52 protein-coding genes (1 of these 52 running past the window's edge) are annotated in these 57,671 nt (G+C 70.4%); 14 read left to right on the forward strand and 38 right to left on the reverse strand.

What is annotated here, in order from left to right:
- Window positions 1-54 precede the first annotated feature (54 nt).
- A complete protein-coding gene (locus BIV25_RS30770) occupies window positions 55-1,242 on the forward strand; it encodes a TDT family transporter (RefSeq protein WP_071375744.1) in 1,188 nt (395 codons plus the stop codon).
- On the opposite strand, the gene BIV25_RS30775 is transcribed toward BIV25_RS30770, so the two are convergent.
- The 4 genes from BIV25_RS30775 to BIV25_RS30790 all read right to left on the reverse strand — a co-directional run bounded on the left by BIV25_RS30775 (window position 1,154) and on the right by BIV25_RS30790 (window position 5,715).
- Complete coding sequence (locus BIV25_RS30775; RefSeq protein WP_071375745.1) at window positions 1,154-1,876, reverse strand: helical backbone metal receptor; 723 nt, start codon at window positions 1,874-1,876, stop codon at window positions 1,154-1,156. The genes BIV25_RS30770 and BIV25_RS30775 overlap by 89 nt on opposite strands.
- Window positions 1,873-2,445, reverse strand: a complete 573-nt coding sequence (locus BIV25_RS30780; protein WP_071375746.1) for a helix-turn-helix domain-containing protein — start codon at window positions 2,443-2,445, stop codon at window positions 1,873-1,875. Before BIV25_RS30780 ends, BIV25_RS30775 begins: the two co-directional genes overlap by 4 nt.
- Before the next feature lie 371 nt (window positions 2,446-2,816).
- A complete protein-coding gene (locus BIV25_RS30785) occupies window positions 2,817-4,634 on the reverse strand; it encodes an ABC transporter permease/substrate binding protein (protein ID WP_071375747.1) in 1,818 nt (605 codons plus the stop codon).
- The gene (locus BIV25_RS30790) at window positions 4,627-5,715 is read right to left on the reverse strand and encodes a glycine betaine/L-proline ABC transporter ATP-binding protein (protein ID WP_071375748.1); all 1,089 of its coding nucleotides are present in this window, start codon (window positions 5,713-5,715) and stop codon (window positions 4,627-4,629) included. The genes BIV25_RS30785 and BIV25_RS30790 overlap by 8 nt, the downstream gene beginning before the upstream one ends.
- A 149-nt stretch (window positions 5,716-5,864) precedes the next feature.
- On the opposite strand from BIV25_RS30790, the gene BIV25_RS30795 reads away from it, so the two are divergent.
- Together BIV25_RS30795 and BIV25_RS30800 are read left to right on the forward strand one after the other, a co-directional pair.
- Window positions 5,865-6,785, forward strand: coding sequence for a 5'-3' exonuclease (locus BIV25_RS30795; protein WP_071375911.1), 921 nt, complete (start codon window positions 5,865-5,867; stop codon window positions 6,783-6,785).
- 113 nt (window positions 6,786-6,898) lie between these two features.
- Complete coding sequence (locus tag BIV25_RS30800; RefSeq protein WP_071375749.1) at window positions 6,899-7,747, forward strand: siderophore-interacting protein; 849 nt, start codon at window positions 6,899-6,901, stop codon at window positions 7,745-7,747.
- A gap of 163 nt (window positions 7,748-7,910) precedes the next feature.
- Here the strand turns inward: BIV25_RS30800 and BIV25_RS30805 are convergent, their stop codons facing one another.
- From BIV25_RS30805 to BIV25_RS30825, 5 genes are all read right to left on the reverse strand, one after another.
- On the reverse strand, window positions 7,911-8,849 hold the full coding sequence (locus BIV25_RS30805) for a 5'-nucleotidase (RefSeq protein WP_071375912.1): 939 nt from the start codon (window positions 8,847-8,849) through the stop codon (window positions 7,911-7,913).
- Between the two features lie 37 nt (window positions 8,850-8,886).
- Window positions 8,887-9,663, reverse strand: a complete 777-nt coding sequence (locus BIV25_RS30810) for an ABC transporter permease (protein ID WP_071375750.1) — start codon at window positions 9,661-9,663, stop codon at window positions 8,887-8,889.
- Complete coding sequence (locus tag BIV25_RS30815; protein ID WP_071375751.1) at window positions 9,660-10,676, reverse strand: ATP-binding cassette domain-containing protein; 1,017 nt, start codon at window positions 10,674-10,676, stop codon at window positions 9,660-9,662. The genes BIV25_RS30810 and BIV25_RS30815 overlap by 4 nt, the downstream gene beginning before the upstream one ends.
- 179 nt (window positions 10,677-10,855) lie before the next feature.
- The gene (locus tag BIV25_RS30820) at window positions 10,856-11,476 is read right to left on the reverse strand and encodes a PadR family transcriptional regulator (protein ID WP_071375752.1); all 621 of its coding nucleotides are present in this window, start codon (window positions 11,474-11,476) and stop codon (window positions 10,856-10,858) included.
- A 68-nt stretch (window positions 11,477-11,544) separates the two neighbouring features.
- Window positions 11,545-11,787: a hypothetical protein gene (locus tag BIV25_RS30825; RefSeq protein ID WP_071375753.1), complete on the reverse strand. Its 243-nt coding sequence runs from the start codon at window positions 11,785-11,787 to the stop codon at window positions 11,545-11,547.
- Between the two features lie 138 nt (window positions 11,788-11,925).
- Here BIV25_RS30825 and BIV25_RS30830 point away from each other — a divergent pair, with 138 nt between their 5' ends.
- Entirely contained in the window at window positions 11,926-12,861 is a 936-nt protein-coding gene (locus BIV25_RS30830) for a pseudouridine synthase (RefSeq protein WP_071375754.1), read from the forward strand.
- A 5-nt stretch (window positions 12,862-12,866) separates the two neighbouring features.
- On the opposite strand, the gene BIV25_RS30835 is transcribed toward BIV25_RS30830, so the two are convergent.
- From BIV25_RS30835 to BIV25_RS30910, 16 genes are all read right to left on the reverse strand, one after another.
- A complete protein-coding gene (locus tag BIV25_RS30835; RefSeq protein WP_071375755.1) occupies window positions 12,867-14,360 on the reverse strand; it encodes a cytochrome P450 in 1,494 nt (497 codons plus the stop codon).
- Window positions 14,361-14,427: 67 nt separating this feature from the next.
- On the reverse strand, window positions 14,428-15,048 hold the full coding sequence (locus tag BIV25_RS30840; protein WP_071375756.1) for an ATP/GTP-binding protein: 621 nt from the start codon (window positions 15,046-15,048) through the stop codon (window positions 14,428-14,430).
- The gene (locus tag BIV25_RS30845) at window positions 15,029-15,451 is read right to left on the reverse strand and encodes a DUF742 domain-containing protein (protein ID WP_071375757.1); all 423 of its coding nucleotides are present in this window, start codon (window positions 15,449-15,451) and stop codon (window positions 15,029-15,031) included. The genes BIV25_RS30840 and BIV25_RS30845 overlap by 20 nt, the downstream gene beginning before the upstream one ends.
- Window positions 15,448-15,852, reverse strand: coding sequence for a roadblock/LC7 domain-containing protein (locus BIV25_RS30850; RefSeq protein WP_071375758.1), 405 nt, complete (start codon window positions 15,850-15,852; stop codon window positions 15,448-15,450). Before BIV25_RS30850 ends, BIV25_RS30845 begins: the two co-directional genes overlap by 4 nt.
- Window positions 15,849-17,516 (reverse strand): sensor histidine kinase KdpD, encoded by a 1,668-nt coding sequence (locus BIV25_RS30855; RefSeq protein WP_177235478.1) that lies wholly within the window; start codon window positions 17,514-17,516, stop codon window positions 15,849-15,851. Before BIV25_RS30855 ends, BIV25_RS30850 begins: the two co-directional genes overlap by 4 nt.
- Window positions 17,517-17,885: 369 nt before the next feature.
- Complete coding sequence (locus BIV25_RS30860; RefSeq protein WP_071375760.1) at window positions 17,886-20,738, reverse strand: RNA helicase; 2,853 nt, start codon at window positions 20,736-20,738, stop codon at window positions 17,886-17,888.
- A gap of 84 nt (window positions 20,739-20,822) precedes the next feature.
- Window positions 20,823-21,773 (reverse strand): twin-arginine translocase subunit TatC, encoded by a 951-nt coding sequence (tatC, locus tag BIV25_RS30865; protein WP_079176991.1) that lies wholly within the window; start codon window positions 21,771-21,773, stop codon window positions 20,823-20,825.
- A gap of 47 nt (window positions 21,774-21,820) precedes the next feature.
- Window positions 21,821-22,099 (reverse strand): Sec-independent protein translocase subunit TatA, encoded by a 279-nt coding sequence (tatA, locus tag BIV25_RS30870; RefSeq protein WP_071375762.1) that lies wholly within the window; start codon window positions 22,097-22,099, stop codon window positions 21,821-21,823.
- 258 nt (window positions 22,100-22,357) lie between these two features.
- A complete protein-coding gene (locus tag BIV25_RS30875) occupies window positions 22,358-22,552 on the reverse strand; it encodes a hypothetical protein (protein ID WP_071375763.1) in 195 nt (64 codons plus the stop codon).
- A 10-nt stretch (window positions 22,553-22,562) separates the two neighbouring features.
- Window positions 22,563-22,856 carry a hypothetical protein gene (locus tag BIV25_RS30880; RefSeq protein ID WP_071375764.1) on the reverse strand — a complete coding sequence of 98 codons (294 nt, stop codon included), beginning with the start codon at window positions 22,854-22,856 and terminating at the stop codon, window positions 22,563-22,565.
- 167 nt (window positions 22,857-23,023) lie between these two features.
- Window positions 23,024-24,004, reverse strand: coding sequence for a YafY family protein (locus BIV25_RS30885; RefSeq protein ID WP_071375765.1), 981 nt, complete (start codon window positions 24,002-24,004; stop codon window positions 23,024-23,026).
- Between the two features lie 16 nt (window positions 24,005-24,020).
- Window positions 24,021-24,974: a YafY family protein gene (locus BIV25_RS30890; RefSeq protein WP_071375766.1), complete on the reverse strand. Its 954-nt coding sequence runs from the start codon at window positions 24,972-24,974 to the stop codon at window positions 24,021-24,023.
- Window positions 24,975-25,093: 119 nt separating this feature from the next.
- Window positions 25,094-25,465, reverse strand: a complete 372-nt coding sequence (locus tag BIV25_RS30895) for an FKBP-type peptidyl-prolyl cis-trans isomerase (RefSeq protein ID WP_071375767.1) — start codon at window positions 25,463-25,465, stop codon at window positions 25,094-25,096.
- Between the two features lie 84 nt (window positions 25,466-25,549).
- The gene (locus BIV25_RS30900) at window positions 25,550-26,554 is read right to left on the reverse strand and encodes an FKBP-type peptidyl-prolyl cis-trans isomerase (protein ID WP_071375768.1); all 1,005 of its coding nucleotides are present in this window, start codon (window positions 26,552-26,554) and stop codon (window positions 25,550-25,552) included.
- 142 nt (window positions 26,555-26,696) lie between these two features.
- Window positions 26,697-28,058: a Pup--protein ligase gene (pafA, locus tag BIV25_RS30905; protein WP_071375769.1), complete on the reverse strand. Its 1,362-nt coding sequence runs from the start codon at window positions 28,056-28,058 to the stop codon at window positions 26,697-26,699.
- Window positions 28,059-28,067: 9 nt separating this feature from the next.
- Window positions 28,068-29,327 (reverse strand): MFS transporter, encoded by a 1,260-nt coding sequence (locus BIV25_RS30910; protein WP_071375770.1) that lies wholly within the window; start codon window positions 29,325-29,327, stop codon window positions 28,068-28,070.
- 120 nt (window positions 29,328-29,447) lie between these two features.
- Here BIV25_RS30910 and BIV25_RS30915 point away from each other — a divergent pair, with 120 nt between their 5' ends.
- Window positions 29,448-30,464 carry a LacI family DNA-binding transcriptional regulator gene (locus BIV25_RS30915; protein WP_071375771.1) on the forward strand — a complete coding sequence of 339 codons (1,017 nt, stop codon included), beginning with the start codon at window positions 29,448-29,450 and terminating at the stop codon, window positions 30,462-30,464.
- 74 nt (window positions 30,465-30,538) lie between these two features.
- Here the strand turns inward: BIV25_RS30915 and prcA are convergent, their stop codons facing one another.
- The 6 genes from prcA to arc form a co-directional block, all read right to left on the reverse strand.
- The gene (gene prcA / locus BIV25_RS30920; RefSeq protein ID WP_071375772.1) at window positions 30,539-31,294 is read right to left on the reverse strand and encodes a proteasome subunit alpha; all 756 of its coding nucleotides are present in this window, start codon (window positions 31,292-31,294) and stop codon (window positions 30,539-30,541) included.
- A gap of 64 nt (window positions 31,295-31,358) precedes the next feature.
- On the reverse strand, window positions 31,359-32,204 hold the full coding sequence (prcB, locus tag BIV25_RS30925) for a proteasome subunit beta (RefSeq protein WP_071375773.1): 846 nt from the start codon (window positions 32,202-32,204) through the stop codon (window positions 31,359-31,361).
- The gene (locus BIV25_RS47910) at window positions 32,156-32,749 is read right to left on the reverse strand and encodes an endonuclease VII domain-containing protein (RefSeq protein WP_079176992.1); all 594 of its coding nucleotides are present in this window, start codon (window positions 32,747-32,749) and stop codon (window positions 32,156-32,158) included. Before BIV25_RS47910 ends, prcB begins: the two co-directional genes overlap by 49 nt.
- Window positions 32,750-32,792: 43 nt before the next feature.
- Window positions 32,793-33,011, reverse strand: coding sequence for a ubiquitin-like protein Pup (locus BIV25_RS30930; RefSeq protein WP_030608326.1), 219 nt, complete (start codon window positions 33,009-33,011; stop codon window positions 32,793-32,795).
- 172 nt (window positions 33,012-33,183) lie between these two features.
- A complete protein-coding gene (dop, locus tag BIV25_RS30935) occupies window positions 33,184-34,695 on the reverse strand; it encodes a depupylase/deamidase Dop (RefSeq protein WP_371273083.1) in 1,512 nt (503 codons plus the stop codon).
- 232 nt (window positions 34,696-34,927) lie between these two features.
- Window positions 34,928-36,694: a proteasome ATPase gene (gene arc, locus BIV25_RS30940; RefSeq protein WP_071375775.1), complete on the reverse strand. Its 1,767-nt coding sequence runs from the start codon at window positions 36,692-36,694 to the stop codon at window positions 34,928-34,930.
- Between the two features lie 523 nt (window positions 36,695-37,217).
- Between arc and BIV25_RS30945 the strand changes: the two genes are divergently transcribed.
- Entirely contained in the window at window positions 37,218-37,520 is a 303-nt protein-coding gene (locus tag BIV25_RS30945; RefSeq protein WP_071375776.1) for a ferredoxin, read from the forward strand.
- A gap of 33 nt (window positions 37,521-37,553) precedes the next feature.
- Here BIV25_RS30945 and BIV25_RS30950 read toward each other — a convergent pair whose 3' ends face one another.
- The 3 genes from BIV25_RS30950 to BIV25_RS30960 form a co-directional block, all read right to left on the reverse strand.
- Window positions 37,554-38,126: a hypothetical protein gene (locus BIV25_RS30950; protein WP_071375777.1), complete on the reverse strand. Its 573-nt coding sequence runs from the start codon at window positions 38,124-38,126 to the stop codon at window positions 37,554-37,556.
- Between the two features lie 245 nt (window positions 38,127-38,371).
- Window positions 38,372-39,274: a tRNA (adenine-N1)-methyltransferase gene (locus BIV25_RS30955; RefSeq protein WP_067050546.1), complete on the reverse strand. Its 903-nt coding sequence runs from the start codon at window positions 39,272-39,274 to the stop codon at window positions 38,372-38,374.
- 44 nt (window positions 39,275-39,318) lie between these two features.
- Entirely contained in the window at window positions 39,319-40,734 is a 1,416-nt protein-coding gene (locus tag BIV25_RS30960) for a site-2 protease family protein (protein WP_071375778.1), read from the reverse strand.
- Between the two features lie 177 nt (window positions 40,735-40,911).
- Here BIV25_RS30960 and BIV25_RS30965 point away from each other — a divergent pair, with 177 nt between their 5' ends.
- Window positions 40,912-41,802, forward strand: coding sequence for a RecB family exonuclease (locus BIV25_RS30965; RefSeq protein WP_071375779.1), 891 nt, complete (start codon window positions 40,912-40,914; stop codon window positions 41,800-41,802).
- A gap of 14 nt (window positions 41,803-41,816) precedes the next feature.
- Window positions 41,817-42,488: a response regulator transcription factor gene (locus BIV25_RS30970; protein ID WP_071375780.1), complete on the forward strand. Its 672-nt coding sequence runs from the start codon at window positions 41,817-41,819 to the stop codon at window positions 42,486-42,488.
- A gap of 86 nt (window positions 42,489-42,574) precedes the next feature.
- Here the strand turns inward: BIV25_RS30970 and BIV25_RS30975 are convergent, their stop codons facing one another.
- The 4 genes from BIV25_RS30975 to metH all read right to left on the reverse strand — a co-directional run bounded on the left by BIV25_RS30975 (window position 42,575) and on the right by metH (window position 50,619).
- Window positions 42,575-44,155, reverse strand: a complete 1,581-nt coding sequence (locus BIV25_RS30975) for an ABC transporter substrate-binding protein (RefSeq protein ID WP_071375781.1) — start codon at window positions 44,153-44,155, stop codon at window positions 42,575-42,577.
- A gap of 96 nt (window positions 44,156-44,251) precedes the next feature.
- Window positions 44,252-45,856, reverse strand: a complete 1,605-nt coding sequence (locus BIV25_RS30980; protein WP_071375782.1) for an ABC transporter substrate-binding protein — start codon at window positions 45,854-45,856, stop codon at window positions 44,252-44,254.
- Window positions 45,857-46,292: 436 nt separating this feature from the next.
- Complete coding sequence (locus tag BIV25_RS30985) at window positions 46,293-46,994, reverse strand: HAD family phosphatase (RefSeq protein ID WP_071375783.1); 702 nt, start codon at window positions 46,992-46,994, stop codon at window positions 46,293-46,295.
- Window positions 46,995-47,103: 109 nt separating this feature from the next.
- Window positions 47,104-50,619, reverse strand: coding sequence for a methionine synthase (gene metH, locus BIV25_RS30990; protein WP_071375784.1), 3,516 nt, complete (start codon window positions 50,617-50,619; stop codon window positions 47,104-47,106).
- A gap of 340 nt (window positions 50,620-50,959) precedes the next feature.
- Here metH and BIV25_RS30995 point away from each other — a divergent pair, with 340 nt between their 5' ends.
- The 6 genes from BIV25_RS30995 to BIV25_RS31020 form a co-directional block, all read left to right on the forward strand.
- A complete protein-coding gene (locus BIV25_RS30995) occupies window positions 50,960-51,724 on the forward strand; it encodes an IclR family transcriptional regulator (protein ID WP_071375785.1) in 765 nt (254 codons plus the stop codon).
- A gap of 367 nt (window positions 51,725-52,091) precedes the next feature.
- Window positions 52,092-52,886 (forward strand): MIP/aquaporin family protein, encoded by a 795-nt coding sequence (locus BIV25_RS31000; RefSeq protein WP_071375786.1) that lies wholly within the window; start codon window positions 52,092-52,094, stop codon window positions 52,884-52,886.
- A 69-nt stretch (window positions 52,887-52,955) separates the two neighbouring features.
- Window positions 52,956-54,494 carry a glycerol kinase GlpK gene (gene glpK, locus BIV25_RS31005; protein ID WP_071375787.1) on the forward strand — a complete coding sequence of 513 codons (1,539 nt, stop codon included), beginning with the start codon at window positions 52,956-52,958 and terminating at the stop codon, window positions 54,492-54,494.
- Window positions 54,495-54,536: 42 nt separating this feature from the next.
- Complete coding sequence (locus BIV25_RS31010) at window positions 54,537-56,150, forward strand: glycerol-3-phosphate dehydrogenase/oxidase (protein ID WP_071375788.1); 1,614 nt, start codon at window positions 54,537-54,539, stop codon at window positions 56,148-56,150.
- A gap of 116 nt (window positions 56,151-56,266) precedes the next feature.
- A complete protein-coding gene (locus BIV25_RS31015) occupies window positions 56,267-56,938 on the forward strand; it encodes a FadR/GntR family transcriptional regulator (protein WP_071375789.1) in 672 nt (223 codons plus the stop codon).
- 131 nt (window positions 56,939-57,069) lie between these two features.
- On the forward strand, window positions 57,070-57,671 hold the 5' portion of the coding sequence (locus BIV25_RS31020) for a PAC2 family protein (protein WP_071375790.1). The gene runs 385 nt beyond the window's last position; 602 of the gene's 987 nt are visible here — the first part of the coding sequence; it begins with the start codon at window positions 57,070-57,072; its stop codon lies beyond the right edge, outside the window.

Consider the following 57,671-nt stretch of genomic DNA (forward strand, 5'->3'; position numbering starts at 1 on the left):
CCATAAGACACCTCGCTCATAAGACCAGCTTATGCCCTCATAGAGAGGAACTCCCTGGTCAGGGGCGGATCCCAGCGGGACGGTGGAGTCACTCCCGCGCCCGCCCCCGCCGTCCTACCCGACGCCCGTCTCCGGCACCTCGGTCCGAACTGGTACGCCGCCGTCATGGGCACCGCCATCGTCGGCTCGGCCGGCGTCGCGCTGCCCGGGCACGGGGCGGTGCGCAGCGGTGTGCTCGCGGGCGTCTGGGTGCTGTCCCTGCTCGCGCTGACGGCCCTGCTGGCGGCCCGCGCCGTGCACTGGACCCGCCACCGCGACCAGGCCCGGGCGCATCTGCTCGACCCGGGCATGGCGCCTTTCTACGGCTGCCTGTCCATGGGGCTGCTGGCCGTCGGCGGCGGCGCCCTGACCGCCGGACAGCCGCTGATCGGCACACGGACGGCGGTGGCACTGGACACCGTGCTGTTCACGGCCGGTACGGCGGTCGGGCTCGTGGCCGCCGTGGCCGTGCCGTACCTCATGGCCGTACGTCATCGCGTCGAGCCCGCGCGGGCGACCCCGGTGTGGCTGCTGCCGCTGGTCGCGCCGATGGTGTCGGCCGCGCTCGGTCCGCTGCTCGTGCCGCACCTGCCGCCGGGGCAGCCCCGGGAGACCCTGCTGCTGGCCTGCTTCGCGATGTTCGGGCTGAGCCTGTTCGCGACGCTGGTGATGCTGCCGCTCGTCTTCGCCCGGGTGATCGGCCCGGACCCGCTGCCGCTCGCGCTGACCCCGACCCTGTTCCTGGTCCTCGGCCCGCTCGGGCAGTCCACGACAGCGGTCGGCAAGATCGCGGACGCGGCTCCCGGCGTCGTACCGGCCCCGTACGACCGCGGTCTCGACGTCCTCTCCGTGCTCTACGGGGTGCCCGTGATGGGCTTCGCGCTGCTGTGGCTGGCGCTCTCGGTCGCGCATGTGGTGCGGGCCCGGCGCCGGGGCATGGGATTCGCGATGACCTGGTGGGCGTTCACGTTCCCGGTGGGCACCTGTGTCACCGGCGCCGCGGTGCTCGACCGGCACACGGGCCTCGCGTTCTACGACGCCCTGGCCGTGTGCCTGTACGCCGTCCTGGTCACCGCGTGGCTGGCGGCCGCCGCCGGGACCGTACGCGGCCTGCTCAGCGGCCGGTTGCTCGCAGCGCCTCGCCCAGCACCCGTGGCGCTTCGGCCAGCGACGGGCCGTACCACGTCAGGTGCCGTCCGCTGACCAGGGCGCAGGGCAGGCCGGGGAAGGCCTCCGGGCCGTCGTCGGCGGTGAAGCGGTAGGGCTCGTCGGGCAGCACCACCAGGTCGGGGACCGCCGCGCGCAACTCCGCCGGCGGGACACGGGGATAGCGGTCCGGGTGGCCGGCGTGGACGTGGTCCACGCCGAGCCGGGCCAGGACGTCGCCCGCGAACGTGTCCCGGCCGAGGACCATCCAGGGCCGGCGCCAGACCGGTACGACGGCGGTCCGGCGCTCGGCCGGCTCCGGCAGCGCGCTCCAGGCCGCCTCCGCCCGCGCCAGCCAGCGCGGGCGGCTCGGCGCACCGCACGCGGCGAGCACCCGGGCCAGCTCCGTGAAGGCCTGCGGCACCGCGCGCACCTCGGTGACCAGCACGTCCAGGCCGGCCGCGCGCAGGGCGTCGAGGTCGGGGGCGCGGTTCTCCTCCTCGTTGGCGATCACCAGGTCGGGGGCGAGGGCGAGGATCCGGTCGAGGCGGGGGTTCTTCGTACCGCCGATCCGGGTGACGGCCAGGCCGGGCGGCCGGACGCACCAGTCGGTGGCGCCGACGAGGACGCCGGGCAGGGTCGCGGCGACCGCTTCGGTGAGGGACGGGACGAGGGAGACGACCCTCGTCAACGGGGCCGGTCCTGCATGGCCTCGATGTGTTCCGCCACCGCCACCACGATCACCCGGGTGTCCGGCACCGTCGCCCGCCAGCGGTGCCGTACCCCACCGGTCAGGTAGAGGGTGTCGCCGCGGCCGAGGCGGTACGCGCGGCCCTCGGCCTCGATCTCCACCGCGCCGTCGGCGACGTACATCAGCTCGTCGTTGCGGTGCTGGAACTCGCGGCCCGCCTCGTGGTCGCCGGTGATCTCGGAGGCGTGCAGCTGGTGGTGGCCGCGGACCAGGGCGCGGGTACGGGGCTCGAAGTCGCCCTCGGCGGCCGGCTCGGCGCGCACGACGTCCACGCTGGCGGCGGGGTCGGCGGCGGCGAGGAGTTCGACGGCGGTGGTGCGCAGGGCGTCGGCCAGCTTCTCCAGGGAGGTGCGGCTCGGGCGGGCCCGGTCGTTCTCGACCTGGCTGAGGAAGGGTACGGACAGGCCGCTGCGCTCGGCCACGGCGGCGAGGGTCAGCTCCAGCGCGCGGCGGCGTCGCCGGACGGCCGCGCCCACCCGCACGGGCTGTTGCTCTTTGTGGTCGCCCATCGCTCCGGCTCCCTCCCTCGCTCGTCGTGCCGCGGACTCTCCTGATGACTTCTCTGCACCCTACGCATGTTCGGCAAACCGTTTCACGCGCCTGCCACATCCCTGTCCGGTCCGCGCACCCCGCCCTTACGGTTCACGCCAGTTCGTCGGGTTCTCCGGGCCGGTCGCGGGGGCGCCCCGGCCGGTGGTGAATATGCCGACGAGCTGGGTCGGGAGCGCCGGCCCGTACCCACGGCCATCACGTTCCGTGATTGGCCGGATCCTTCTCGTGCCCGCGGGCCCTCGCGCACACGCGAGGGGCGGGGCCTGCCGGACGCGCGACGGCGTACGGCGGGCCCCGCCCCTCGGGTGTGCGGTCCGGACCGGTCAGGTCACCCGGCCGCCCGGCTCCCGGACCCCTGCCCGGCGACCGGGGCCCACTTGTCGACCAGGCCAGGGTGGGCGCGCAGCCAGGAGCGCACGGCGTCCTGCTCCTTGCCCTTGCCGGCCTGCTGGATCTGCGACTCCAGGCTCGTGAGCTGCTGCTCGGTCATCGAGAAGTCCTTCAGCCACTTCCCGACCTCGGGGTTGTCCCGGGTGAAGCCCTTGCGGGTCAGGGTGTGCACGCCGTCGCCCTTGCCCCAGGCGCCCTGCGGGTCCTTCAGCTTCTTCAGGTCGTAGTCGCTGTAGGCCCAGTGCGGGGACCACAGGGTGACGACGACCGGCTGCTTCCTGGCATAGGCGCGCTTCAGCTCGGCGAGCATGGCCGGGGTGGAGCCGTCGATCACCTGGTAGGTGCCGTCGAGGCCGTATGCCTTGAGAACCTTGCTCTTGAGCAGGCTCATCTCGCCCGCGCTGGGCTCGATCCCGACGATCTTCCCGCCGAACTCGGAAGCGTGGACCTTGAGGTCCGCGAGGGAGTTCACGTCCTTCACGTACGAGGGGACGGTCAGCTCCAGGGAGGTGGGGCCGAACCAGGAGCCGAGGTCGTCGAGCTGCTTGCCGTACTTCTTCCAGTACTCGGCGTGCGTGGTGGGCAGCCAGGAGTCGGTCTCGAAGTCGAGCTGGCCGGTGGCGAGGCCGGTGTAGAGGGGACCGGCGGCGTACTGGGTGGTGGTGACCTTGAAGCCGCGTTCCTCCAGGATCTCCTTCCAGAGGAACGTGGAGGCGACGCCCTCGTCCCAGGGGATGTAGCCGATCGTGATCCGCTTGCCCTTGCCCACGTTCGTGCCGGAGGCCTGCGAGGAGGCACCGGAGGAGGTGCCGAAGACCCCGAGGCCGCCCGCGACGAGAGCGAGGACGACCACGCCGGCGACGGCGACGACCGGGCGCGGACGGTACGACCACGCGCGCGTGGGGGCCTTGGCGAGTGCCCTGCGGCCCTGCGGGGAGAGCTGGGTACCGAGGGCGCCGGTGATCCGGTCGAGGTAGATGGCGAGGACGACGATGCCGACGCCCGCCTCGAAGCCGTAACCGATGTCGAGCTGGCCGATGGCCTCGTTGACGGCACCGCCGAGGCCGCCGGTGCCGACCATGCCCGCGATGACGACCATGGACAGGCCCAGCATGATCACCTGGTTGACGCCGGCCATGATGGTCGGCAGGGCGAGCGGCAGCTGGACGCGGAACAGGATGTCGCGCGGGGTGGTGCCGAACGCCTCGGCGGCTTCGACCAGGTCGGCGTCGACCTGGCGGATGCCCAGCTCGGTCATGCGGACGCCGGGCGCGAGCGCGAAGATCAGGGTGGCGACGACACCGGCGGCGGTGCCGAGGCCGAAGAAGAGCATGGCCGGGATCAGCAGGACCATCGACGGCATCGTCTGGAGCAGGTCCAGGACCGGCCGCAGGGCCGAGCTGACCGCCTTGGAGCGGGCCGCCCAGATGCCCAGCGGGACGGAGATCACGAGCGCGAGCACGGTCGCCACGAGGACCAGGGCGAGCGTCGACATGGCCTGGTCCCACAGCTGGAGCGAGTCGACCAGCGCGAATCCGGCGAAGGCGACGACACCGGCGACGAGGCCGCGCAGCCACCAGGCGAGGACGGCGAGGATGCCGGCCATGAGCAGTGGCTGGGGTGCGCCGAGGACGGCGTCGATGCCGTTGTACATGCCCTCCATGACGGCCTTGACGGCGTCGAAGAGCCAGGAGAGGTGGTCGACCAGCCAGTTGACGCCGGAGTCGACCCAGTCGCCGAGGTGGATCCTAGGCACGGCCGATCACCTTCTTCGCGTCCTTGCCGCCCTCGTTCCCGCAGGGCGTCGGCTCGGCGTCCTCGTCGCCGAGGAAGCCGACCAGACGCTGCCGGGGCACGACGCCGACGAGGGCGCGGTCCGTGCCGAGGACGGCGACCGCGTGCGGCACGCGCGCGCTGATGGCGCACAGCTCGGTGAACGGCGTGTCGGGGGTGGCCGTCTCGCAGGCGCAGTCGGCCTCGTCGCCGCGCAGGTGGGTGTCCATGACCGCGGCCGCGGTCAGCACGCGGGAGCGGTCGACGTCCTGGATGAAGGAGGCGACGTAGTCGTTCGCGGGGCGCAGCAGGATGTCCTCGGCGGTGCCGGTCTGCACGATCCGGCCGTCGCGCATCACGGCGATGCGGTCGCCGAGGCGCATGGCCTCGTTGAGGTCGTGGGTGATGAAGACGATGGTCTTCTTCAGGGTCTTCTGCAGTTCGAGGAGCTGGTCCTGCATGTCACGGCGGATCAGCGGATCCAGGGCGCTGAAGGACTCGTCCATGAGCAGCAGGTCGGCGTCGGTGGCGAGGGCGCGGGCGAGGCCGACGCGCTGCTGCATGCCGCCGGACAGTTCGTCGGGCCAGGACTTCTCCCAGCCGGCCAGGCCGCACAGGGCGAGCGCCTCGTCGGCGCGGCGCTCGCGCTCGGCGCGGGGCACGCCCTGCACTTCCAGGCCGTAGGCGGCGTTGTCGCGGACGCTGCGGTGCGGGAAGAGCGCGAAGTGCTGGAAGACCATGCTGATCTTCCTGGAGCGGACCTCGCGCAGGGCGCGGTCGGTGAGCGCGGTCAGGTCCTGGCCGTCGTAGCGCACACTGCCCGCGGTCGGCTCCAGCAGCCCGTTGAGCATGCGCAGCAGGGTGGACTTGCCGGAGCCCGAAAGGCCCATGACGACGAAGATCTCGCCCTCGCCGACGCTGAAGGACGCGTCGATCACGGCGGCGGTGGTGCCGTCGCCGCGCAGTTCCTCACGGTCGGCACCCTGTCGCAGGCGCTCCACCGCCTCGTCCGGTCGTCTGCCGAACACCTTGAACAGATGCTCCGCCTCAAGCCTGGCTGACACGCGTACCTCTCGAATCGGGGACAGAACAGAAGCCGCGCCTCCCCGGTAAGGAGATGGTCAAACTTTTAAGTGGGCCACCTCACATGATCGCGGTCTTCGCTGGTGTGCGGTTCGGCGTGACTGTCAGTGGGGTGCGGCATGATGCGAACGTGACCGGACGACTCATGCTGCTCGACACCGCATCGCTCTATTTCCGTGCCTATTTCGGCGTCCCGGACTCCGTGAAGGCCCCAGACGGCACGCCGGTGAACGCCGTGCGCGGGCTGCTCGACTTCATCGACCGGCTGGTCAAGGACCACCGGCCGGATCAGCTCGTGGCCTGCATGGACGCCGACTGGCGCCCGCAGTGGCGGGTGGACCTGATCCCGACGTACAAGGCACACCGGGTCGCCGAGGAGCGCGAGGCGGGCCCGGACGCGGAGGAGGTGCCGGACACCCTGGCCCCGCAGGTGCCGGTCATCGAGGACGTCCTGGACGCGATCGGGATCGCCCGGGTCGGCGTCGCGCGGTACGAGGCGGACGACGTGATCGGCACGTTCACCGCGCGCGCCGCGGGCCCGGTGGACATCGTCACCGGCGACCGCGATCTGTACCAGCTGGTGGACGACGCCCGCGGCATCCGGGTGCTGTACCCGCTGAAGGGCGTGGGCACGCTCCAGCTGACCGACGAGGCGGTGCTGCGCGAGAAGTACGGCGTCGACGGGCGGGGGTACGCGGACCTGGCGCTGCTGCGCGGCGACCCGAGCGACGGTCTGCCCGGCGTGGCGGGCATCGGCGAGAAGACGGCCGCCAAGCTGCTCGCCGAGTTCGGCGACCTGGACGCGCTCATGGCGGCGCTGGACGACCCGCGGGCGAAGCTCACGCCGTCGCAGCGCAAGCGGCTCGACGAGGCCCGGCCGTACGTCGCGGTCGCGCCGAAGGTCGTGCGGGTGGCCGCCGACGTGCCGCTGCCCGACGTCGACCCGGCGCTGCCGCACGCCCCGCGCGACCCGCAGGCGCTGGAGCGGCTGGCCGAGCGGTGGGGGCTCGGCGGTTCCCTCCAGCGGCTGCTGACGACGCTGGCCCGATGACCTTGACCGGGATTTTCCGGCAAAGGGCGCTCGGTGCGCCCACGGACACGAGGCGTTCTCAAGGAGCGAGATGCTAACTTAGGTAAACCTAACCAATTCGCAGGAGGTCCGTGATGGCAGAGCGCCCGGGACGTAAACCGCGCAAGGCCCGCACCGCCCAGGTGGTGCGCACCGAACGGCTGACTCCGCACATGCAGCGTGTGGTGCTCGGCGGCGAGGGTCTCGCCGACTTCGCGGCGGACACCTGCACCGATCACTATGTGAAGCTGCTGTTCGGCCCCGCGGGCGTGACCTACCCGGAGCCGTTCGACCTGGAGCGGATCCGCGAGGAGTTCCCCCGGGAGCAGTGGCCGGTGACCCGGACCTACACCGTGCGGGCCTTCGACCCCGAACTGCGGGAGCTGACGCTGGACTTCGTCGTCCACGGTGACGAGGGACTGGCCGGCCCGTGGGCGACCCGTGTGCGGCCCGGCGAGACGGTCCGCTTCATGGGCCCCGGCGGCGCCTACGCCCCCGACCCGGAGGCCGACTGGCATCTGCTCGCCGGTGACGAGAGCGCGCTGCCCGCGATCTCCCGGGCGCTGGAGTCGCTGCCCGCCGGTTCCCGCGCGCATGTGTTCGTGGAGGTCTCCGGCCCCGGGGAGGAGCAGAAGATCGACTCCGACGCTGCGGTCGTCTGGCTGCACCGCGGGGACCGCCCGGTCGGCGAGGCCCTGGTGGAGGCTGTACGGGGGCTGGACTTCCCGGAGGGCCGGCTGCACGCGTTCGTGCACGGCGAGGCGGGCTTCGTGAAGGAGCTGCGCCGGCTGCTGCGGGTCGAGAAGCAGGTCCCGCGCGAGGACCTGTCGATCTCCGGCTACTGGCGCCTCGGCCACAACGAGGACGGCTGGCAGGCCTCCAAGCGCGACTGGAACGCCCGCATCGAGGCCGAGCAGGAGGGCGGCGCGGCGGCGGCCGCGTAGGGGGTGCCGTTCGGATCAGGCCGGCCATGAGGAACAGCGCCTGCTTGCCGGCCGGCCCGAGCGGGGTCATGGGGGTGTCCCCTCCGGGGGAGGGCGTGCCGGGCCCCGCGGCGCCCGAATGATCCATTCGCCACCCCCTGTGGCGCACCCGCCCCGGACAGCCTCAGAGTGCCGTCTCGTTGAGCTTGCCGAACGGGACGTGCACGCTGGGCGTGGTCCGCGACGTGCTCTCCAGGTGGGTCACCTGGTCGTCGAAGAAGATGTGCGGCCGGAGCACCTTCAGGACCGCGCCCTTCTCGATCCCGCCGAGGAAGAAGGCGTCGTTGACCCGCACACCCCACTGCTTCAGGCTCCGTACGGCCCGCTCGTGCGCCGGTGCGGCGCGGGCGGTCACGAGCGAGACGTGCACCCGGCTCGGGTAGTCCGGGTCGGTCCGGCGCCGTTCCTCCTCCCGCCGCTGTATCCGGTTGACGCCGGCCAGGAAGTCGCGCAGCGGCCCCGGATCGTGCGGGGTGGCCGCGTTGCGGGTCTCGTGCTCGCGGAACTCCTCCAACCCGCCGGACTGGTAGACCTGTTCGGCGGCGTCACCGGCGAGCACCCCGTCGAAGTCGAACGCGATCCGCAGCTCCCCGTCCGCGGGGTCGTCCGCGTACGACGATCCGAGCACATGCCCGGCCGGCAGTCCGGCGGCGACCGCCTCGCGCACGTCGGCGCCGTTCGCGGACAGGAACAGGGACATGTTCAGCGCGGTGACGAACGCGTACGGCGCCCTTCCCTGCATGAACACGGCCCGGCTGATGGGCAGTTCATGGGTCTGGATGGAGCGCATGACCCGCAGGCCGGTGTCGGGGTCGTTACGGGAGAGGATGATGACCTCGACGAGCGGATCGCCCGGCTCGCCGAGGTCGTTGAGCGACAGCAGCCGGCGGATGAACGCGAACGCGACACCGGGCCGCAGCGTGTCGTCCAGGTGCGCTTCCTGGTGGGCCCGGTAGGCCTCCTCGCCCTGCTCGCGGAAGACGGCGTCCGACTCCCGCAGGTCGAACAGGGCGCTGGAGGCGACACCGACGACGAGTCGGTCCGCGAGATCGTAGGGCGGCATGCCCTCCATCTTCACACCGGCCGGCCCCCGGAAACCGTCACACCGACCGCTGGTAGGAGCGGACGGTACGGATCGACAGCCACACCGCCGCGACCGCCAGGGCGAGCAGCGCGCCGCCCCGGCCGAGCACGGCACCCCAGTCGGGGTGCTCCGACATCGCCGAACGGCCCGCCACCATGGCCCAGTTGACAGGGTTGAAGTCGGCGATGTGCCGCATCCAGCCGGGCATCTGGGCCGGCGCCATGAAGGCGCTGGAGAGGAAGGTCAGCGGCAGCAGCAGGAAGGTGTTGATGCCGATGATGGACTCCCGTTCGCGCACGACCATGCCGAGCGCGTTGGACAGTGCCCCGAAGACCGTGCCGAGCAGGACGGAGGCGAGGACGAGGATCACGATGCCGCCGACGCCGCCGGGGTAGTCCGCGCCGCCGAGCAGGCCGAGCAGCACGATGACCACCGACTGGAACGCGGTGACCAGGCCGTTGTTGACGACGTTGCCGTTCATCAGCGCGGCCCGGCTGACCGGGGTGGTCAGAAAGCGGTCGAGGGTGCCGCGCTGGATCTCCTCCAGCGTGCCCATCCCCGCCCACATGCTGGCGCCGAGGGCGCTCATCACGACCACGCCCGGCACCAGGTAGTCCAGGTAGGAGGTGGTGCCGAAGCCGCCCAGCCGGACGATCTTCTTGAAGAGGCTGCCGAACAGGAACAGCCAGATCACCGGCTGGATCAGCGTGATGACCGCGTAGGCGGGCTGCCGGGCGATCACCCGCAGCTGGCGCTGGGTCATGTACCAGGTCTGGGTGACGGCGGTGCTCATCGCACACCTCCCGCGAGGCCCGCGAGCGCCGTGCCGGCCCCGGCCCCGGCCCCGGCGTAGTGGCGGCCGGCGTGCCGGAGGTACACGTCGTCCAGCGAGGGCCGGGCGACGGTGGCCGAGGCGACGCCCGCCCCGGCGCGGTCCAGCGCGGCGAGCAGGGCGGGCACCGAGGCCGCCCCGTCGTCGGCGCGCACGCTGATCCGGCGCCCCTCGCACACCACCTCGTGCACGCCGGGTACGGCCGTCAGGGCGGCGGTGAGCAGGGTGCGCCCCGCCTCGCCGACCGGCTCGCGCAGCTCCACGTGGACGGCGTCCCCGCGCAGTTCGCCCTTGAGGGAGTCCGGGGTGCCCTCGACCACGATCCGGCCGCGGTCGACGATGGCGATGCGCTCGGCGAGCCGGTCGGCCTCCTCCAGATAGTGGGTGGTGAGCAGGATCGTCAGTCCCTCCTCGCCGGCCAGCCGGCCGATCTCCTCCCACATCGCGGCGCGCGCCTCGGGGTCCAGCCCCGTGGTCGGCTCGTCGAGGAAGAGCACCTTCGGCCGGTGCACCAGCCCGAGGGCCACGTCCAGGCGGCGGCGCATGCCGCCGGAGTAGCCCTTGACGGGACGGCGGGCGGCGTCGGCGAGGGCGAAGCGCTCCAGCAGCTCCTCGACCCGGCGCTCCAGCACGCTGCCGCGCAATCCGTGGAGCCTGCCCTGGAGTTGGAGGTTCTCCCGGCCCGTCGCGACCGGGTCGGCACCGGAGTGCTGGGCGACCACGCCGATCGCGCGGCGCACCCGGTCGGGGTGGCGCAGCACGTCGTGCCCGGCGACCGCGGCGGTGCCGGAGTCGGGGCGGGCCAGGGTGGTGAGGATCTTGACGGTGGTGGACTTGCCTGCGCCGTTGGGGCCGAGCAGTCCGAAGACGGTGCCCGGTGCCACGGTGAGGTCCATGCCGCCCAGCGCGGTGACCTCACCGGGATAGGTCTTGATCAGCTGACGCGCCTCGACCGCGGGCGCACGGGTGTTCATGACGAGTGCTCTCCTGACTGAGCGGATGCGGAAGATCCGCGTGCGAGAGCGCCGGGCTATCCTGGGTGTGCCGCACCTCGATCGCCCGGAGCCGCCGCACGGCGGGTCCGTCTCGGGGTTCGAGACCCCGGCGGAGCTGCTGCAACAGCCCGTCGGGGTCGTTCTTCTCAGCTGAGTTCTCAGGTGAGTTCCGCGGGCGGCTCCCCCGTTTCGTGGAAGTGCCGCCATGCTTCGACGCCGGGCAGTGAGCCCTTCCTGATCTCCTCCAGGAAGCCGCGGACCCACTCCGCCTGCGCCAGGATCATGTGCACCTGGTACTCGGTCTCCACGAGCAAGAGCCTCGGCAGCGTCTCGTACAGCTTCTCCAGCCCGCCCCGCGCCGCCGCGGCCTGGTACTCCAGGGCCGCGAGCCGCTCCTCCAGCAGCCGCACCACCTCGTCGGGGTGCAGCGCGCCCACGAGGGACAGGGCACTCGCGAAGATCGGGTACTCCTTCGCCGGGACGGCCATGAGGTCCGACAACCACTCGGTCATCTCCTCGCGGCCGGCCTCGGTGAGTCCGTACACCGTGCGCTCAGGGCGGTTGCCCTGCCGCTCCACGTCGGTCACCTCGACGAAGCCGTGTCTTTCGAGGTTCTGCACGACCGTGTAGAGCGAGCCGTAGTTGATCTTCGTGCTGCTGTCCTTTCCCTGGCGGCGCAGGGTCTGGGCGATCTCGTACGGATGCATCGGCTTCTGCCAGAGGGTCACCAGGACGGCGAGCGCCAGCGGATTGCCGAGCTTGCGACGCTTCCCGGCCATGACACCCTCCCCGGACCCCTCGACATCGAATATCCGCATCCGAACATATCGCGTATGCGTCGCGACGGTCAATGCACACGATGTATCGCGTTCAACTCGGTCGCTCCGCAGGAGGCTTCGTCGGCGGTGGCATGGGACAGTTCGAGGCGGTGCGGTCCGGTCTCCTCGAACGCCCACCGGGACAGCGCGGTGGTGGCCCGGACCGCGACACCGCGGCCACGCGCCGCCGCCACCGTCCCGTAGGCGACCGCGGAGTCGCAGGCTCTGATGTGCCACCGGTGCACCACCGGGTCCGGGAAGGCGGCGTGCACGACGGGCGAGGGTTCCGGCGGGTACGACCGGTTGCGTGAGCCAGGGCAGGATCCGCATCCTGCCGACCCCGGCGCCCGCCGGCCCACCCCTTTTCCCGGCGCCCCGCCCGTCCGTGACCTCTCGTACCCTTGACCCCGATGAGACGCCGTACCCCGCCCCCGCCCGCCCCGCTCCCCCAGCGCGACGGGGTCGATCCCGTACGGCTCCGGCTGCCGCACGACGGAGCGTGGGCCACCGTGCGGGAGCATCTGGTGGAACGGCTCACGGGGGCCGGGCCCGGCACGGTCGAGGGCATGCTCGCCGCGGGGCTGATCGTCGGCGCCGACGGGCGGGCGGTGGCGCCGGACGCGCCGTACCGGCCCGGGATGTTCGTGTGGTTCCACCGCGAACCGCCCGCCGAGGTGCCGGTGCCGTTCCCGGTGGAGGTCGTGTACCGGGACGCGCACATCGTCGTCGCCGACAAGCCGCACTTCCTCGCCACGACGCCGCGCGGCTCGCACGTCACCGAGACCGCGCTGGCCCGGCTGCGCCGCGAGCTGGACCTCCCGACGCTGGGCGCCGCGCACCGGCTGGACCGGCTGACGGCGGGGCTGGTGCTGTTCACCGTACGGCCCGAGGAGCGCGGCGCGTACCAGAACCTGTTCCGGGACCGGCGGGTGCGCAAGGAGTACGAGGCGGTCGCGCCGTACGCCCCCGGGCTGGCCCTCCCGCGCACCGTGCGCAGCCGGATCGTGAAGGAGCGCGGGGTGCAGGCCGCCCGCGAGGTCGAGGGTGAGCCGAACGCCGAGACGTATGTGGAACTGGCCGCGCACCGCGGCGGGTTGGCCCGCTACCGACTGCTGCCGGCCACCGGCCAGACCCACCAGCTGCGCGTCCATCTGAACGCCCTCGGCATCCCCGTCCTCGGCGACCCGCTCTACCCCGAGGTGACCGCCCCGGTCCCGCCCGACGACTTCGGCCGGCCTCTCCAACTGCTCGCCCGGCGGCTGGAGTTCAGGGATCCGGTGACGGGCATGGAGCACACGTTCGTGAGCGGACGCGTGCTCGACACGCTGGTGCAGAGCGCCCCGTAGGACCCCTACTCCCCCCGCCACCACCTCAGCAACCGCTGCCAGACCCCGCGCCTGCGCACCGGCTCAGGCGCCGCGGGAACGGGTGCGGGCACAGGCGGGACGGGGCGCGGCGCGGCCGGTGGCGGCTCGGTCGCCGGCGCCGGGTCCGTGTGCAGCGTACCGACCTGCCAGCCGGAGCGCGGTGCCGAGACCGCCATCGGCCGCGGTGGCAGCCCGACGTCCTGCTGCGGCTTCGGCTCGAAGCGGATGGGCAGGGCCACCAGATGCCGGGAGGCGATGGAGGAGCGCCAGCTCAGCTCGTCCTCGGGACAGTCGAGCTGCACGTCGGGCAGCCGCATCAGCAGCGCGTCCACGCCGACGTCGGCGATGGCACGGCCGATGTCCTGGCCGGGGCACTCGTGCGGGCCGCCGCCGAAGGCGAGATGCGAGCGGTTGCCCTGCATGCTCGCGGACAGGTCGGGGCGGATCCGCGGGTCGAGGTTGCCCGGCGCGGGCGCGAAGAGCAGTCCGTCGCCCTTGCGGATGCGCTGTCCGCCCAGCTCGGTGTCCTGCTTGGCGTAGTACGCCAGGACCGTGCTGAACGGCGGCTCGTCCCACAGGGACTGCTCGATCGCCTCCGGCACGGTCATCTGGCCGCCGCTGAGCTGGGCGCGGAAGCCCGGCTCGGTCAGGACCATGCGCAGCGCGTTGGCGAGGAGGTTCGCGGTGGCCTCGTAGGCCGCGAAGAGGACGAGCCGCAGGTGTTCGCGGACCTCGTCGTCGCTGAGTCCGGCGGGGTGGGTGACGAGGTGGCTGGTGAAGTCGTCCTCGGGCCGGGCGCGGCGCCGGGCGGTGAGCCGGCTCAGCGCCTCCATGACGTAGGTGTGGCTCTGGATGGCGGTCTCGGTGCCCTTCAGGGCGTCCCGGGCGGCCTGCACCATCCGGTCGTTGTACTCCTCGGACATGCCGAGGATCTCGCACATGACGGCCATCGGCAGATGCTCGGCGAACTGGGAGACCAGGTCGGCCCGGCCGCGTTCGCAGAACCTGTTGACCAGTTCCTGGGTGTAGCGGCCGATGTGCCGGCGCAGGCTGCGGTGCTCGATGGTCTCCATGGCCGCGGTGACCGCCGCCCGCAGCCGCTGGTGCTCGTCGCCCTCGGCGTGGGAGCAGATCGGCTGCCAGGCGATGTGCGGCATGAGCGGATGGTCGGGCTTGACGGTGCCCTCCGCCAGCGGGGTCCAGATCCGGCTGTCGCGGGTGAACACGGAGGAACTGCGCACCAGATGGAGGTTCTCGGCGTGCCCGAGGACCACCCACATCGGCACGTCGTCGTGCAGCAGCGCGGGCGCCACGGAGCCGTGCTCCTCCCGCAGGCTTTCGTAGAGGTCGCCCAGTTCCTCCGCGTCGGGGCCGTAGAGGCGGTGCAGCGCACCGGGGCCGCGGCCGTGCGCGGGGCAGCCGGGAGGGGGGCCGGAAAAGGGGTCGGTGCCGGTCAGGGACGTGGGTTCAGACGTCACGGTGTCGCTCCGGAACGGAAAAAGGATGTGAGGGCCGAAAAGTGTGTGGGGGCGGTGGCCCCGCGGGTCAGGCGCGGGCGCCGGACAGCGCGATGGAGTGCAGGAAGCGCATCAGGGTCAGCAGCACGTCCTTGCTGGAGGCCCGGCGGCGTACGTCGCAATCGATGATCGGGATCTCCGGGGCCAGGTCGAGCGCGGTGCGCAGTTCCTCGACCGCGTAACGCGGCGCGTCCGGGAAGGAGTTGACGGCGATGACGAAGGGCACGCCGCGCTCCTCCAGCTGGTCCATGACGTCGAAACTGACCTCCAGGCGCCGGGTGTCGACCAGGACGACGGCGCCGAGCGCGCCTTCGAACAGGCCGTTCCACAGGAACCAGAAGCGCTCCTGGCCGGGGGTGCCGAACAGGTAGAGCACCAGCTGCTCGGTGATGCCGATGCGGCCGAAGTCCATGGCCACGGTAGTGGCCGTCTTCGTGTCGGAGCCGTAGTTGTCGTCCACGCCGATGCCGGCCTGGGTCATGGTCTCCTCGGTGGTCAGCGGCCTGATCTCGCTGACGGAACCGACCATGGTGGTCTTGCCGACGCCGAAGCCGCCCACGATCACGATCTTCACCGCCGCCTGGGTGGTGTGCGGCAGATGATCCTCGGTTCGTGGGCCGGGGATGGTGTCAGAGCCGTTGTAGTCCATGCATCACCGCTTCGAGGATGGAACGGTCGGGGAGCGCCTGTCGGACGATCGGGGCGCGCGCCTGCACCAGTTCGGCCGTGATCAGTTCGGTGATCAGTACGGTCATCGCGCTGAACGGCAGGTTCAGATAGGCCGACAGCTCGGCCACGGACAGGGGGGCGACGCACAGCCGCAACACCGCCGTGTGCTCCGGCGAGGCGCCCGGCTGAGGTGCGGAGCGCGCCACGATTAACGTCACGAGGTCGAGTTCGGCGCGTGCGCCGTCCTCGGCTTCGGCGAAGGCGTACAGCCGCTCGGGGTTCTTGGGCTCGGCCTGGCCGTCCGGCACCTCGGCGGCGGGCGGCGTCGGCCGCGGAGGAGGCGGCGGTTGCGGTCGGCGCCGTTTGCGTCGTGGAGGCGTCATACGGTCTGCCCGTTCCGCCGGGGCGGACTGGTGAGGTGGGCGCCGATCCGGACGACCAGGTCACGCATCATGCCGCTCATCCGGCCGGGTTCGCAGGTCACGTCGGCGAGTACGGCGAGGTAGGCGTTGTCGCCGGCGTTCATGAGGTAGAAGTAGCCGCCCTCGATCTCGAAGACGACGACCTGCATGTCACCGGCGCCCGGCAGCTCCTGGATGATGGCGCCCGCCAGGCTCTGCACGCCCGCGCAGGCGGCGGCCACCCGGTCGGCGGCGTCGGGGTCGCCGCCGTAGCGGGCGATGCGCAGTCCGTCGGCGGAGAGGACCACGATCATCTCGATGCCCGGCACACCGTCGTTGAGCTGCTTGAGCATCCAGTCGATGTTGCCTCGCTGCTGGATCACTTGAGGTCCCCCTCGTCATAGGCCTCGGTGGCGCCCTCGGCGGGCTCGTCGGCGTAGTCGTTGAGCAGGTGCACGTACTTTTCCGGGTGCCTCGTGAAGTCGGTCAGTTCGGGCCCGGTGGCGTCCTCGGGCATGCCCTTGCGCAGGCCGTTCCAGAAGTCCTCGATCCCCTGGCCGATCGGCCGTTCCCGGAGCTTCTTGATCTCGGGGTCCAGCTCGGGCTCCGGTTCGCGCTTGGCCTGCGACCAGACGGTCGGCCTGCCCTCACGCTCGGCGCGCTCGATCTCGGCCTGTTCGGCGTACCGCTGGCTCAGCGGGGTCTTCATCTTGCTGCGGCGCTGCGGCAGACCGCCCGCCGTCCACTCGGTGACGACCGGGACGTCGTCCTCCATGGAGATCCCGGCGGGGATCTTGGGGCTGGTCGGGCGGCGCTTCTTGGGCCGGCGCTTCGGGCCCTCCACCGCGCCGAGTTCGGGCTTGGGGATGCCGGTGGCGCCGATGCCGTGGGCGGCGCCCACGCCGGGCTCGGTCGTCGTCATGACGCGCGGAACGATGAGGATCGCCCGGACGCCGCCGTAGGCGGAGGCGCGCAGCGACACCTCCATGTCGAACATCTTGCACAGCCGGCCCACGACCGCGAGGCCGAGGCGCGGGTTCTCGCCGAGGTTGTGCGCGTCGTCGCCGTTCTTGGCGTCCTCGATCATCCGCTCGATGCGGACGCGGCCTTCCTCGCTGAGGCTGACGCCGGCGTCCTCGATCTCGATGACGACGCCGGTCTGCACCTCGGTGGCGGTGACGTGCACCTTGGTCGAGGGCGGCGAGTAGCGGGTGGCGTTGTCGAGGAGCTCCGCGGCGGCGTGGATGACCGGCTCGACGGCGGTGCCCTTGATGTTGATGTTGACGATGGAGTTCAGCTGGATACGGCGGTACTCCAGGATGCGCGACATGGCGCCGCGCAGCGTGCTGTAGAGGGAGACCGGCAGGGGCCACTGACGGCCCGGCCGGCCGCCGCCGAGGACGGAGATGGTGTCGGCGAGCCGGCCGATCAGCGAGGTGCCGTGGTCGATGCGCAGCAGGTCGTCGAAGACCTCGGCGTTGCGGCCGTGGTCCTCCTCCATCTCCCGCAGTTCCTTGGCCTGTTGGTGGACGATGGCCTGGACGCGGCGGGCGATGGTCACGAAGGAGCGCTCGGTCGCGTCACGCATCGAGATCTCGTGGTCGGCGCCGCGCAGCCCGACCCGGAACATCTCCCGGTACATCGGGGGCAGCGCCCGCAGCTCGGGGTCGGCGTCGTAGACGTTGGCCAGCACGGTGCGCAGCGGGGCGCCCGCGCGCAGGTGCAGCAGACCGGTGGGGATGACGTCCGTGGCGAACTTCTCGATCAACTGGTCCTGGGCGGCGATCCGGTGTTCCAGATACGCGGTGTGACGGGCGTGCTCGGCCTGTTCCGCGCGGAGCCTGCGGCCGCGCCGGGCGGCTTCCGCGCCCAGGGCGAGGACCAGGAGCAGGGCCAGGGCCCCGACCGCTCCGGCGACGATCCGGGCGGACTGTGGTGCCAGGGCTACCGCCGCCCCGGTCGCGGCGGCCATCAATATGGCCGGTGGCAACAGGACGCGCGCATAGGGACGTTCACGGCGACCGGGCGGCTTCTGAACACTCACCATGGATGCCTTCTGAGACGAATCGGCTGGGTGTCGGAGGTGCTTGTGGGGGGAAGGTTCATGGAACCGAAGGGATCTATCACCTGTTTGGGAACAAGCGCACGAATTACCTCAACTCGGTGCGCCGCGGGCGAGCTTAGTCCGACCGGATCATCGCCGTGTCATATTCAGCAAGCACCTGAAATCGCCCTCGCAACAGGAGTACGCTCGGCCCCATTTATACGCACGGCTGCGATTCGAACACATGCAGTAGCGACTTCAGGGCATGCGAAAGCGACTCACCGTAACGAGTGAGCAGAAGGGCAGCGCCCTAAAGGGGCGCGGGGAACTGCGCGATCAACCACAGCCCGCCCGCACCCGCGAACGGCCAGGTCACCCCACGGACGAGTAGGCGACCACACCCCGCAGCAACTGATCGACAGCCTTGCGCGCAGCCTTCGCCACGGTCGAACCCCCGGAGGGAGACGCCGCCGAGATCTGCCCCAGCACGTCGATCACCTGCTTGCACCACCGCACGAAGTCACCGGCCGGCATCTCCGCCTCGCGCAGCACCTCGTCGAGCCCCTTGCCGGAGGCCCACATGTACGCGGCCCAGGCGAAGCCGAGGTCCGGCTCGCGCTGGCCGACGCCCTCGGTCTGGTTGATCCGGAAGTCCTCCTCCAACGCGTCCAGCCGGCCCCAGATCCGGACCATCTCCCCGAGCGCGGCCTTCGCCTTGCCGGACGGGAGCTTCGGCGCCATCGCGTCGTCGCTGAGCCGTGCCTCGTACACCAACGCCGAGACGCACGCGGCGAGTTCCGCGGGAGCGAGGCCCTCCCAGACGCCGGCACGCAGGCATTCGCTGGCCAGCAGGTCGAGTTCGCCGTAGAGCCGGGCGAGGCGCTTGCCGTGTTCGGTGACCTCGTCGCCGCGCAGGTAGTCCAGCTCGGTCAGCAGGGCCACGATGCGGTCGAAGGTGCGCGCGATGGTGTTCGTACGCCCCTCGATCCGGCGTTCCAGCTGCGAGGTGTCGCGCAGCAGCCGGTGGTAGCGCTCGGCCCAACGGGCGTGGTCCTCGCGGTCGTCGCAGCCGTGGCAGGGATGCGCGCGGATGGCCGTGCGCAGCCGGGCGATCTCTCGGTCGTCGGCGGCCTGCGAGCGCTTCTTGCGGGCCCGCTCCGGCGGGACGTGCCCGGCCTTGGAGCGCAGCGCGGAGGCGAGGTCCCGACGGGACTGCGGCGAGCGCGGGTTGAAGCTCTTCGGGATCCGCATCCGGTCCAGCGGTTCGACCGGCACCGGGAAGTCCATCGACGCCAACCGCTTGACCTGCCGTTCGGCGGTGAGCACCAGTGGGCGCGGGCCGTCGTGGTGGTCGAAGCCGCGGTGGCCGGTGGCCCGGCCGGCGGGCAGGCCCGGGTCGAGCACGAGAGCGAGGCCGGCGTACTTGCCCGTGGGGACGTGGATGACGTCGCCCGGCTTGAGCTTCTCCAGGGCGGTGGCGGCCTCGGCGCGCCGCTGGTTGGCGCCCTGCCGGGCCAGCTCGGTCTCGCGGTCCTTCAGCTCGCGGCGCAGTCGCGCGTACTCCTCGAAATCGCCGAGGTGACAGGTCATCGACTCCTGGTAGCCGGCGAGTCCCTCTTCGTTGCGCTGCACCTGGCGGGAGATCCCGACGACCGACCGGTCGGCCTGGAACTGCGCGAAGGAGGTCTCCAGCAGCTCGCGCGAGCGGGACCGGCCGAACTGCTCGACCAGGTTGACCGCCATGTTGTACGACGGCTTGAAGCTGGAGCGCAGCGGGTACGTACGGGTGCCCGCGAGACCGGCGAGGTGCTCGGGGCTGATGCCGCGCTGCCACAGCACGACGGCGTGGCCCTCGACGTCGATGCCGCGGCGCCCCGCGCGGCCGGTCAGCTGCGTGTACTCGCCCGGCGTGATGTCGGCGTGCTGCTCGCCGTTCCACTTGACGAGCTTCTCCAGCACCACCGAGCGGGCGGGCATGTTGATGCCGAGGGCGAGCGTCTCGGTCGCGAAGACGGCCTTGACCAGACCGCGCACGAACAGTTCCTCCACGACCTCCTTGAAGGTCGGCAGCATGCCCGCGTGGTGCGCGGCGATGCCCCGCTCCAGGCCCTCCAGCCACTCGTAGTACCCGAGGACGTGCAGGTCCTCGGACGGGATGGCGGCGGTGCGCTCCTCGACCAGGGCGCGCACCTGTTCGCGCGCCTCCTCGTCGTTGAGCCGCAGGCCCGCGTACAGGCACTGTTGTACGGCGGCCTCGCAGGCGGCGCGGCTGAAGATGAAGGTGATGGCGGGGAGCAGGCCCTCGGAGTCGAGACGCTCGATGACCTCGGGGCGGCCCGGCGTCCACACGCGCGAGCGCTGTCTGCGCTCCCGCTCCCGGTCCGCCTCGCGCATCGCCCGGCCGCGGCGGCGGTCCTGGTACGACGGTCTGGTGGCCTCCATGCGGGCCAGCCGGACGAGGTCGGGGTTGACGGCCTTCTTGTGGCCCTCGCCTTCCTCGAACAGGTCGTACATCCGGCGACCGGCGAGCACGTGCTGGAACAGCGGGACGGGCCGGTGCTCGGAGACGATCACCTCGGTGTCGCCGCGGACGGTGTCCAGCCAGTCGCCGAACTCCTCGGCGTTGGAGACGGTCGCCGACAGCGACACCAGCGTCACGGACTCGGGCAGGTGGATGATCACCTCTTCCCAGACGGCGCCGCGGAAGCGGTCGGAGAGGTAGTGCACCTCGTCCATGACCACGTGGCCGAGGCCGAGGAGGGTCTGGGAGCCGGCGTACAGCATGTTCCGCAGGACCTCGGTGGTCATCACGACGACCGGGGCCTCGGAGTTCACGCTGTTGTCACCGGTGAGCAGGCCGACCTTTTCGGTGCCGTAGCGGCGGCACAGGTCGGCGTACTTCTGGTTCGACAGCGCCTTGATCGGCGTCGTGTAGAAGCACTTCCTGCCCTGCTGGAGGGCGAGGTGCACGGCGAACTCGCCCACGATCGTCTTGCCCGAGCCGGTGGGGGCGGCCACCAGCACGCCCTTCCCCGCTTCGAGCGCCTCGCAGGCCTCGATCTGGAAGGGGTCGAGGCCGAAGTCGTACATCTCGCGGAAGGACGCGAGCGCGGTGGCCTGCTCGGCTGCCCGCCTGCGGGCTGCCGCGTACCGCTCGGCCGGTGAGAGGTCCTCTGTCATCGTGCTTTCGAGCGTACCGGGCCCCACTGACAACCGGACGATCATTATCCCGATCGTGTGCCACGCGATACGGCGCTGCCCCCGTCCACCTGGGCGGGGGCAGCGTGCGCGGCTCGGTGCGGGTGGGGATCAGGTCACGTCGTCGTATCCGTTGACCCGGTCCGTGCCCGGCTGTTCGGGCAGGGCCCGGCTGGCCGGGACCGGCTCGACCTCGTCGATGGCCTCGGGGGTGAGGTCCAGCTCGGAAGCCTCGTCGTCGGCGGGGCCCGCCTCCGCACGGCGGCGCCTGCGCTTGTCGTTCATCAGCGAGAAGCCCGTCGCGGCGAAGTACAGCAGCCAGATCGGCCCGGCCAGGGCCAGCATCGACAGCGGGTCGGTGCTCGGCGTGGCCACGGCCGCGAAGATCGTGATGCCGAGGATCATGCCGCGCCACCACCCGAGCATGCGCTGGCCGCTCAGGATGCCGGTGAGGTTGAGGAAGATAAGCAGCAGCGGCAGCTCGAAGGAGAGGCCGAAGACGATCACCATGCGCGTGACCAGCTGGAGCAGGTCATCCAGCGGCAGCAGGTTCTTGATGCTGCCGCTCGGCGTGAAGTCGATCAGCACCTTCGCCGTGGTGGGCAGCACCTCGTACGCGAAGAAGGCGCCGGCGAAGAACAGCGGGGCGCCGATGAGGACGAAGGCGTAGGCGTACTTCTTCTCGTGCCGGTGCAGACCGGGCGCGACGAAGGCCCACAGCTGGTACAGCCAGATCGGCGAGGCGGTGACGACACCGGCCATCAGCGAGACCTGGAGGGCCAGGGTGAACGGCGCGAGCAGGCCGTTGATGGTGATCTCCGCGCACTGGTGACCGCTCTTGGTCTTCGCCAGTTGCTCGAAGCTCTGTGCGCAACCGACCGAGTCGAGGATCGGCTTGGTCAGGAAGTTGATGATGTCGTTGTAGAAGAAGGCGGCGACGATCGTCACGACGACGATGGCCAGCATTGCCTTCGCGAGCCGGTTGCGGAGCTCACGGAGGTGATCCGCGAGAGGCATACGCCCCTCGGGATCCTTCTCCTTCTTGCGGGCAGGCTTGGGCAACCCACGTCCTCATCTCGTGCGGCAGGCCGGTGGCTTCCGGCGCTGCGTCAGCGCTGGGTGGTGTCCGTCGGCTCGTTGACCGGGCGCGAGCTGGTCACGTCGCCGGGGGCCGCCTGGATGGTGCGCTGGGACTGGGCCTGCTCGTCGGAGGCGGGCGCCTGGGCGGAGGCGTTGCCCTCCTCCTTCATCGCCTTGGCCTCGCTCTTGAGGATCCGCGCGGACTTGCCGAGCGAGCGGGCCATGTCCGGAAGCTTCTTCGCGCCGAACAGCAGGAAGATGACGACGAGGATGAGAATGATCTCGGGGGCTCCGAGCCTTCCGAACATAAGTCTTTACCTTCTCACCGAGGCGGCTGGGGTGGGATGCTGTCCGATCAGTCGGACATGCGTCCGATGGTCGTGCTGGCAGCGATCGTAACGCCGGGGGGTAAACACGAAGCAATCCCCTTGCGTACTCCCGTCCACGGCACGGGCCTCGTTCTCCGCACCGCGACAAGCAGCGTACCTGTCCCGATGGGCAGCATGACAGGCCGAAGGGGCCCGGGCACGTGCGTCGCGGCGCTCACAGGAGTCCCGCGGGCGGGCTCACAGGGAATCGGCGGCACGGGCCGCGCTGACGGCCGCCCGCTCCAGGTCCTCGGCCGCCCTGCTGATCCGGCGACCGGAGTCGGCGACCTGTAGTCCGAGGCGCCGCGCCGCCAGGAAGACCCGGACGGCGAGCACCCCCAGGACGACGAGACCCAGGAAACCCAGCGCTACCGCACACATCGGCCAGAACATGACGTCGAGACTAGACGGTGGAGTGCAGACGCAGCGTCCTGACCCCACCTCCGGTGAGCAGCTCGACAATGCGCTCACCGGCCGGTTTGCGCACGGCGGCGCCGCAGTCGGGGCAGGTGAAGGAGTAGAACGTCGTACGGCTGGAGGCGCCGATGGCCAGGCGCAGCGCGCTCGCGGCGAGCTCGAAGCGGCCCCGGCAGTCCGGGCAGCCCGCCTTGAACATCACGGGGACGACTCTTCGCATCCCGGCGAAGGCGGATGCCACGGTCATGCCACCAGCAGTGGTCACCGGAGACTCGGTCATGGGCCTGCTCCTCCTTGTGATGGTTCGCCAGCCGTCGTGCGTGATGTGCCGTGACGTCCCGTGCCGCGGCTGCCGCGCGTCCTTGCGGCCGCGCGTCGTGGCCGGCCGCGCCCCGCGGCGGAGCCGTACCTCTCCCACGGCCCCGCGCCCCTGCGGGGGCGCCGCCCTCACTCCGCGTATGCCGCCAGAGCCTCTCCGGCTGCCCTCCGGGCGCTCTCCGCCAGCTCCGGCGGAGACACGATCCGGCCGTCGGCGCCGAGCCGTAGGGCGAGACGGCGCAGGGAGGCCGGGTCGGGAGTGCGCAGAGTGATACGCAGCCCGCCGTCGGGACGCTCATCGGCGCTGTCGTGCGGGTAGTACTCGGCGACCCAGCGGCCGCCGGGGCCGACCTCGACCACCACCTCCGGGTCCTCGGCGGCCGGCTGCACCAGGGCCTCGGAGAGGTCCCGCAGCTCTATCTCGGGCGGTGCGGACGGCTCGTCCAGGATCCGGATCTCGGCGACCCGGTCGAGCCGGAAGGTACGCCGGGCCTCGGAGCGGCGGCACCAGGCCTCGACGTAGGTGTGACCGACGCTGACCAGGCGGATGGGGTCGATCTCGCGCTCGGTGACCTCGTCGCGGGCCGGGGAGTAGTAGCGGATCCACAGCCGGCGGCGCTCGGAGATCGCCCGGTCCACATCGGCGAAGACGCCGCCCTCGGACTCGAAGGTCACCGACAGCCGGGAGCTGGCGCCGGCCGTCTCCCCGGCCGCGGCCTCCACCTTGGCGGTGGCCCGCAGCAGGGCCTGGCGGTCGCCTTCGCGCAGGCCGGGCAGGGTGGCGACCGCACGGGCGGCCACCAGCAGGGCCGTGGCCTCGTCGGCGGCGAGCCGCAGCGGCTCCGCGGCCTCCTCACCGAGCGCCGCCGGGTTGTGCCACCAGATGCGCTCGCCGTCGGTGTCGATGTCCAGCAGGTCGCCTCCGCGGAAGCTGGTGCCGCACATCGGCAGCAGATCGAGGTCCGAGACCAGCTCGTCCTCGGTGATGCCGAAGGCGCGGGCGACGTCCGCGATCCGCGCGCCGGGGCGCTCCTTGAGATAGGTGACCAGGGACAGCATCCGCCGGGTCTGGTCGATGGCGTTCACGGGCCTGACCGGTTTGCCTGCCACAGTTCCGCTCCCCCACTCAGCCCTTGGCCACGGCGCGCAGCCGCTCCACGACGTCCGCGCGCAGCTCGGCCGGCTCCAGCACCACCACGTCCGGCCCGAACTCCACCAGCCAGGCGTCCAGGCCGTGCCCGTACGGAATCTCCAACTCGTCCCAGCCGTCGCCGAGTTCCCGGACCGCGGTGGCCTTCGCCCGAAGGGGGTACCCGGAGCCGGAACGCAGCCGGATCAGTGCCGAGCGGTCGGCGATCTCGCCCGCCCAGCTCGCGACGGTCTCGCGCACGGTGACCACGTCCGGCACGGGCACGGTGAAGCCCGTGCCGCGCGAGCGGACCCGCCCGGTGATCCGGGACAGCCGGAAGACGCGCTCGGCACCCCGGTCGCGGTCGAAGCCGGCCAGGTACCAGTGCCCGCGCCAGCACTCCAGGGCCCACGGCTCCACATGCCGGGGCTCGGGGTGGACGGCGGAGGCCTTGCGGTACTCGAAGAGGACCGGGCGGCGGTCGCGGCAGGCCAGCATCAGCGGCTCGAACGCGGCCTCGTGCACCGGGATACGGGGTTCGAGCGCGCCGTGCGCCTCGTACGGATCGACGTCCTCCGGGAGCCCCGCGGCCCGCAGCTTCTGCAGGGCGCCGCTCGCGGCGCCGGCGAGCCGGGCCTGCTGCCACACCTTGGCGGCCAGGCCGAGCGCGGCGGCCTCCTCGGCGTCCAGGGTGATGGGCGGCAGGCGGTTGCTGTCGCGGCGGGCGAGGTAGCCCACCTCGCCGTCCAGGTTCTCGACCGTGTCGATGACCAGGCCCAGCTCGCGCAGGTCGTCCTTGTCCCGCTCGAACATGCGGTTGAAGGAGTCGTCCGAGCCCGCCTCCAGATAGGCCTCGACGGACCCCCGCAGCTCACGCTTGCTCAGCGGCCGGCGCGCCCCCAGCAGGCACAGCGCGAGGTTCATCAGCCGCTCGGCCTTGGCAATGGCCATCGACGCCCTTCGCCTCCCCTTTTCATGCTTCCGACCGACGACCGTACCGCTCCTCGGTGCGGTGGCAAAAGCGAGGGCCCATGCCCGGGCAGGCATGGGCCCCAACCGATCGGATCCGATCAGACGGCGAGGAGGTCGACCACGAAGATCAGGGTCGAGCCCGCCGGGATGAGCGGGCTCGGGCTCTGGTCGCCGTAGGCGAGGTGGGCGGGGATGGTCAGCTGGCGACGGCCGCCGACCTTCATGCCCTGGACGCCCTGGTCCCAGCCCTTGATGACCCGGCCGCCGCCCAGCGGGAAACGGAACGGCGAGTTGCGGTTCCAGCTCGCGTCGAACTCCTCACCCGTCTCGAAGGTGACGCCCACGTAGTGCACGGTGACGTTCTGACCGGCCACGGCCTCCGCCCCGTCACCCTCCCAGATGTCCTTGATCTCAAGGTCCTTCGGGGGCTCGCCGCCGGGGAAGTCGATCTCGGGCTTCTCGATGCTCACGTCAAAGCTCCTGCTTGTGTACGACACGAATCACGGACAGTCTTTCATCCCCGCGGCCCCACCACCCGCCACCGGGACCCGGGGCTACATCGCGGCGAGCACGTCCACCGTGAACACGAGGGTGGCGTTCTTCCCGACGGGCCCGCCGCTCGGCGGGGTGTCGCCGTATCCCAGCTCCGGCGGGACCACGATCAGCACGCGGCTGCCGACCTTCTTGCCGGTCAGGCCCTGCGCCAGGCCCTTGACCGTCTGCTGCATCCGCTCCAGCGAGAACTGGGCGAGCCGGCCCGAGCCGTACGTCCGCTGGAACGTCTTGCCGCCGTCCCAGACCAGGCCCTGGAACTGGCACAGCACCGTCTGGTCGGCCTTCAGCTCCTCGCCGTCGCCCTCCAGGACATACGTCGACACGAGCTTCTTCGGCGGGTCGGTCTTCGGAACCGTGACCTTCGGGACCTCGCCGTCGGTGTTGGTGGCCACCTTCGGCAGCGCCGCGTCGCTCTGCGCGACCGCCTTGCCCGTGACGGAGCTCTTGGAGTTGTACGACTCGATCACGTCGATGACGAACACCAGGGTGTCGGTGCCCTTGATGCCCGCCTGCGGCTCACCGGACGGGCCGTAGCCCCACGTGGGCGGGACGGCGATCTGGACGCGGCTGCCGACCTTCTTGCCCGTCAGGCCGTACCGCCAGCCGTCGATGATGCTGCCCTGCGCGAGCTGCATGACCAGCGGGCGCTTGCGGTCGTAGGAGTTGTCGAAGACCTTGGCCGTGTCCCAGATCTGGCCCAGGTAGTTCGCCTTGATGAAGTCGTTCTCGGCGACCGTGCGGCCGCTGCCCGCGATCACCGTCCTGACCGCGAGGTTCTTCGACGGCTCGCCCGCGCCCTTGGCGACCGTCGGCTTCTCGCCGAACTTCGTGCCCGCCGTGATCGCCGGCAGCGGTCCCGCCACGATCTTCGGCGGAGGTGCCGTGGACACCGAGGGCGTCGGCGAGGCACTCGTCTTGCTGGAGGCGGACTTGTTGTCACCGCACGCGGAGAGCGTGACCAGTCCCGCGGGAACGGCGGCGAGGAGGAGCGAGCGTCGGCGCACGGAAGGCCTCGTAATCGGTCGATCTTGTGGATTGGCGTGCGCGCAACTCTACGACGCGAGAAGGGCGCCGTACGGGAAACGTACGGCGCCCGTGTGGCGTTCCGGCATTGCGGTGCGGAAACGCTCGACTCGGAATGCTTCGTCACATTCCGGCGATGAGCTTCTCCACCCGGTCGTCCACCGAACGGAACGGGTCCTTGCACAACACGGTGCGTTGTGCCTGGTCGTTGAGCTTCAGATGGACCCAGTCGACCGTGAAGTCCCGGCGCTGCTCCTGTGCCCGGCGGATGAAGTCGCCGCGCAGACGGGCCCGAGTGGTCTGCGGCGGAACCGACTTGCCCTCGAAGATCTTCAAGTCGTTGCAGACCCGCGTCGCTTGACCCTTGCGCTCCAGCAGGTAGTACAGGCCACGCCGGCGGTGGATGTCGTGGTAGGCGAGGTCTATCTGCGCGACCCGCGGATGCGACATGGTCATGTTGTGCTTGGCCCGGTACCGCTCGATGAGCTTGTACTTCATGACCCAGTCGATCTCGGTGCCGATCCGGTCCAGTTCCTCGGTCTCGATCGCGTCGAGCGTGCGGCCCCACAGCTCCAGGACCTGGGCGACCGTGCCGGTGCGGATGCCCCGGCGGTCGCAGAAGTCCACGGCCTTGTCGAAGTACTCGCGCTGCACCTCCAGCGCGGAGGCCTCCCGGCCGCTGGCCAGCCGCACCTTGCGGCGGCCGGTGATGTCGTGGCTGACCTCACGGATCGCCCGGATCGGGTTCTCCAGGGTCAGGTCGCGCATCACGGTGCCCGCCTCGATCATGCGCAGCACCAGGTCGGTCGCCCCGACCTTGAGCAGCATGGTCGTCTCGGACATGTTCGAGTCGCCCACGATGACGTGCAGCCGGCGGTAGCGCTCCGCGTCCGCGTGGGGTTCGTCGCGGGTGTTGATGATGGGCCGCGAGCGGGTCGTGGCCGAGGAGACGCCCTCCCAGATGTGCTCGGCACGCTGGCTGACGCAGTACACGGCGCCGCGCGGCGTCTGGAGCACCTTGCCCGCGCCGCACAGCAGCTGCCGGGTGACCAGGAAGGGGATGAGGATGTCCGCGAGCCGGGAGAACTCCCCGTGCCGCGCCACCAGATAGTTCTCGTGGCAGCCGTAGGAGTTGCCCGCCGAGTCGGTGTTGTTCTTGAAGAGGTAGACGTCGCCTGCGATTCCCTCCTCGTGCAGGCGTCGTTCCGCGTCCACCAGGAGTCCTTCGAGAATGCGCTCGCCGGCCTTGTCGTGGGTGACCAGTTCGATCACGTTGTCACATTCGGGTGTCGCGTATTCCGGATGTGAGCCCACGTCGAGATAGAGCCGGGCGCCGTTTCGCAGAAAGACATTGCTGCTGCGGCCCCATGACACGACACGGCGGAAGAGGTACCGCGCCACCTCGTCAGGCGACAGGCGGCGCTGTCCCCTGAACGTGCACGTGACGCCGTACTCGTTCTCCAGCCCGAAAATGCGGCGGTCCATGACTGAACATTACGCCCGATCCCCTGAGCTGAAACGGGGTTCGACAGCACGATTTGGATCAGTTTCCGATGAAGCCGCAACCACCGCGCCCCGCGCGGGAGCTGCGAGGACCCGCCCGGTGCCGAGCAGGACCAGCAGCGACACGGCGCCCGCGACACCGGGAACGGCGAAACCCCACACCGTGCCCCCGGCCTGGACCACCGGACCGGCGAGCCCCGTACCGACCGAGGCACCCACGGTGAACGTGGTGACAAGCCAGGAGAACGCCTCGGTGACCGTGCCCCTCGGCGCATGCCGGTCGACGATGATGAACGCACAGGCGATACAGGGCGCGAGGAACACGCCCGAGACGACCGAGAGCAGCACCATGGACGGCGCGCCCGGCACCAGCATGAGCGGCAGGTAACACACCGCCAGAAGCGCCACCAGGAGCCGCAGTCGCCGCTCGGGCGCGCCGGACCACTGGCGGGCCCCGTAGACCGCGCCGCCGACCAGCGCGCCGAGGCCCAGCCCGGCCATCATCCAGCCGTAGACCGCGTCACCGCCGTGCCCGTCGGCGTACGACACCGACGCGACCGTGATGGAGCCGAGCGCGATACCGACGAACAGGAAGGCACCGAGCAGGGCGAGCAGGCCGGGCGAGCGCAGGGCGCCGAGCCAGTGGGCCTCGCGCGGAGCCGAACGCCACGCGCGCGAGGGCGGCGAGACGACCACCGAGAGCGCGCCGAGGACACCGAGGACGTTCAGCACGAGCAGGGCGGCGCGCGCGTCCCACACGGACGCGCACAGGGTCACCAGCAGCGGCCCGACGGTGAACATCACCTCCTGCGCGATCGCGTCCATGGCGTACGCGGTGTGCACCTGCTCCTCACCGCGCAGCACGGACGGCCACAGCGCACGCAGGCCGCCCTCCAGGGGTGGCGCGAACAGACCCGCCGCCGCGACGGACGCATAGGCGAGGGGCAGCGGACCGGTGCCGCAGAAGGCGAAGACGGCCATGCAGGCGGCGGCGAGGACCGCGGCAGGCAGCTGGACACGCGGCTGCCCGTACAGGTCCACGAGCCGGCCCAGCACCGGCTGTCCGACCGCGTTGGCGACGCCGTACACGGCCGCGAGAGCACCGGCGAGGCTGTAGGTGCCGCCCTCGGCGCGCACGAACAGCACCAGGGCGATGGCCGCGGTCGCGTTGGGCAGCCGGCCGACCAGCGTGCCGGTGAGCAGCCGCAGCGCGTGCCGCGCCCGGAGTATCCCCAGGTATCCGGTGGCCATGTCCTGCCCTTCAGCAGCTCGCACGCGGAGCCTCGCGCACCCCACGTGTTACGTATAACGTCCTCCCTCATACGTACCATGTGCGCTGTTCGGACGTCCAGGTGAAGGAGCGCAACCGCGGTGGCACGCAGCAGCACGCGACCGACCAGCCGTGACGTCGCCCAGGCGGCCGGGGTCTCGCAGGCCGCCGTCTCCCTCGTCCTCGGCGACAAATGGCGCGGACGCGTGTCCGAAACCACCGCCCAACGAGTCCGCGAGGCAGCACGCGAACTCGGCTACCGGCCCAACCTCGCCGCCCGCAACCTCCGCCTCGGCCGCACCCGCACCGTCCTGCTCGTCGTCCCCGCCCTGACCACGGAATTCTTCGCAGGCGTCTACACCGGCGCCGCACGCGTGGCAGCCGAGCACGGCTTCGGCGTCGTGCTGTACCCCTCCCCCGAGGGCATCGGTCCCGCCCGCGACCCCTTCGCCTCCGCACAGGCCGCCCTGGACGGCGTCCTCGCCTCCTCCATGGCCGCCGACGCACTCACCGCCATCCGGGGCGACCAACTCCCCCTCGTCATGCTCGACAGCGACCCGGAGGGCAGCCTGGGCGCCGCCACCGTCAACCTGGACATCGCCGACGGAGTCCGCCAGGTCACCGACCACCTGCTGGACCTCGGCCACCGCCGGATCCTGCACCTCGCCGCGGACGTACCCTCCTGGACCTTCGAACTGCGCGCACGGGAACTGGCCACACGCATGGCGGCCGTACCCGGCACCGAGGTACGCACCGCCCGCGCCCCCATCTCCATCGAAGGCGCCCTGAACGCGACCGAGACCGCACTCACCACACCCGGCCCACGCCCCACGGCAGTCGTCTGCGACGACGACAAACTCGCCGCCGGCGCCTACAAGGCCGTACGCCGCCTCGGCCTGCGCATCCCCGACGACATCTCCGTCACCGGACTCGACGACCTCGCCCTGGCCACCGCCATCGACCCCGAGCTGACGACCGTACGACTGGACGCCGAGCTCTTCGGCGAACGCGGCATGCGGGCCCTGCTGGCGGTCCTGGAGGGCGCCGTGCCCGAGAGCGGCGACATTCCGGTCCACCTGGTCGTCCGAGGCTCCACGGCGCCGCCACCGGGCCGCTGAGCGAGCCCGGAGAGACGGATGTGCCCCAGCCGGGACAACGGCCGGGGCACACCTGAGCGGAACGGGGCGGCAGGCTACTCCTCGCCCGACTCCTCGGCCTCCTCGGCGCTCTCCGCCTCCGTGGCCGCACCGTCCGCCTCCAGCAGACGAGCGAGCTGCCGGCCGACGATGCGCTTGAACTTGCGCTTCTGCGGCCGCGTACGGTCCAGCACCGCGACCTCCAGGCGGTCCGCGGGAATCTCCCGCTGCGTGCCGTTGGACTCGCGGGACAGGGCCTGCACGGCGAGCTTGAGCGCCTCGGCCAGGCTCATGCCGTCGCGGTGCTCACGCTCCAGATAGGTGGCGATCTGCTCCGGGTTGCCGCCCACCGCGACCGAGCCGTGCTCGTCCACGATGGAACCGTCGTGCGGCAGCCGGTAGATCTGGTCGCCCTCGGGGGTCTCCCCCACCTCGGCGACGATCAGCTCCACCTCGTACGGCTTCTCGGCGGCCGAGGAGAAGATCGTGCCCAGCGTCTGGGCATAGACGTTGGCGAGACCACGCGCCGTGACGTCGTCACGGTCGTAGGTGTAACCACGCAGGTCGGCGTAGCGCACGCCGCCGATGCGGAGGTTCTCGTACTCGTTGTACTTGCCGGCGGCCGCGAAACCGATCCGGTCATAGATCTCGCTGAACTTGTGCAGCGCACGGGACGGGTTCTCGCCGACGAACACGATGCCGTCGGCATACTGCAGCACGACGAGGCTGCGACCGCGGGCGATGCCCTTGCGGGCGTACTCGGCCCGGTCGGCCATGGCCTGCTGGGGTGAGACATAGAACGGCGTCGACACCGGTTATCCGTCCCTTTCTGTCGTGGTCACTGGATCACCTTGATAAGAACCGGGGCCCGCCGCCTCAGAGCAGGGCGGCCTTGGGGCCGTCGGGCTCCTCCAGACGGCGCTGGAGCACCGCGCGGGACAGCTCGGAGGCCTCGTCCTCGGTGAGCCGGCGGAAGCCGTCCTCGGTGATCACGGTGATGATCGGGTAGATCCGGCGGGCGACATCGGGACCACCGGTCGCCGAGTCGTCGTCTGCCGCGTCGTAGAGGGCCTGGACCACCAGCGTGGTGGCCTGCTCCTCGGTCAGGTCGTCACGGAACAGCTTCTTCATCGCACCGCGAGCGAAGATCGAGCCGGAGCCCGTCGCCGCGAAGTTGTGCTCCTCGCTGCGGCCGCCCGTGACGTCGTAGGAGAAGATGCGCCCCTTCTCGCGGTCCAGGTCGTACCCCGCGAAGAGAGGCACCACGGCCAGGCCCTGCATGGCCATGCCGAGGTTGGAGCGGATCATCGTCGACAGCCGGTTGGCCTTGCCCTCCAGGGACAGCTGGGCACCCTCGACCTTCTCGAAGTGCTCCAGCTCCAGCTGGAAGAGCTTGACCATCTCGACGGCCAGACCGGCGGTACCGGCAATACCGACCGCCGAGTACTCGTCCGCCGGGAAGACCTTCTCGATGTCCCGCTGCGCGATGACATTGCCCATCGTCGCCCGCCGGTCACCGGCCAGCACGACACCGCCGGGGAACGTCACGGCCACGATGGTCGTACCGTGCGGTGCCTCCAGCACGCCCTGGGTGGCCGGCAGCCGCCGGTTGCCCGGCAGCATCTCGGGCTGGTGCTCGGAGAGGAAGTCCATGAACGAAGAAGAGCCCGGCGTCAGGAAGGCAGCTGGTAGACGCCCGGTGCCACGAGTATTGGCTTCCACGAGTTTCCTTCCAGATAGGCAGCGGCACGGCGTACGGCGTCGGGGTCGTCACCCAACTTGCCGATGGCCGAGTTGCAGTTGAAGCACAGTACGCCTCGGACCCTACCCGTCTTGTGGCAGTGATCCACATGCACGGGCAGGGCATCCAGGCAGATCGCACACAGGCCGCGCTGGGCGGCGATCATCGCGTCGCGCTCGGCTTCGGTGAGGCCGTAGTTGCGCTTCAGGTGATCAGCACGCGACTTCGCTGCCCGGCAGGCCTTACAACTCGTTGACAGGCCATCGGAAGCTGTTGCGTTACGGTGCCACTCATTGTGCGGCTTGATCTCCCCGCAACTCCGGCAGAACTTGTGGCCCTCGGGCGTCTCGACACGCGGCCTGACGTTCTTGCCCTTTGCCAACTGCCGGGCGTGGTGGTACTCCGCCCAGCAATGACGACAGTAGGCCTGTAGCCCATCACGGGCCGACTTGTTACTGGCGAAGGCTGCTCGCGGCTTCGACTTCTTGCACCGCGAGCAGCGCTTCGCCGCCTCCTCGACTCCCACTTAGCCCCCGAGACCCAGCCTTTGATTCGAAGGAGAATGTGGCCTACTGGCCACCCTTCTGAACGAATGAGCGCACGAAGTCCTCTGCATTCTCCTCGAGCACATCATCGATTTCGTCCAGGACGGAGTCCACGTCATCCGACAACTTCTCGTGCCGCTCCTTGAGGTCCTCCGAAGCCTGCGCGTCCTGCGCCTGCTCCTCGACTTCCTCGGTGGAACGTGTGGCCTTCTGCTGGCCGCCGCCGGTGTCCTTCGTTGCCATAACCCTCACCCCGCTCAGTTCGCCTGCCGATCGGTGATGATCAGACCCTACAAGCCGGGTCCGACATCGGCCCCGCAGTTTCCACAACGTGCGGGGGCCACCTCGATGATTCCCGGACGGCGGGTTTTCCACCCTGTCCGCCCGGGGCGCCACGGCTGTCCGCCGGCCGCGCTCAGCCGCCCGACAACACCCTGACCAGGTCTTCTGCCGTGCGGCAGCGGTCCAGGAGCTCCTTGACGTGATTTCGCGTTCCGCGTAGCGGTTCCAGGGTTGGAACGCGCTGGAGGGAGTCGCGGCCGGGCAGGTCGAAGATGACCGAGTCCCAGCTCGCGGCGGCGACGTCGTCCGCGTACTGCTCCAGGCAGCGGCCGCGGAAGTACGCGCGTGTGTCCTCCGGCGGCTTCGTGCGGGCCCGGTCGACCTCGGACTCGTCCAGCAGGCGCTTCATGCGGCCGCGGGCCACCAGACGGTTGTAGAGGCCCTTCTCGGCGCGTACGTCGGCGTACTGGAGGTCGACCAGGTGGAGCCGGGCCGCGTCCCAGTCGAGGCTGTCGCGGCGGCGGTAGCCCTCCATGAGTTCTCGCTTGGCGACCCAGTCCAGCTCGCCGGCGAGGCTCATCGGGTCGTTCTCGAGCCGGTTGAGGGTGTCCTCCCAGCGGGCCAGGACGTCCTTGGTCTGTTCGTCGGCGTCGGCGCCGTAGCGCTCCTCGACGTACTTGCGTGAGAGCTCGAAGTACTCCATCTGCAGTTGGACCGCGGTGAGTGTGCGGCCGCTGCGGAGGGTGATCAGGCGCTGGAGGCCGGGGTCGTGGGAGACCTGGTGGAGGGTGCGTACGGGCTGGTCGACCGCGAGGTCCACCGCGATGAAGCCGTCTTCGATCATGGACAGCACCAGGGCGGTCGTGCCCAGTTTCAGGTAGGTCGAGATCTCCGACAGGTTCGCGTCGCCGATGATCACGTGGAGTCGGCGGTATTTCTCGGCGTCGGCGTGCGGCTCGTCGCGGGTGTTGATGATCGGGCGTTTGAGGGTCGTCTCCAGGCCGACCTCGACCTCGAAGTAGTCGGCGCGCTGGCTGAGCTGGAAGCCGTGCTCGTGTCCGTCCTGGCCGATGCCGACGCGGCCCGCTCCGGCGAAGACCTGGCGGGAGACGAAGAAGGGCGTGAGGTGGCGCACGATGTCCGAGAAGGGGGTTTCCCGTTTCATCAGGTAGTTCTCGTGCGTGCCGTAGGAGGCGCCCTTGTTGTCGGTGTTGTTCTTGTAGAGGTGGATCGGCTGGGCGCCGGGGAGCTGGGCGGCCCGCTCTGCGGCCTCGGCCATGATCCGTTCGCCGGCCTTGTCCCACAGGACGGCGTCGCGGGGGTTGGTCACCTCGGGGGCGCTGTACTCGGGGTGGGCGTGGTCGACGTACAGCCGGGCGCCGTTGGTGAGGATCACGTTGGCGAGGCCGATGTCCTCGTCGGTGAGCTGGCTGGCGTCGGCGGCCTCCCGGGCGAGGTCGAAGCCTCGTGCGTCCCGCAGCGGGTTCTCCTCCTCGAAGTCCCAGCGGGCCCGGCGGGCCCGGTGCATCGCCGCCGCGTAGGCGTTGACGATCTGGGACGAGGTGAGCATGGCATTGGCGTTGGGGTGGCCGGGGACGGAGATCCCGTACTCCGTCTCGATGCCCATTACTCGCCGTACGGTCATGCGGCCCTCCTTGCCCGGCGGCACCCTCGGTCGTGGGCGCCGCTCACGTACCACCGGGGCTCCGGTGCGTGCGCGGTGCCCGTCCCCGCACGGCGCGACTCGGCGGCAGGAACGAGCCTAGAACGCCTTTGCGCTGGTGGGGAGATCATTTGCGTCATTGCCTGCTCCGGTCGTGGCCGGAAAAACAGAGGGCTGCGGGTACCCGGTGAGGGCACCCGCAGCCGCCCTGCTTTTACAGGTACTGACCGGTGTTTGCCACCGTGTCGATGGAGCGTCCTGTGTCCGCGCCCTGCTTTCCGGTGATGAGGGTGCGGATGTATACGATCCGTTCGCCCTTCTTTCCGGAGATGCGGGCCCAGTCGTCGGGGTTGGTGGTGTTGGGCAGGTCCTCGTTCTCCTTGAACTCGTCCACGCAGGCCTGGAGGAGGTGGGAGACGCGGAGGCCCTTCTGGGTCTTTTCGAGGAAGTCCTTGATGGCCATTTTCTTGGCGCGGCCCACGATGTTCTCGATCATGGCGCCGGAGTTGAAGTCCTTGAAGTAGAGGACTTCCTTGTCGCCGTTGGCGTAGGTGACTTCCAGGAAGCGGTTCTCCTCGGATTCGGCGTACATCTGCTCGACCGCCGTCTGGATCATGCTCTGGACGGTGGTGGTCTTGTCGCCGCCGTGTTCGCCGAGGTCGTCGGCGTGCAGCGGGAGGCGTTCGGTGAGGTACTTGCCGAAGATGTCCTTGGCCGCCTCGGCGTCGGGACGCTCGATCTTGATCTTCACGTCGAGTCGGCCGGGGCGCAGGATGGCGGGGTCGATCATGTCCTCGCGGTTGGAGGCGCCGATCACGACCACGTTCTGCAGGCCTTCCACGCCGTCGATCTCGGCGAGCAGCTGGGGGACGATGGTGTTCTCCACGTCCGAGCTGACGCCGGAGCCGCGGGTGCGGAAGAGGGATTCCATCTCGTCGAAGAAGACGATGACGGGGGTGCCCTCGCTGGCCTTCTCGCGGGCGCGCTGGAAGACGAGGCGGATCTGCCGCTCGGTCTCGCCGACGTACTTGTTGAGGAGCTCGGGTCCCTTGATGTTCAGGAAGAAGCTCTTGCCTGCGGCTTGGCCGGTGACTTCGGCGACCTTCTTGGCCAGCGAGTTCGCGACGGCCTTGGCGATGAGTGTCTTGCCGCAGCCGGGCGGGCCGTAGAGCAGCACGCCCTTGGGCGGGCGCAGCTCGTGCTCCTTGAACAGGTCGGGGTAGAGGTAGGGCAGCTCGACCGCGTCGCGGATGGCCTCGATCTGGTTGCCGAGGCCGCCGATCTGGTCGTAGCCGATGTCCGGAACCTCTTCGAGGACGAGTTCCTCGACCTCGCTCTTGGGTACGACCTCGTAGACGTAGCCGGAGCGGGGTTCGAGCAGGAGGGCGTCGCCGGGGCGGATGGTGACGTCCAGCAGTGGCTCGGCGAGCCGGACCACCCGCTCCTCGTCGGTGTGTCCGAGTACGAGGGCCCGCTCGCCGTCCTCGAGGATCTCCTTGAGGGTGACGATGTCGCCGACGCTCTCGTACTCCATGGCCTCGACCACGTTGAGGGCCTCGTTGAGCATGACTTCCTGGCCGCGCCGCAGGTCGTCGAGGTCGACGCTTGGGCTGACGTTCACCCGGAGTTTGCGGCCGCCGGTGAAGATGTCGGCGGTGCCGTCCTCGTTCGCCTGCAGGAAGACGCCGAAGCCGGCGGGCGGCTGGGCGAGCCGGTCGACCTCTTCCTTGAGGGCCACGATCTGGTCGCGGGCCTCGCGGAGGGTGTTGGCCAGTCGTTCGTTCTGGGCGGACACGCCGGCCAGGTTCGTCTGTAGCTCGACGATCCGCTCTTCGAGAATCCTCGTGTGCCGCGGAGAGTCGGCGAGCTTGCGTCGCAGGACGGCGATCTCCTGCTCAAGGTAGGCGATCTGCCCGGCCGGGTCGTCGGACCCTCGTCCCGGGCGGATGCCGCGGTTCATGTCGTCGTCGTGGGCTGCCACGGTCCTCACCTCCTCCAAGGGGAGCTGGACGCTTCCAGACCCTACCTGGGTGGGTGTCGATTGAAACCCCTAGATCACCAAGACTGTCAAGGTGTGTCGTCGGTCACCCGATGCGCTCTCCCTCGCACGGAGGGGATACCCACTCAACGTGATGTGGAAGCAGCTTGTTCCGGGCATCGCGTGGTCGAATTCCTTCAAAGCTGGCCGGAGTTGTCCGCTCAGGGCTGGTCGGCCCGGACGTGGGCAGCGTGCCGTGCGCCCGCATGTCATCACGCAGAGCGACGGTCCGGGTGGACGGTGTCACCGTCGGTCCGGCCTGAAGTGGTCGTTCCCCTGGCGGGGACCCTCCTGTCCCGGTCGGGCCGTCGTACCCGCGTGTGATCGTGCGGAAACCCGGTCACCGGCGGAAGAGGGCTCAAAAGCGGCGGAGGTAGGGTCGAGGGGTGTTCAACAGCCGCTGGAGCGGACCTGGCTGGCGCTCCCGGCGTCGCGGGCCGTGCGGCGCATCGAGACGGCAGGAGAGGTGACCGTGCAGCAGGAGGCCCCGGGGGGCGAGGCGCTGGAGGTCTGGATCGACCAGGACCTGTGTACCGGCGACGGGATCTGCGCCCAGTACGCCCCGGAGGTGTTCGAGCTGGACATCGACGGGCTGGCGTATGTGAAGGGCGCGGACGACGAGCTGCTGCAGAGTGCGGGGGCGACGACGCCGGTGCCGCTGCCGCTGCTCGTGGACGTGGTGGACTCGGCCAGGGAGTGTCCCGGCGAGTGCATTCATGTGCGGCGTGTTTCGGACAGGGTCGAGGTGTACGGGCCCGACGCGGACTGAGTCCCCGCCGGGTCCTGGGCCGGTCGCCGCGGGTCAGACGCTGTGGGTGTCGGCGGGTGTGGAGCGGACGAACGTGCTGCCGCTCCATTTCCAGGTGACCGGGGTCTTCACGTCGGGGCAGCAGTTGGGCACCGTGTCCGAGGAGTAGCCGAGCAGGGTGGCGCCGACGGCTCCCGCGCGCAGGAAGAAGCCGGTGACGGTGTACCGGTCCTGGGGCTTCACGAGGGTGGCGACCACGCGTGGCCTGCCGCCGTCGGAGGGGCGGGTGACGACGTAGACGCCGTCCGGCGGGGTGCCCATGGCGGTGTCGCAGTGCACCACGGCGACCGTCTCGGGTCTGCCGTCCCCGTCCAGGTCCCCGCTGGCCTTCTTCACCACCACCGCTTTCACCGGGCCGCAGTTCAGCGGGAAGGCCACGCCGTCGGTGCCCGGCGGGGTGACGGCCGCGTGGGCGGCTCTGGGCTGTGTGCCGGTGGCGGCCGTGGCGGAGCCGGGCTGTACGACCGAGGAGAGGGCCACTACGCCGGCGACGGCGGTGGCCGTGGCGACCCAGTGGATGGGCCTGGTCTGGGTGTGGGCGAGCTCCGGGACGGCGGATTGCTGCACGAGGAGTGTCTCCTGTGAGGGCTGTGCCGGTGGGGTGGCCAGCATGGTGCCACACGTCACAGTGCGGGGGAACGGCGGGGTCCGGGATTCCCGTGGGCGCAACGCCCGCGTGCGTGCGGGTCGTACGCACCGTGGGGGACGGGGAACCCTGGCACCGCGTCAACGAACGGGCGCCGTGCCCGAGTTCCCGGTGGCTGGTGGGAACTCGGGCACGGCGCCCTCACGTTGAGCCGTGTGTGCGGCCGTCAGCGGCCGGTGCCGCCGTCGGCGTTCGGTCCGGCGTAGTCCTCGCCGTAGGCGCCCTTGGCGGGGCGGCGGCGGCGCATGGGCGGCTCGACGCCGTCCGCGAGGCGGCGGGCGGTGAGCAGGAAGCCGGTGTGGCCGATCATCCGGTGGTCCGGGCGGACGGCCAGGCCCTCGATGTGCCAGTTGCGGATCATGGTCTCCCAGGCGGTCGGCTCGTTGAAGCAGCCGATCTCCCGGATGGACTCCACGGTCCGGGCGAGCTGGGTGGTGGTGGCCACGTAGCAGCACAGGATGCCGCCGGGGACGAGCGCCTTGGAGACGGCCTCCAGGCACTCCCAGGGGGCGAGCATGTCGAGGATGACGCGGTCGACGTCGGTGTCGGACAGGTTGTCCTGGAGGTCGCCGACGGTGAGCTGCCAGGCGGGGTGCGGGCCGCCGAAGTAGCGCTCCACGTTCGCCTGCGCGATCTCGGCGAAGTCCTCGCGGCGCTCGTAGGAGTGCAGCATGCCCTGGTCGCCGATGGCGCGCAGCAGGAAGCTGCTGAGCGAGCCGGAGCCGACGCCGGCCTCGACGACGCGTGCGCCGGGGAAGATGTCGGCGAAGGCGAGGATCTGTCCCGCGTCCTTCGGGTAGACGACGGCTGCCCCGCGGGGCATGGACAGGACGTAGTCGGGGAGCAGGGGGCGCAGCGCGAGGTAGGCCACGTTGCCGGTGGTGCGGACAACGCTGCCCTCGGGAGCACCGATCAGTTCGTCGTGCGGGAAGGAGCCCTTGTGGGTGTGGAAGTTCTTCCCTGCTTCGAGCGTGAACGTGTAGTGGCGGCCCTTGGGGTCGGTCAGCTGAACCTGGTCCCCGACCTTGAAGGGCCCGCGCCTGCGGGCGGCACCGGTCGGTTCGGACATGTGAACAGACTACCGGGCCCGGCGGGGGCCGCCGACCACTGCGGCTAGGCGGAGGGGCGGGCCATGGCCCTGACGAAGGCGCGCTCGACGTCGGCCGCGGACAGGACGCCGTAGATCTCGCCGGTCTCCTCGACGACGAGGTACTCGGTGGCCGGGGTGGCCCGCAGGACGTCGAGGAGGTCCTCGCCGGCCAGTTCGGCGGAGACGCGCATGCCGTCGGTGAGGTCCTGGGCGAGGCCGCTGACCGCGACCCAGGGGCGGCGGTGCTCGGGTACGCCGACGATGGCGGCCTCGCGGACGAGGGAGAGGGGGTTGCCCTCGGCGTCGACCACGACCAGGGCGCGGGCGCCGGCGGCGTTGGCGCGGCGCAGGGCCTCGGAGAGCGGGGTGTCGGTCTGTACCGGTACGGCCCGCCGGGTGAGGGTGCGGGCGCGCAGTTCGGGGAGGTGCTCGCGCAGCCGGGCCATGCGCAGGCTGTTGCCGGCGCCGGTCCAGATGATCGCGGCGAGGATGGCGGCGAGCAGGGCGTCGGTGACGGTGTCCATGCCGTTGGCCTCGGTGCCGTCGCCGCCGAGCGCGCCGGACTGGTTCATCAGCGGCAGGCCGATCAGGACGGCGACGGCGAGTGCGCGGCCGACCCAGGCGGCGGCGACGGTGCCGCTCATGGGCTTGCCGGTGATCTTCCAGACGACGGCGCGGAGCATGCGGCCGCCGTCGAGGGGCAGGCCGGGCAGGAGGTTGAAGATCGCGACGATCAGGTTGGAGATCATCAGTCCCGCGAGCAGGACGCCGGGCACGGAGCGGGGCTCGACGGGCTGCATGGCGAGGTAGAAGACCCCGGCGAGGACGAGGGAGAGCAGGGGGCCGACGAAGGCCAGCACGAACTCCCGGCCCGGGGTCTCGGCCTCCTTCTCGATCTCGGAGACACCGCCGAAGAACTGGAGCTGGATGCGGCGGACCGGGAGCTTGAAGCGGATCGCGGCGACGGTGTGGGCCAGTTCGTGGACCAGCACGGAGGTGTAGAAGGCGACGGCGAAGAACAGGGAGACCAGGTAGCGGGCGGCACCGAGTTCGGGCAGCACGCGGTCGAGCTGGCCGCCGAACACCCAGGTGATCAGCGCGGCGACGAGGAACCAGCTGGGCGCCACGTACACCGGCACCCCGAAGGGACGCCCCATGAGGATGCCGCCGCCCGGCTCCTTGGGCCGGGGCTGCGGCGGCTCGCCCTTGGCGATGCCGGAGTGGGCGAGGGAGCGGTGTTCGGTGGGACGGGCACCCGTGTCGGTGTCGGTGGCGGCTTCGGGGCGTCGCGGGGTGTCCGCGCGGTCGTCGGCGTCCTGGGCGCCGGTCTGCCGGGCGCTGTCGTCCGCGGCGTCCTCGGGGGCCGGAGGAACCGCGGGGTGCTCGGTCGGCTCGTCGTCGCCGGGCCGTGGCTGCCCGCTCCCGCCGCTCACGTCCACGGTGTCCCCTCGTTCGAAGCGTCTTCCGCACCTGCCGGCCGGAAGGGTCCGGTGTCGATGGTATGCGGCCGTGGTGACGTGTTTCGCCCCGGCACCCCTTGTGTTCGCCGTGTGGTCGCGGGGCCGGTCAGGGCAGCGGGTGGGTCACTGTCAGTGGCGGGCCGTAAGGTCTGTGGCATGGACAGCAGCTTCGAGGGCGCGGCGGCCGAACGCGTCGCCACGGCGCCCACCTCCCTGTCGCCCTCGCGGGCCGGCGACTTCATGCAGTGCCCGCTGCTGTACCGGTTCCGGGTGATCGACCGGCTGCCGGAGAAGCCGAGCGCGGCGGCGACGAGAGGCACGCTGGTGCACGCCGTGCTGGAGCGGCTGTTCGACGCGCCCGCCGGGGAGCGGACCGCGCCGCGGGCCAAGGCGCTGATCCCGGGGCAGTGGGACCGGCTGCGGGAGAGCCGGCCGGAGGTGACGGAGCTGTTCGCCGACGATCCGGACGGTGAGCGGCTGGCGGGCTGGCTCGCGGAGGCCGAGCGGCTGGTGGAGCGCTGGTTCACGCTGGAGGATCCGACGCGGCTGGAGCCCGCGGAGCGGGAGCTGTTCGTCGAGGCCGAGCTGGAGTCCGGGCTGCGGCTGCGCGGGATCATCGACCGGGTCGACGTGGCGCCGACGGGCGAGGTGCGGATCGTCGACTACAAGACCGGCAAGGCGCCCCGGCCCGAGTACGCCGAGGGTGCGCTGTTCCAGATGAAGTTCTACGCGCTCGTGGTCTGGCGGCTGAAGCGGGTGGTGCCGCGCCGCCTCCAGCTGGTCTATCTGGGCAGCGGGGACGTGCTGACGTACGACCCGGATCCGGCCGATCTGGAGCGGGTCGAGCGCAAGCTGCACGCGCTGTGGGAGGCCATCCGGCAGGCCACGGAGACCGGCGAGTGGCGTCCGCGCCCGACCAAGCTGTGCGGCTGGTGCGACCATCAGGCGCACTGCCCGGAGTTCGGCGGCACTCCCCCGCCGTATCCGCTGCCGGTGAGGGCGGCCGAGTCGGAGGCGGGGTCGCAGGGCAGAATGGGCCCGGACTAGCGAAGGAGTGTCACGTGGCCATCCGCGTCCTACTGGTCGACGACCAGCCCCTGCTGCGTACGGGTTTCCGGATGATCCTGGAGGCCGAGCAGGATCTCGCGGTCGTGGGCGAGGCCGGTGACGGCCTGCAGGCTCTCGATCAGGTACGGGCTCTGCAGCCGGACGTCGTGCTGATGGACATCCGTATGCCGCGGATGGACGGTGTGGAGGCGACGCGGCAGATCACCGGGCCCGACCGGTCCGGACCGGCGAAGGTGCTGGTGCTGACCACGTTCGACCTCGACGAGTACGTGGTGGAGGCGCTGCGCGCCGGGGCCAGTGGCTTCCTGCTGAAGGACGCCCCCGCCAACGAGCTGGTGCAGGCGATCCGTGTGGTGGCGGCCGGCGAGGCGATGCTGGCTCCGAGCATCACGCGTCGTCTGCTGGACAAGTACGCGACGCATCTGCCCTCCGGCGAGGAGCCCGTGCCGGACACCCTGCACACGCTCACCGACCGCGAGGTGGAGGTGCTGAAGCTGGTGGCGCGCGGGCTGTCCAACGCGGAGATCGCCGCCGATCTGTTCGTCAGCGAGACGACGGTGAAGACACACGTGGGGCATGTGCTGACCAAGCTGGGGCTCCGGGACCGGGTGCAGGCGGCGGTGTACGCGTACGAGAGCGGGCTGGTCCGCCCCGGCGCGCAGTAGCGGCGGGGAACGTACGACGGCGAAGGGCGCCCCTTCCGTACGGGGAGGAGCGCCCTCGGTGCCGGCGGATGCCTGCCGGTGGGCGGTCAGCCCTTGCTGAGTTCCCAGAACCGGAACACCGTCGAGGCGTCCAGGCAGTACTCCAGGCCGTAGACGCCGTCGCGGGTGACGGCGTACTGCTTGGCCTGCCATACGGGGAGGACGGGCAGTTCGTCGGCGACGATGTCCTGGAGCCGGCCGAAGTCCTGGTCGGTGGCGCCGCGGTCGCTCTGTGCGGCGGTGTGCGGGATGAGCGTGCCGGTGATGGTGCCGTTGCGGTAGTTGTTGTCCAGCACGTTGCCCTTGCCGAAGAACGGGGCCGTGAAGTTGTCGGCGTCCGGGTAGTCCGGCACCCAGCCCTTCACGTAGACGCCGTACTTGCCGGCGGCGATGTCCTTCTCGTACTGGTCGAAGGCGACCGACCTGACGTCGGCGTCGAACAGGCCGCTGGCGTTGAGCTGTCCGGCGATGGCCTTCAACTCCTCGCCGGTGGCGGGGCCGTAGCGCGACGGGGTGGACCACAGGGTGAGCTTCACCCTGCCGGTGATGCCGTCCGCGTGGAGTGCGGCGGCGGCCTTGGTCTGCGAGGGGCGGGCGCCGTAGGTGTCGAAGAAGGCCGTGTTGTGGCCGGCGATGCCCGCCGGGACGATCGAGTACAGCGGGGTGGCGGTGCCCTGGTAGACGTTCTTGATCAGGGCGTCGCGGTCGAGGAGATAGGCCATGGCCTTGCGGACGCCGAGCTTTCCGGCGATCGGGTCCTTCATGTTGAAGACCAGGTGCTGGACCTCGGCGCTGGTGCCCTCGATGACGTCGATGCCCTTGCTGCCGTCCTGCTGGTCGAGGCCGGCGACGTCGGAGGCGGACAGGCCTCGGTAGGCGAGGTCGACGTTGCCGTCGAGGAGGGCCTGCTTCAGGGCGGCGCGGTCGCCGTGGAAGAACTTCAGGGTGATGCCGGAGTTCTTGACCTTCGCGGTGCCCTTGTAGTCGGCGTTGACCGAGAAGACGGCCTGGTCCTTGTCGAGGGAGTCCAGCTTGTAGGGGCCGGAGCCGACGGCCTTGCCGTCCTTGCGGAGCCCGTCCGCGTCGTACTGCCGGTGGTCCACGATGGAACCGGCGCCGGAGGCGAGCTTGCCGGGGAAGGTGGCGTCGGGGACCTTCAGGTGGAAGACGACCTTCTTCGCGTCCGGGGTGTCGACCGAGCCGAGCATCGGGAACATGATCGCGGGCCCCGACGCGTCGTTGATCTTCAGCATGCGGTCGAAGGAGAACTTCACGTCCTGCGAGGTGAGCGCGTCACCGTTGCTGAACTTCAGGCCGTCCTTCAGCTCGCACCGGTAGACCATGGCCCGCGAGTCGGTGAAGGTGCACTTCCTGGCCAGTTCGGGCTGGGGTTCGGTGCCGCCCTTGGGGAAACTGAGCAGCGACTGGAAGACGTTGTCGAACAACAGCCAGGAGCCGGGGTCGTAGCCGGATGCCGGGTCCGTGGCGAGGACGTCGTCGGACATCCCCATCACCACGGAGGAGCCGGTGCCCCCGGAGTCACCGCTCCCCGTTCCGCAGCCGGTCAATAAGCCGGAGGCCAGCCCCGCCACGATGGGCAGGACCGGCCACTGGTAACGCATGTTCACTGCATGTGCCTTGTCGTCGGTTCCGTCACCCCGGGGCCACCGTCCTGGCCCCGGGTCCCGGGCAGCCGTCCCCGGCCCCCCGGATGAGGGGAGCCGTCAGCCGCTCACACCGCGGCCGAGCTCCCACAGCTGAAGTGTCGAGGAGGAGTTGAGGGCGTACGAGACACCCGTGATGTCGTCCCGTGCGGCGACGTACTGCTTGCCCTGCCACAGCGGCAGGACCGGGACGTCCTCGGCGACGGTGTCCTGGATCTGGGTCAGGCTCTTGGCGGCGGAGAGCCGGTCGGCCTCGCGGCGGGACGCCGGGATCAGCGTGTTCTGGATGGTGGGGTTGGAGTACGGCGAGCCGAGGAAGTTGTCCTTGTCGAGGAAGGGCGCGAGGAAGTTGTCGGCGTCCGGGAAGTCGGGGAACCAGCCCATGCCGTAGACGTCGTACTGGCCCTTCTTCTCGGCGGGCCGGAACTGCTCCCAGGGGTGCCCCTGGATGGAGACGTCGAACAGCCCGCTGTCGTTGAGCTGCTTCTGCAGGACCTCGAACTCCTGCTTCGTGGCCGTGCCGTAGTGGTCGGTCGTGTAGTGCAGGGTCAGCTTCACCGGGGTGGTGATGCCGGCCTTGGTGAGCAGGTCCTTCGCCTTGGCGGCGCTGGGGTTGCCGTACTTGTTGAAGAACGAGTTGGAGTGGCCCGTGATGGTGGCCGGGACCAGCGAGTACAGCGGCTCGGCCTCGGTTCCGTAGACCTTGTTGACCAGTTCGCCGCGGTTGATCAGCTGGGCCATGGCCTGGCGGACTGCCTTGGACTTCACCGAGGGCGCGTCGGTGTTGAAGGCGAGGTAGCGGATCTCCAGGCCCGGCATGTCGACGAGGTCGACCTTGTTGTCGCTGCCGGAGTCCAGCTTCTGGATCTGCGCCGGGTCCATGGCGCGGGTCATGACGTCGATGTCGCCCTTGTCGATCGCCGTGCCCATGGCCGCGGCGGAGTCGTAGGAGCGCATCACGACCTTGTCGTTCTTCACCGTCACGCTGCCCTTGTACGAAGGGTTCTTGGTGAAGGTGGCGCTGACGATCGCGTTGTCCTTGACCTCGGCCTGGAAGGTGTAGGGGCCGGAGCCGTCCACCGAGAAGCCGTCGCGCAGCTTGTCCTTCGCGTAGTCCTTCGGGTCGACGATGCCCGCGGGCGGGGTGGACAGCTTGTACGGGAAGGTGGCGTCGGCCGTCTTGAGGTGGAAGATGACGTCGCGGTCGCCCTGCGTCTCGATCGTGTCGATCGTGTTCAGCAGGGCGGAGACACCGCTGTCCGACTTGAGGCTCAGCACGCGCTCGATGGAGTACTTGACGTCCTCGGCGGTCACCGGGTCGCCGTTGGCGAACTTCAGTCCGTCGCGGAGCTTGCAGGCGTAGCGCTCGCTACCGCTGTCCGTGAAGCCGCAGCTCTCGGCGGCGTCCGGGACGGGGTCGCCCTCGCCCTTGGGCTGCGCCATCAGCGTCTGCTGGGTCTGGCGCAGGATGTTCCAGAGGCCGACGTCGTAGGCGTAGGCCGGGTCGAGCGGCGCCGGGGCTTCCTTCGTGGCGGTGAACCGGTCCGTGGTGCCCACGACGATGGCGCCGCCGCTCTTGCCCCCGCCGCCGGATCCGCCGCACGCGGCGAGAACCGGGGTGAGCAGGCCGGCCAGCGCCGGCAGCACCAAAGTCTTGCGGTTCATGCGGGAGTTTCTCCAGAGCTGTTCGGGTCCGTGTATCCGGCACGCGGGGATGGTGCGGCGGAAACGCGGGGGATGCGGCGATGTTCTCGCGACGAGATTAGTCCGCGCCCGCAGGAGGCTTCACGGCCCGGCGAGTTGGTCTGCCATCACGCAGTGAAACCGGCTGCGGACGCACAGAAAACCCGACAGCGGCAGGATTAGTGCAGCTTCTCACCAATCAGGACACAAGGAACCACCGATCCCCCTCGAACGGGACGGCTCAGCACACTCGGGCAACGTTGTCGAGACCCGCGAGGGTGGGGAACGTCACACCCTCAACTGTGCGGGCAGTCAGTGGAATTAGGCCGCGCGGCGGGACGCGAATTCCACTCGGGTGTACTTCCCCGGATATTTGTCCAGGACGTCTCTTCGTAGCGGGGGTACCCGCAGTGAACGGCTAGGGCATTTCCGTCATCAAGCCGCGCAGAAATGCCAGGTCGACCTCTTCCAGGGAGGTCACGACGGTGCGTCCGGAGGCCGGGGCGATGGGGGCGACGGACGGTACGGCGACCACCCGGCAGCCCGCCGCCTCGGCGGCGGCGACCCCGGTCGTGGTGTCCTCGACGACCGCGCAGCGGGCCGGGTCGGCGCCGAGCCCCGCCGCGGCGAGCAGGTACGGGTCGGGGTAGGGCTTGGTGCGCGAGACCTCGTCGCCCGCGATGGACAGCGCGAAGTGGTGCGGGCCGAGCACGCTCAGCACACGGTCGATGATGCGCCGGTGCGAGGCCGAGACCAGGGCCGTGGGCACGGCCTGTTCGTGCAGTTCGGCGAGGAGCCGTGCGGCGCCCGGCATCAGCGGCAGGGTGCGGCCGATGCGGCTCTCGAAGCCCTCGTTGAGCAGCACGCTGAGTTCGGCGAGGGTGACGGCTGCGCCGGTGGCCTCGATGAGGAAGCCGGCGCTGCGCGTCATGGGGCCGCCCACCACGACGTGCCGCCAGGACTCGTCCAGGGTGTGGCCGAGCGCGGCGAAGACCTCGACCTCGACGTCCCACCAGAAACCCTCGGTGTCCACCAGGGTGCCGTCCATGTCCAGGAGCACCGCCTGCAGCGCCGAGCCTTCGGCCGTACGAGTGCCGAGCGCGGGGACCGTACTGGTCATCCACGCACCTCCTTGCGGGACGAGCAGGCCGGTTCCCGCGCGGGAACCGGCCTGCAGTGGACCGACAAGTGTACGACTTATCCGATCAGTGTGCCGGGTGAGACGCGCCTCACCGGGCGTTGAAGTACTTCGCCTCCGGGTGGTGGATCACGATCGCGTCCGTGGACTGCTCGGGGTGCAGCTGGAACTCCTCGGACAGGTGGACACCGATCCGCTCGGGCCGGAGCAGCTCGGCGATCTTCGAGCGGTCCTCCAGGTTGGGGCAGGCACCGTAGCCGAGGGAGAAGCGCGCGCCCCGGTACTTCAGGGCGAACATGTCCTCGATGTCGGCCGGGTCCTCACCGGCGAAGCCGAGCTCGGTGCGGACGCGGGCGTGCCAGTACTCGGCGAGCGCCTCGGCCAACTGCACGGACAGGCCGTGCAGTTCGAGGTAGTCACGGTAGGAGTTGGCCTCGAAGAGCTTGGCCGTCTCCTCGCCGATGCGGGAGCCGACGGTGACGACCTGGAGGCCGACGACGTCCGTCTCGCCCGACTCCTCCGGGCGGAAGAAGTCGGCCAGGCACAGCCGGCGGCCGCGGCGCTGGCGCGGGAAGGTGAAGCGGGTGCGCTCGTTGCCCCGGTCGTCCAGGATGATCAGGTCGTCGTCCTTGGACACGCAGGGGAAGTAGCCGTAGACGACGGCCGCTTCGAGGAGGTTCTCGGTCTGGAGCCGGTCCAGCAGACCGCGCAGCCGCGGCCGGCCCTCGCTCTCCACCAGGTCCTCGTACGACGGTCCCTCACCGGTGCGAGCCTGCCGCAGCCCCCACTGGCCCTTGAACAGTGCGCCCTCGTCGAGCCAGGAGGCGTACTCCTTGAGCTGGATGCCCTTGACGATCCGGGTGTCCCAGAACGGCGGGGCCGGCACCGGGTTGTCGGTGGCGACGTCGGAGCGGACGTGTCCCTCCTCCGGGCGTTCCTCGGTCTCGGCGACGGCCGCGGCCCGCACCCGGCGCTGCTTGAGCTCGGGCAGCCTGGCTCCGGGGACACCGCGCTTGACGCCGATGAGGGCGTCCATCAGGCGCAGGCCCTCGAAGGCGTCGCGGGCGTAGCGGACCTCGCCCTCGTAGATCTCGTGCAGGTCCTGCTCGACGTAGGCGCGGGTGAGCGCGGCCCCGCCCAGGATCACCGGGTAGGTCGCCGCCAGCTTGCGCTGGTTGAGCTCCTCCAGGTTCTCCTTCATGATCACCGTGGACTTCACGAGCAGCCCGGACATGCCGATCACGTCGGCCCGGTGTTCCTCGGCCGCCTCCAGGATCGCCGAGACCGGCTGCTTGATGCCGAGGTTGACCACGTTGTAGCCGTTGTTGGACAGGATGATGTCGACCAGGTTCTTGCCGATGTCGTGCACGTCGCCGCGCACCGTGGCCAGCACGATCGTGCCCTTGCCCTCGGCGTCCGACTTCTCCATGTGCGGCTCCAGATAGGCCACCGCAGACTTCATCACCTCGGCGGACTGGAGCACGAACGGCAGCTGCATCTGCCCCGAGCCGAACAGCTCACCGACGACCTTCATGCCGTCCAGGAGGGTCTCGTTGACGATGTCGAGGGCCGGCCGGTCCGCGAGGGCCGTGTCCAGGTCGGCCTCCAGGCCGTTCTTCTCGCCGTCGATGATCCGGCGCTTCAGGCGCTCCTCCAGCGGGAGGGCGGCGAGTTCTTCGGCCTTGCCGGCCTTCAGCGACTTCGCCGTCGCGCCCTCGAAGAGCTGCATCAGCTTCTGGAGCGGGTCGTAGCCCTCGGCACGGCGGTCGTGGATCAGGTCCAGGGCGGTGGTGACCTGCTCGTCGTCGAAGCGGGCGATGGGCAGGATCTTGGAGGCGTGCACGATCGCCGAGTCCAGGCCCGCCTTCACGCACTCGTCGAGGAAGACGCTGTTGAGCAGGATGCGGGCGGCCGGGTTCAGGCCGAAGGAGATGTTCGACAGGCCCAGCGTGGTCTGCACGTCCGGGTGACGGCGCTTGAGCTCCCGGATCGCCTCGATGGTGGCCAGGCCGTCCCTGCGGGACTCCTCCTGGCCGGTGCAGATCGTGAACGTCAGGGTGTCGATGAGGATGTCCTCCTCGCGGATGCCCCAGTTCCCCGTCAGGTCGGCGATCAGCCGCTCGGCGATCTCCACCTTCTTCTCCGGGGTACGGGCTTGTCCTTCCTCATCGATGGTGAGCGCGATCAGCGCGGCACCGTGCTCCCGGGCCAGCCGGGTGACCCGGGCGAATCGGGACTCGGGCCCGTCACCGTCCTCGTAGTTCACCGAGTTGATCACCGCGCGGCCGCCCAGCTTCTCCAGACCGGCCCGGATGACGTCGACCTCGGTGGAGTCCAGCACGACGGGCAGCGTCGAGGCCGTCGCGAACCGCCCGGCCAGCTCCTCCATGTCGGCCACACCGTCCCGGCCGACGTAGTCCACGCACAGATCCAGCAGGTGCGCGCCCTCGCGGATCTGCTCCCGCGCCAGCTCCACACAGTCGTCCCAGCGGCCCTCCAGCATCGCCTCACGGAACTTCTTCGACCCGTTCGCGTTCGTCCGCTCGCCGATCGCCAGGTACGACGTGTCCTGCCGGAACGGCACCGTCTGGTACAGGGACGCCGCGCCCGGCTCCGGACGCGGGTCACGTCCGGGCGGCGTCACCCCGCGCACCCGCTCGACCACCTGGCGCAGATGCTCCGGCGTCGTACCGCAGCAGCCGCCCACCAGCGACAGGCCGTACTCGCGCACGAACGTCTCCTGCGCGTCCGCCAGCTCGGGCGCGGACAGCGGGTAGCTGGCGCCGTCCTTGGTGAGGACCGGCAGGCCCGCGTTGGGCATGCAGGAGAGCGGGATGCGGGCGTTGCGGGCGAGGTAGCGCAGGTGCTCGCTCATCTCGGCCGGGCCGGTGGCGCAGTTCAGGCCGATCATGTCGATGCCGAGCGGCTCCAGGGCGGTCAGGGCCGCGCCGATCTCGGAGCCGAGAAGCATGGTGCCGGTGGTCTCGACCGTCACCGAGACGATCACCGGCAGGTCGAGTCCGAGGGCTTCCAGGCCGCGGCGGGCGCCGAGGACGGCGGCCTTGGTCTGGAGCAGGTCCTGGGTGGTCTCCACCAGCAGCGCGTCGGCGCCGCCGGCGACCAGGCCCTCGGCGTTGCGCTGGTAGGCGTCGCGCAGGGTCTGGTACGGGGCGTGGCCGAGGGTGGGCAGCTTGGTGCCGGGGCCCATGGAGCCGAGGACCCAGCGCTGCCGGCCGTCCTGCGCCTGGAACGCGTCGGCGACCTCGCGGGCCACCCGGGCGCCGGCCTCGGACAGCTCGTGGACGCGCTCGGGGATGTCGTACTCGCCGAGCGCGGAGTGGTTGGCGCCGAAGGTGTTGGTCTCGACGCAGTCCACGCCCACGGCGAAGTACGCCTCGTGGACGGAGCGGACGATGTCGGGGCGCGTCAGGTTGAGGATCTCGTTGCAGCCCTCGAGCTGCTGGAAGTCGTCCAGGGTCGGGTCCTGAGCCTGGAGCATCGTGCCCATGGCTCCGTCCGCGACCACCACGCGCGTGGCGAGCGCCTCTCGGAGCGCGGACACCCGGGTCCGGCTGTCGGCATGGGGGGACGTTGGCAACGAGGCCATGAAGGGGCTCCCTAGGTGCGACGGCTGTCGGCTATGCGGCTTCCCCGGTTCGGGCTGGGGAAGAGCACGGCGTCAGAGTAACCGGGAGTGGGCTTGGATGGGCAGCGGCGTCCACGAGGCGGACCGGTGGCCCCGGCGTCACGCTCCGGACACGTGTGATGTAACAGGTGTCGGCCGACCATTGGCGGGAGGTCGACATGGACCGGTAGTGTTCGGCATTGCCGAACGCTGGGTAGCACACCATGCGACGATGCTCGGCGCACGACGGGTGACGACAGTCGACGCCGGCACGACGCGCCCCGCGTTCGTCGGCGGTCGAAGGGACGGAGGCAGGACGGCGATGGCACGGAACATCCAGTCGCTCGAACGGGCGGCCGCGATGCTGCGGCTGCTCGCGGGCGGCGAGCGGAGACTGGGCCTGTCGGACATCGCCTCGTCACTGGGCCTCGCCAAGGGCACCGCCCACGGCATCCTGCGCACCCTCCAGCAGGAGGGGTTCGTGGAGCAGGACGACACCTCGGGGCGCTATCAGCTGGGTGCGGAGCTGCTGCGCCTGGGCACCACCTACCTGGATGTGCACGAGCTGCGCGCCCGGGCCCTGGTGTGGACCGACGACCTGGCCCGCTCCAGCGGGGAGAGCGTGCACCTGGGGGTCCTGCACCAGCAGGGCGTACTGATCGTGCACCACGTCTTCCGGCCGGACGACAGCCGGCAGGTGCTGGAGATCGGCGTCATGCAGCCGCTGCACTCGACCGCGCTGGGCAAGGTGCTCTCGGCGTACGACCCGGTGGCGCACAGCGAGGCGCTGGAGACCGAGCGGAAGGCCTTCACGGACCGCACGGTGTGCGAGTGGGACGCCTTCGAGCACCTGCTCGACATCACGCGTGCGCGGGGGTACGCGGCCGACGTGGAAGAGACCTGGGAGGGCGTGGCGTCCATCGCCGCGCCCATCCACGACCGGCGCCGGATGCCCGTGGGCGCGGTCGGCATCACCGGCGCGGTGGAGCGGCTGTGCCGGGACGGCGAGCTGCGGCCCGAGCTGATCGCGGCGGTGCGCGACTGCGCCCGCGCGGTCTCCAGGGACCTGGGCGCGGGCCGGTTCTGACCACCCCTCCCCCTCACCGAGGGTGACCGGGACGCCGGGCGGCGTTCCGGTTCTCGCCCTACCCTGAAGTGGACATATCGGTCTAGATCTTCCGAGATCCCACGTCAGTGCCTACGTCAGGTCTGCGATGAGCGATAACCCGAAGCGATCAATAACGATCCTGTTTTCAATAACAGAACCCTTGACGCATGCCTGACGCCGAAGCAAGACTCCCGTCCATCGGTCGGCATTGTCGAACACCTACCGGCAATACGCGCTAGAGTGTGACAACGCCAAGGGCCGGCATCGCTCTCACCCCCGAGGGCAGCTCGAACTCCCGGAGGGACCCGGGGTTCGGTCCCCTGGACGAAGGACAAAGGAGTCGCGGGTGTCCAGCTCCGACATCTTCATCGGCGAGACCATCGGTACCGCCATACTCATCCTGCTCGGCGGCGGCGTCTGCGCGGCCGTCACGCTGAAGGCCTCCAAGGCCCGTAACGCCGGTTGGCTCGCCATCGCCTTCGGGTGGGGCTTCGCCGTCATGACGGCCGTGTACATCTCCGGCCCCCTCTCCGGTGCACACCTCAACCCGGCCGTCACCGTCGCCCTCGCGATCAAGAACAGCGACTGGACCAACGTCCCGGTCTACCTCGCCGGGCAGCTGCTCGGCGCGATGATCGGTGCCGCCCTGGTGTGGGTCGCCTACTACGGCCAGTTCCACGCGCACCTGACCGACAAGGAGATCGTCGGCGGTCCGGGCGCGCAGGCCACCGCCGCCAAGGCGGTCGAGGCGGAGGAGACGGGTGCCGGCCCGGTCCTCGGCATCTTCTCCACCGGTCCGGAGATCCGGAACGTGGCGCAGAACCTCGCCACGGAGATCATCGGCACCGTCGTGCTCATCCTCGCGGTCCTCACCCAGGGCCTGAACGACAAGGGCAACGGCCTCGGCGTCCTCGGCGGCCTCGTCACCGCGCTCGTGGTGGTGTCGATCGGTCTCTCCCTGGGCGGCCCGACGGGGTACGCGATCAACCCCTTCCGTGACCTGGGCCCGCGCATCGTGCACGCCCTGCTGCCGCTGCCCAACAAGGGTGGTTCCGACTGGAGCTACGCCTGGATCCCGGTGGTCGGTCCGCTGATCGGCGCCGCCATCGGTGCCGGAATCTACAACGTCGCCTTCGCCTGAGAAGCCCGCCGTCTTCCGGCACGCGCCCCACGGACAGCCCCCACACCACGGATCTTTCAGGAGCACACAGTGACCGACGCCCACACCGCAGGCCCCTTCATCGCCGCGATCGACCAGGGCACCACCTCCAGCCGCTGCATCGTCTTCGACCGGGACGGCCGCATCGTCTCCGTCGACCAGAAGGAGCACGAGCAGATCTTCCCGAAGCCGGGCTGGGTCGAGCACAACGCCAACGAGATCTGGACCAACGTCCAGGAAGTCGTCGCCGGTGCCATCGCCAAGGCCGGCATCACCCGGGACGACATCAAGGCCATCGGCATCACCAACCAGCGCGAGACCACCGTGCTGTGGGACAAGAACACCGGTGAGCCCGTCTACAACGCCATCGTCTGGCAGGACACCCGCACCGACGCCCTGTGCCGGGAGCTGGGCCGCAACGTCGGACAGGACCGCTTCCGCCGTGAGACCGGCCTGCCGCTGGCCTCCTACTTCGCCGGGCCCAAGGCCCGCTGGCTGCTCGACAACGTCGAGGGCCTCAAGGAGCGCGCCGAGGCCGGCGACATCCTCTTCGGCACCATGGACACCTGGGTCATCTGGAACCTGACCGGCGGTGTCGACGGCGGCAAGCACGTCACCGACGTGACCAACGCCTCCCGCACCCTCCTCATGAACCTGCACACGATGGAGTGGGACGACAAGATCGCCGAGTCCATCGGCGTGCCGCTGCAGATCCTGCCCGAGATCCGCTCCTCCGCCGAGGTCTACGGCGAGGTCACCGGCGGCAAGCTCGGCGACCTGCTCGGCGGCATCCCGGTCGCCTCCGCGCTCGGCGACCAGCAGGCGGCCCTGTTCGGCCAGACCTGCTTCGCCGAGGGCGAGACCAAGTCGACCTACGGCACCGGCACCTTCATGGTGATGAACACCGGTGACAAGATCATCAACTCCTACGCCGGTCTGCTGACCACCGTCGGCTACAAGATCGGCGACCAGCCGACGGTCTACGCCCTGGAGGGCTCGATCGCCGTCACCGGCTCGCTGGTGCAGTGGATGCGCGACCAGATGGGCCTCGTCTCCACCGCCGCCGAGATCGAGACGCTCGCGCTCTCGGTCGAGGACAACGGCGGTGCCTACTTCGTGCCGGCCTTCTCGGGCCTGTTCGCCCCGCACTGGCGCTCCGACGCCCGCGGTGTGATCGCCGGTCTGACCCGGTACGTCACCAAGGCGCACCTCGCGCGCGCCGTCCTGGAGGCCACCGCCTGGCAGACCCGGGAGATCGCCGACGCCATGGTCAAGGACTCCGGCGACGAGCTGGTGGCCCTCAAGGTCGACGGTGGCATGACCGCCAACAACCTGCTGATGCAGACGCTCTCCGACGTCCTGGACGCGCCCGTGGTGCGCCCGATGGTCGCGGAGACCACCTGCCTCGGCGCCGCCTACGCCGCCGGCCTGGCCGTCGGCTTCTGGTCCAGCACCGACGAACTGCGCGCCAACTGGCGCCGGGCCGCCGAATGGACCCCCCGCATGGACGCGGAGACCCGCGACCGTGAGTACAAGAACTGGCTCAAGGCCGTCGACCGGACCATGGGCTGGATCGAGGACGAGAGCTGAGCTGCCCCACAGTTCAGCTCTGACGAGGAGTAAGTACCCGACATGACCAGTCAGTCCACCCTGTCCGTGCCTGCCCTGGGGACGCACCCGGCCTCCGGCTCCAACCCGAGCCGCGCCGAGACCAGGGAGCAGCTCTCCAAGGCGTCGTACGACCTTCTTGTGATCGGCGGCGGCATCCTGGGCATCTCCACCGCCTGGCACGCCGCGCAGTCCGGACTCAGGGTGGCGCTGGTCGACTCCGGCGACTTCGCCGGTGCCACCTCCTCCGCCTCCTCCAAGCTGCTCCACGGCGGCCTGCGCTACCTGCAGACCGGTGCGGTGAAGCTGGTGGCGGAGAACCACTTCGAGCGCCGTGCGGTCTCCCGCCAGGTGGCCCCCCACCTGGCGAACCCGCTCACCTTCTACCTCCCCGTGTACAAGGGCGGGCCGCACGGCGCGGCGAAGCTCGGCGCGGGCGTCTTCGCCTACTCCGCGCTCTCCGCGTTCGGCGACGGCGTCGGCCACCTGCTGTCCCCCGCCAAGGCGGCGCAGGACGTGCCGGAGCTGCGCACCGAGAACCTCAAGGCCGTGGCCGTCTACGGCGACGACCAGATGAACGACGCGCGCATGGCGCTGATGACGGTCCGCGCGGCCGTCGAGGCGGGCGCGGTCGTCCTCAACCACGCCGAGGTCACCGGCCTGCGCTTCACCCAGGGCCGGGTCACCGGCGCCGAGCTCAAGGACCGTGTCTCCGGCGAGGAGTTCGGGGTCGACGCCCGCCTCGTGCTGAACGCGACCGGCCCCTGGGTCGACCACCTGCGGAAGATGGAGGACCCGAACGCGGCCCCGTCCATCCGCCTGTCGAAGGGCGCGCACCTGGTCCTCAAGCGCACCTCCCCCTGGAAGGCCGCGCTCGCGACCCCCATCGACAAGTACCGCATCACCTTCGCCCTCCCCTGGGAGGACATGCTGCTGCTGGGCACGACCGACGAGGAGTTCGAGGGCGACCCGGCGGACGTCTCCGTCACCGAGAAGGACATAGCCCAGATCCTGGACGAGGCGGCGTTCTCCGTCCGGGACCAGCAGCTCCAGCGCGACCTCATCACCTACGCGTTCGCCGGTCTGCGCGTGCTGCCGGGCGGCCCCGGCGACACCGCCAAGGCCAAGCGCGAGACGGTGGTGACCGAGGGCAAGGGCGGCATGCTGTCCGTCGCGGGCGGCAAGTGGACCACCTTCCGCCACATCGGCCGTACGATCATGAAGAAGCTGGAGGCGCTGCCGGGTCACCCCCTCGGCGACGACTTCGAGCCGATCTCCTCGCTGCCGAAGAAGCTCCCGCTGCCCGGCGTCGCCAACCCGCGCGCCGTCGCGCACCGCCTGCTGGTGGACCACCCGGCGCCCGGTCCGCGCATGGCGGCCGACACGGCGAAGCACCTGGCCACCCACTACGGCTCCCTGGCCTTCGACATCGCCCGGCTGGCGAACGAGAACCCGGAGCTGGCCGCGCGCGTCCACCCGGACGCCCCGGAGATCTGGGCGCAGGTCGTCTGGGCCCGCGACCACGAGTGGGCCGAGACGGCGGACGACGTGCTGCGCCGCCGTACGACGCTGACGATCCGCGGTCTGGCCACGGACGAGGTCCGCGGCAAGGTCCAGGACCTGCTCGACAAGAAGTAGGCGAACACGGCGAAGGGGCGGCCCCACTGCGGTGGGACCGCCCCTTGGCGTCTGCCTCCATAATGTGCTGAGACATCCGATGTCTCAGGTGTGGGGCGGGCGACGGGAGGCCGGTCATGGCAGTCACCGACGAGGCGATCGAGAAGATCAAGGGCATGATCGTCTCGGGTGCGCTGCGCCCCGGCGACCGGCTGCCCAAGGAGAGCGAACTGGCCGCCGAGCTCGGCCTGTCCCGCAACTCGCTGCGGGAGGCCGTACGGGCCCTGTCGCTGATCCGGATCCTGGACGTGCGCCAGGGCGACGGCACGTACGTCACGAGCCTGGACCCCCAACTCCTGCTGGAGGCCATGAGCTTCGTCGTGGACTTCCACCGCGACGACACCGTGCTGGAGTTCCTGGCGGTGCGCCGGATCCTGGAGCCGGCCGCGACGGCGATGGCGGCCTTCCGGATCAGCGAGCAGCAACTGGACGCGCTCTCCGCCCAGTTGGACGCGCTGGGCGCACAACCCTCGGTGGAGGAGCTGGTCGCCGCCGACCTGGAGTTCCATCGCGGCATCGTGCGCGGCGCGGGCAACTCCGTGCTCTGCTCGCTGCTGGACGGCCTGTCGGGGCCGACCACACGGGCGCGGATCTGGCGTGGCCTGACCCAGGAGGACGCGGTCGGCCGCACCCTGCGCGAGCACCGGGCGATCCTGGCCGCACTGCGCGACCGCGACGCGGAGGCGGCCCGCTCCTGGGCCACGGTGCACATCGCGAGCGTGGAGCAGTGGCTGCGGTCCACTCTGTGAGGCAGGGTGTTCCGCACTGGTGAACGGGGCAGTGATCCGTTCACTCCCCCGTGCAAGGGGGCTGCGGGCGCCCCCGCCGGACGCCGTAAGGTTGGTGAGTCAGGCGAGGGCACGTCGGAAGGAGGCACTGGGTGATCGAGCTGGAGGGGGTTCCCGAGCTGATCGACCCAGTCATGGTGGCCGCGTTCGAGGGCTGGAACGATGCCGGTGACGCCGCCTCCACGGCGGTCGCGCATCTGGAACGCGAGTTCAAGGGCGAGGTGTTCGCGGCGCTGGACGCCGAGGACTACTACGACTTCCAGGTGAACCGCCCCACGGTCTTCATGGACGGCGGGGTGCGCAAGATCACATGGCCGACGACCAGGCTGTCGGTGGTCCGCGTCGGCGGCGACAAGCCGCGCGATCTCGTGCTGGTGCGCGGCATCGAGCCGTCCATGCGCTGGCGCTCGTTCTGCAACGAGCTGCTGGGCTTCGCGCACGAGCTGGGCGTGGAGCTGGTGGTCATCCTGGGCGCCCTGCTCGGTGACACCCCGCACACGCGTCCGGTGCCGGTCAGCGGGGTCACGTCCGATGCGGACCTGGCCCAGCGGATGGACCTGGAGGAGACCAAGTACGAGGGCCCGACGGGCATCGTCGGTGTGCTCCAGGAGGCGTGCACGCACGCGGGTGTCCCGGCGGTGTCGCTGTGGGCGGCCGTACCGCACTACGTCTCCCAGCCGCCCAACCCGAAGGC

Source organism: Streptomyces sp. MUSC 14, from assembly GCF_001866675.1.
Classification (GTDB): domain Bacteria; phylum Actinomycetota; class Actinomycetes; order Streptomycetales; family Streptomycetaceae; genus Streptomyces.

What these genes read in the sequence shown, in the direction of transcription:
- BIV25_RS30780 (WP_071375746.1), bottom strand. Translation starts at nt 2,445, where the DNA reads ATGGGCGACCACAAAGAGCAACAGCCCGTGCGGGTGGGCGCGGCCGTC.
- BIV25_RS30800 (WP_071375749.1), top strand. Translation starts at nt 6,899, where the DNA reads ATGGCAGAGCGCCCGGGACGTAAACCGCGCAAGGCCCGCACCGCCCAG.
- BIV25_RS30805 (WP_071375912.1), bottom strand. Translation starts at nt 8,849, where the DNA reads ATGCCGCCCTACGATCTCGCGGACCGACTCGTCGTCGGTGTCGCCTCC.
- BIV25_RS30810 (WP_071375750.1), bottom strand. Translation starts at nt 9,663, where the DNA reads ATGAGCACCGCCGTCACCCAGACCTGGTACATGACCCAGCGCCAGCTG.
- BIV25_RS30815 (WP_071375751.1), bottom strand. Translation starts at nt 10,676, where the DNA reads ATGAACACCCGTGCGCCCGCGGTCGAGGCGCGTCAGCTGATCAAGACC.
- BIV25_RS30820 (WP_071375752.1), bottom strand. Translation starts at nt 11,476, where the DNA reads ATGGCCGGGAAGCGTCGCAAGCTCGGCAATCCGCTGGCGCTCGCCGTC.
- BIV25_RS30830 (WP_071375754.1), top strand. Translation starts at nt 11,926, where the DNA reads ATGAGACGCCGTACCCCGCCCCCGCCCGCCCCGCTCCCCCAGCGCGAC.
- BIV25_RS30840 (WP_071375756.1), bottom strand. Translation starts at nt 15,048, where the DNA reads ATGGACTACAACGGCTCTGACACCATCCCCGGCCCACGAACCGAGGAT.
- BIV25_RS30845 (WP_071375757.1), bottom strand. Translation starts at nt 15,451, where the DNA reads ATGACGCCTCCACGACGCAAACGGCGCCGACCGCAACCGCCGCCTCCT.
- BIV25_RS30855 (WP_177235478.1), bottom strand. Translation starts at nt 17,516, where the DNA reads ATGGTGAGTGTTCAGAAGCCGCCCGGTCGCCGTGAACGTCCCTATGCG.
- BIV25_RS30860 (WP_071375760.1), bottom strand. Translation starts at nt 20,738, where the DNA reads ATGATCGTCCGGTTGTCAGTGGGGCCCGGTACGCTCGAAAGCACGATG.
- tatA (WP_071375762.1), bottom strand. Translation starts at nt 22,099, where the DNA reads ATGTTCGGAAGGCTCGGAGCCCCCGAGATCATTCTCATCCTCGTCGTC.
- BIV25_RS30875 (WP_071375763.1), bottom strand. Translation starts at nt 22,552, where the DNA reads ATGTTCTGGCCGATGTGTGCGGTAGCGCTGGGTTTCCTGGGTCTCGTC.
- BIV25_RS30880 (WP_071375764.1), bottom strand. Translation starts at nt 22,856, where the DNA reads ATGACCGAGTCTCCGGTGACCACTGCTGGTGGCATGACCGTGGCATCC.
- BIV25_RS30890 (WP_071375766.1), bottom strand. Translation starts at nt 24,974, where the DNA reads ATGGCCATTGCCAAGGCCGAGCGGCTGATGAACCTCGCGCTGTGCCTG.
- pafA (WP_071375769.1), bottom strand. Translation starts at nt 28,058, where the DNA reads ATGGACCGCCGCATTTTCGGGCTGGAGAACGAGTACGGCGTCACGTGC.
- BIV25_RS30910 (WP_071375770.1), bottom strand. Translation starts at nt 29,327, where the DNA reads ATGGCCACCGGATACCTGGGGATACTCCGGGCGCGGCACGCGCTGCGG.
- BIV25_RS30930 (WP_030608326.1), bottom strand. Translation starts at nt 33,011, where the DNA reads ATGGCAACGAAGGACACCGGCGGCGGCCAGCAGAAGGCCACACGTTCC.
- dop (WP_371273083.1), bottom strand. Translation starts at nt 34,695, where the DNA reads ATGACCGTACGGCGAGTAATGGGCATCGAGACGGAGTACGGGATCTCC.
- BIV25_RS30955 (WP_067050546.1), bottom strand. Translation starts at nt 39,274, where the DNA reads ATGTCCGAACCGACCGGTGCCGCCCGCAGGCGCGGGCCCTTCAAGGTC.
- BIV25_RS30965 (WP_071375779.1), top strand. Translation starts at nt 40,912, where the DNA reads ATGGACAGCAGCTTCGAGGGCGCGGCGGCCGAACGCGTCGCCACGGCG.
- BIV25_RS30980 (WP_071375782.1), bottom strand. Translation starts at nt 45,856, where the DNA reads ATGAACCGCAAGACTTTGGTGCTGCCGGCGCTGGCCGGCCTGCTCACC.
- BIV25_RS30985 (WP_071375783.1), bottom strand. Translation starts at nt 46,994, where the DNA reads ATGACCAGTACGGTCCCCGCGCTCGGCACTCGTACGGCCGAAGGCTCG.
- metH (WP_071375784.1), bottom strand. Translation starts at nt 50,619, where the DNA reads ATGGCCTCGTTGCCAACGTCCCCCCATGCCGACAGCCGGACCCGGGTG.
- BIV25_RS30995 (WP_071375785.1), top strand. Translation starts at nt 50,960, where the DNA reads ATGGCACGGAACATCCAGTCGCTCGAACGGGCGGCCGCGATGCTGCGG.
- BIV25_RS31010 (WP_071375788.1), top strand. Translation starts at nt 54,537, where the DNA reads ATGACCAGTCAGTCCACCCTGTCCGTGCCTGCCCTGGGGACGCACCCG.
- BIV25_RS31015 (WP_071375789.1), top strand. Translation starts at nt 56,267, where the DNA reads ATGGCAGTCACCGACGAGGCGATCGAGAAGATCAAGGGCATGATCGTC.